The 57671-nt window shown below is 41.8% G+C and carries 58 protein-coding genes, 1 tRNA gene, 1 pseudogene and 1 other annotated feature (2 of these 61 running past the window's edge); of the genes and pseudogenes, 48 read left to right on the top strand and 12 right to left on the bottom strand.

Annotated elements, in window-relative coordinates; translation table 11 throughout:
- The 6 genes from O3793_RS02380 to O3793_RS02355 all read left to right on the top strand — a co-directional run.
- Positions 1-583 carry the 3' portion of a helix-hairpin-helix domain-containing protein gene (locus tag O3793_RS02380; protein WP_371445325.1) on the top strand. Its footprint begins 53 nt before the window's first position, so only the last 583 of its 636 coding nucleotides appear in the window; the start codon falls outside the window, past its left edge; it ends in the stop codon at positions 581-583.
- A complete protein-coding gene (locus tag O3793_RS02375; RefSeq protein WP_371445323.1) occupies positions 580-2907 on the top strand; it encodes a DNA internalization-related competence protein ComEC/Rec2 in 2328 nt (775 codons plus the stop codon). The genes O3793_RS02380 and O3793_RS02375 overlap by 4 nt, the downstream gene beginning before the upstream one ends.
- 47 nt (positions 2908-2954) lie before the next feature.
- Positions 2955-3986 carry a DNA polymerase III subunit delta gene (holA, locus tag O3793_RS02370; RefSeq protein WP_371445321.1) on the top strand — a complete coding sequence of 344 codons (1032 nt, stop codon included), beginning with the start codon at positions 2955-2957 and terminating at the stop codon, positions 3984-3986.
- 142 nt (positions 3987-4128) lie between these two features.
- The gene (gene relB / locus O3793_RS02365; protein ID WP_048783442.1) at positions 4129-4347 is read left to right on the top strand and encodes a type II toxin-antitoxin system RelB family antitoxin; all 219 of its coding nucleotides are present in this window, start codon (positions 4129-4131) and stop codon (positions 4345-4347) included.
- Complete coding sequence (locus O3793_RS02360; protein WP_048783441.1) at positions 4347-4622, top strand: type II toxin-antitoxin system RelE/ParE family toxin; 276 nt, start codon at positions 4347-4349, stop codon at positions 4620-4622. Before relB ends, O3793_RS02360 begins: the two co-directional genes overlap by 1 nt.
- Positions 4623-4632: 10 nt before the next feature.
- Positions 4633-4908 carry a hypothetical protein gene (locus O3793_RS02355; RefSeq protein ID WP_371445320.1) on the top strand — a complete coding sequence of 92 codons (276 nt, stop codon included), beginning with the start codon at positions 4633-4635 and terminating at the stop codon, positions 4906-4908.
- Positions 4909-5387: 479 nt separating this feature from the next.
- On the opposite strand, the gene rpsT is transcribed toward O3793_RS02355, so the two are convergent.
- On the bottom strand, positions 5388-5642 hold the full coding sequence (rpsT, locus tag O3793_RS02350; RefSeq protein WP_048709754.1) for a 30S ribosomal protein S20: 255 nt from the start codon (positions 5640-5642) through the stop codon (positions 5388-5390).
- A 173-nt stretch (positions 5643-5815) separates the two neighbouring features.
- Between rpsT and uvrB the strand changes: the two genes are divergently transcribed.
- The 5 genes from uvrB (at position 5816) to O3793_RS02325 (ending at position 13453) form a co-directional block, all read left to right on the top strand.
- Positions 5816-7798: an excinuclease ABC subunit UvrB gene (uvrB, locus tag O3793_RS02345; RefSeq protein WP_371445318.1), complete on the top strand. Its 1983-nt coding sequence runs from the start codon at positions 5816-5818 to the stop codon at positions 7796-7798.
- A gap of 12 nt (positions 7799-7810) precedes the next feature.
- The gene (locus tag O3793_RS02340; protein WP_371445317.1) at positions 7811-8455 is read left to right on the top strand and encodes an MmcQ/YjbR family DNA-binding protein; all 645 of its coding nucleotides are present in this window, start codon (positions 7811-7813) and stop codon (positions 8453-8455) included.
- 38 nt (positions 8456-8493) lie between these two features.
- On the top strand, positions 8494-9486 hold the full coding sequence (locus O3793_RS02335) for an aspartate-semialdehyde dehydrogenase (protein ID WP_371445315.1): 993 nt from the start codon (positions 8494-8496) through the stop codon (positions 9484-9486).
- A 476-nt stretch (positions 9487-9962) separates the two neighbouring features.
- A complete protein-coding gene (locus tag O3793_RS02330; RefSeq protein WP_371445313.1) occupies positions 9963-11711 on the top strand; it encodes an ABC transporter ATP-binding protein in 1749 nt (582 codons plus the stop codon).
- Positions 11708-13453 carry an ABC transporter ATP-binding protein gene (locus O3793_RS02325; protein WP_371445312.1) on the top strand — a complete coding sequence of 582 codons (1746 nt, stop codon included), beginning with the start codon at positions 11708-11710 and terminating at the stop codon, positions 13451-13453. Before O3793_RS02330 ends, O3793_RS02325 begins: the two co-directional genes overlap by 4 nt.
- Before the next feature lie 92 nt (positions 13454-13545).
- Here O3793_RS02325 and O3793_RS02320 read toward each other — a convergent pair whose 3' ends face one another.
- The gene (locus O3793_RS02320; RefSeq protein WP_371445311.1) at positions 13546-15495 is read right to left on the bottom strand and encodes an ABC-F family ATP-binding cassette domain-containing protein; all 1950 of its coding nucleotides are present in this window, start codon (positions 15493-15495) and stop codon (positions 13546-13548) included.
- Between the two features lie 242 nt (positions 15496-15737).
- Here O3793_RS02320 and O3793_RS02315 point away from each other — a divergent pair, with 242 nt between their 5' ends.
- The gene (locus O3793_RS02315) at positions 15738-16385 is read left to right on the top strand and encodes a redox-sensing transcriptional repressor Rex (protein WP_048712903.1); all 648 of its coding nucleotides are present in this window, start codon (positions 15738-15740) and stop codon (positions 16383-16385) included.
- A gap of 76 nt (positions 16386-16461) precedes the next feature.
- Here the strand turns inward: O3793_RS02315 and O3793_RS02310 are convergent, their stop codons facing one another.
- Positions 16462-16725, bottom strand: coding sequence for a hypothetical protein (locus O3793_RS02310; protein WP_048713683.1), 264 nt, complete (start codon positions 16723-16725; stop codon positions 16462-16464).
- Between the two features lie 151 nt (positions 16726-16876).
- Between O3793_RS02310 and groES the strand changes: the two genes are divergently transcribed.
- Entirely contained in the window at positions 16877-17146 is a 270-nt protein-coding gene (gene groES, locus O3793_RS02305) for a co-chaperone GroES (protein ID WP_371445309.1), read from the top strand.
- A gap of 14 nt (positions 17147-17160) precedes the next feature.
- Complete coding sequence (gene groL, locus O3793_RS02300) at positions 17161-18780, top strand: chaperonin GroEL (protein ID WP_048781726.1); 1620 nt, start codon at positions 17161-17163, stop codon at positions 18778-18780.
- A gap of 356 nt (positions 18781-19136) precedes the next feature.
- Here groL and O3793_RS02295 read toward each other — a convergent pair whose 3' ends face one another.
- Positions 19137-19841 carry an SMI1/KNR4 family protein gene (locus O3793_RS02295; protein ID WP_371445307.1) on the bottom strand — a complete coding sequence of 235 codons (705 nt, stop codon included), beginning with the start codon at positions 19839-19841 and terminating at the stop codon, positions 19137-19139.
- 145 nt (positions 19842-19986) lie between these two features.
- On the opposite strand from O3793_RS02295, the gene O3793_RS02290 reads away from it, so the two are divergent.
- The 29 genes from O3793_RS02290 to O3793_RS02150 all read left to right on the top strand — a co-directional run bounded on the left by O3793_RS02290 (position 19987) and on the right by O3793_RS02150 (position 49087).
- Positions 19987-20547, top strand: a complete 561-nt coding sequence (locus O3793_RS02290; RefSeq protein ID WP_048711349.1) for a LemA family protein — start codon at positions 19987-19989, stop codon at positions 20545-20547.
- Between the two features lie 33 nt (positions 20548-20580).
- Positions 20581-21474 (top strand): zinc metalloprotease HtpX, encoded by an 894-nt coding sequence (htpX, locus tag O3793_RS02285; RefSeq protein WP_371445305.1) that lies wholly within the window; start codon positions 20581-20583, stop codon positions 21472-21474.
- A 78-nt stretch (positions 21475-21552) separates the two neighbouring features.
- Complete coding sequence (locus tag O3793_RS02280) at positions 21553-21858, top strand: hypothetical protein (RefSeq protein ID WP_371445303.1); 306 nt, start codon at positions 21553-21555, stop codon at positions 21856-21858.
- Between the two features lie 211 nt (positions 21859-22069).
- Entirely contained in the window at positions 22070-22837 is a 768-nt protein-coding gene (locus O3793_RS02275) for a hypothetical protein (protein ID WP_371445302.1), read from the top strand.
- A 167-nt stretch (positions 22838-23004) separates the two neighbouring features.
- Positions 23005-24078, top strand: a complete 1074-nt coding sequence (locus O3793_RS02270) for a D-alanine--D-alanine ligase (RefSeq protein WP_371445300.1) — start codon at positions 23005-23007, stop codon at positions 24076-24078.
- A gap of 11 nt (positions 24079-24089) precedes the next feature.
- On the top strand, positions 24090-25475 hold the full coding sequence (gene murF, locus O3793_RS02265) for a UDP-N-acetylmuramoyl-tripeptide--D-alanyl-D-alanine ligase (protein WP_371445299.1): 1386 nt from the start codon (positions 24090-24092) through the stop codon (positions 25473-25475).
- 588 nt (positions 25476-26063) lie between these two features.
- Positions 26064-27593 carry a DEAD/DEAH box helicase gene (locus O3793_RS02260; RefSeq protein ID WP_048781715.1) on the top strand — a complete coding sequence of 510 codons (1530 nt, stop codon included), beginning with the start codon at positions 26064-26066 and terminating at the stop codon, positions 27591-27593.
- 171 nt (positions 27594-27764) lie between these two features.
- Complete coding sequence (locus O3793_RS02255) at positions 27765-28526, top strand: CPBP family intramembrane glutamic endopeptidase (RefSeq protein WP_371445297.1); 762 nt, start codon at positions 27765-27767, stop codon at positions 28524-28526.
- Between the two features lie 188 nt (positions 28527-28714).
- Entirely contained in the window at positions 28715-29746 is a 1032-nt protein-coding gene (locus O3793_RS02250; RefSeq protein WP_371445295.1) for a lipoate--protein ligase, read from the top strand.
- Between the two features lie 155 nt (positions 29747-29901).
- Positions 29902-30252, top strand: coding sequence for a hypothetical protein (locus O3793_RS02245; RefSeq protein WP_371445293.1), 351 nt, complete (start codon positions 29902-29904; stop codon positions 30250-30252).
- Between the two features lie 21 nt (positions 30253-30273).
- Positions 30274-31098 carry an alpha/beta hydrolase gene (locus O3793_RS02240; protein ID WP_371445291.1) on the top strand — a complete coding sequence of 275 codons (825 nt, stop codon included), beginning with the start codon at positions 30274-30276 and terminating at the stop codon, positions 31096-31098.
- A gap of 54 nt (positions 31099-31152) precedes the next feature.
- Positions 31153-31367: a binding site (T-box leader), on the top strand.
- A gap of 58 nt (positions 31368-31425) precedes the next feature.
- A complete protein-coding gene (locus O3793_RS02235; protein ID WP_371445290.1) occupies positions 31426-34068 on the top strand; it encodes a valine--tRNA ligase in 2643 nt (880 codons plus the stop codon).
- Positions 34069-34175: 107 nt separating this feature from the next.
- A complete protein-coding gene (locus O3793_RS02230; RefSeq protein WP_371445288.1) occupies positions 34176-35447 on the top strand; it encodes a folylpolyglutamate synthase/dihydrofolate synthase family protein in 1272 nt (423 codons plus the stop codon).
- A gap of 43 nt (positions 35448-35490) precedes the next feature.
- Complete coding sequence (gene radC, locus O3793_RS02225; protein WP_371445286.1) at positions 35491-36174, top strand: DNA repair protein RadC; 684 nt, start codon at positions 35491-35493, stop codon at positions 36172-36174.
- A 298-nt stretch (positions 36175-36472) separates the two neighbouring features.
- The gene (locus O3793_RS02220) at positions 36473-36673 is read left to right on the top strand and encodes a cold-shock protein (RefSeq protein ID WP_039849134.1); all 201 of its coding nucleotides are present in this window, start codon (positions 36473-36475) and stop codon (positions 36671-36673) included.
- Positions 36674-37665: 992 nt separating this feature from the next.
- Positions 37666-38667 carry a rod shape-determining protein gene (locus O3793_RS02215; RefSeq protein ID WP_371445285.1) on the top strand — a complete coding sequence of 334 codons (1002 nt, stop codon included), beginning with the start codon at positions 37666-37668 and terminating at the stop codon, positions 38665-38667.
- Between the two features lie 35 nt (positions 38668-38702).
- On the top strand, positions 38703-39551 hold the full coding sequence (gene mreC, locus O3793_RS02210; RefSeq protein WP_285252218.1) for a rod shape-determining protein MreC: 849 nt from the start codon (positions 38703-38705) through the stop codon (positions 39549-39551).
- Positions 39552-39577: 26 nt separating this feature from the next.
- Positions 39578-40111, top strand: a complete 534-nt coding sequence (gene mreD / locus O3793_RS02205; protein ID WP_371445283.1) for a rod shape-determining protein MreD — start codon at positions 39578-39580, stop codon at positions 40109-40111.
- Between the two features lie 118 nt (positions 40112-40229).
- Complete coding sequence (locus O3793_RS02200; RefSeq protein WP_371445281.1) at positions 40230-40871, top strand: Pr6Pr family membrane protein; 642 nt, start codon at positions 40230-40232, stop codon at positions 40869-40871.
- Between the two features lie 14 nt (positions 40872-40885).
- Positions 40886-41965, top strand: coding sequence for a rod shape-determining protein (locus O3793_RS02195; RefSeq protein WP_371445280.1), 1080 nt, complete (start codon positions 40886-40888; stop codon positions 41963-41965).
- Positions 41962-42156, top strand: a complete 195-nt coding sequence (locus O3793_RS02190; RefSeq protein ID WP_371445279.1) for a DNA-directed RNA polymerase subunit beta — start codon at positions 41962-41964, stop codon at positions 42154-42156. Before O3793_RS02195 ends, O3793_RS02190 begins: the two co-directional genes overlap by 4 nt.
- A 71-nt stretch (positions 42157-42227) precedes the next feature.
- A complete protein-coding gene (clpP, locus tag O3793_RS02185; RefSeq protein ID WP_048711574.1) occupies positions 42228-42821 on the top strand; it encodes an ATP-dependent Clp endopeptidase proteolytic subunit ClpP in 594 nt (197 codons plus the stop codon).
- Positions 42822-42943: 122 nt separating this feature from the next.
- Positions 42944-44062 carry a phosphotransferase enzyme family protein gene (locus O3793_RS02180; protein ID WP_371445277.1) on the top strand — a complete coding sequence of 373 codons (1119 nt, stop codon included), beginning with the start codon at positions 42944-42946 and terminating at the stop codon, positions 44060-44062.
- 164 nt (positions 44063-44226) lie between these two features.
- Positions 44227-46425: an anaerobic ribonucleoside-triphosphate reductase gene (gene nrdD / locus O3793_RS02175; protein WP_371445275.1), complete on the top strand. Its 2199-nt coding sequence runs from the start codon at positions 44227-44229 to the stop codon at positions 46423-46425.
- Entirely contained in the window at positions 46418-46981 is a 564-nt protein-coding gene (gene nrdG / locus O3793_RS02170) for an anaerobic ribonucleoside-triphosphate reductase activating protein (RefSeq protein ID WP_371445273.1), read from the top strand. Before nrdD ends, nrdG begins: the two co-directional genes overlap by 8 nt.
- A 75-nt stretch (positions 46982-47056) precedes the next feature.
- Positions 47057-47419 carry a holo-ACP synthase gene (gene acpS / locus O3793_RS02165; protein WP_048711929.1) on the top strand — a complete coding sequence of 121 codons (363 nt, stop codon included), beginning with the start codon at positions 47057-47059 and terminating at the stop codon, positions 47417-47419.
- Positions 47420-47436: 17 nt separating this feature from the next.
- Positions 47437-48552, top strand: coding sequence for an alanine racemase (gene alr / locus O3793_RS02160; protein WP_371445271.1), 1116 nt, complete (start codon positions 47437-47439; stop codon positions 48550-48552).
- Positions 48545-48895, top strand: a complete 351-nt coding sequence (locus O3793_RS02155) for a type II toxin-antitoxin system PemK/MazF family toxin (RefSeq protein WP_371445269.1) — start codon at positions 48545-48547, stop codon at positions 48893-48895. Before alr ends, O3793_RS02155 begins: the two co-directional genes overlap by 8 nt.
- A gap of 119 nt (positions 48896-49014) precedes the next feature.
- A tRNA-Lys gene (locus O3793_RS02150) sits at positions 49015-49087 on the top strand.
- Between the two features lie 73 nt (positions 49088-49160).
- Here the strand turns inward: O3793_RS02150 and O3793_RS02145 are convergent.
- Positions 49161-49316: pseudogene (locus tag O3793_RS02145) on the bottom strand (site-specific integrase); the annotation flags it as partial.
- 157 nt (positions 49317-49473) lie between these two features.
- On the opposite strand from O3793_RS02145, the gene O3793_RS02140 reads away from it, so the two are divergent.
- Together O3793_RS02140 and O3793_RS02135 are read left to right on the top strand one after the other, a co-directional pair.
- Positions 49474-50316: an aldo/keto reductase gene (locus O3793_RS02140; protein ID WP_048714076.1), complete on the top strand. Its 843-nt coding sequence runs from the start codon at positions 49474-49476 to the stop codon at positions 50314-50316.
- A gap of 260 nt (positions 50317-50576) precedes the next feature.
- Entirely contained in the window at positions 50577-50840 is a 264-nt protein-coding gene (locus O3793_RS02135; RefSeq protein ID WP_048714079.1) for a SemiSWEET family transporter, read from the top strand.
- A gap of 284 nt (positions 50841-51124) precedes the next feature.
- On the opposite strand, the gene O3793_RS02130 is transcribed toward O3793_RS02135, so the two are convergent.
- From O3793_RS02130 to cbiM, 6 genes are all read right to left on the bottom strand, one after another.
- Positions 51125-51280: a hypothetical protein gene (locus O3793_RS02130; RefSeq protein WP_371445398.1), complete on the bottom strand. Its 156-nt coding sequence runs from the start codon at positions 51278-51280 to the stop codon at positions 51125-51127.
- A gap of 38 nt (positions 51281-51318) precedes the next feature.
- Positions 51319-51531, bottom strand: coding sequence for a hypothetical protein (locus O3793_RS02125; protein WP_371445267.1), 213 nt, complete (start codon positions 51529-51531; stop codon positions 51319-51321).
- A gap of 42 nt (positions 51532-51573) precedes the next feature.
- On the bottom strand, positions 51574-52350 hold the full coding sequence (locus O3793_RS02120; protein ID WP_371445265.1) for a hypothetical protein: 777 nt from the start codon (positions 52348-52350) through the stop codon (positions 51574-51576).
- 508 nt (positions 52351-52858) lie between these two features.
- A complete protein-coding gene (locus O3793_RS02115; RefSeq protein ID WP_371445263.1) occupies positions 52859-53584 on the bottom strand; it encodes an energy-coupling factor ABC transporter ATP-binding protein in 726 nt (241 codons plus the stop codon).
- Positions 53585-53596: 12 nt separating this feature from the next.
- Positions 53597-54385 carry an energy-coupling factor transporter transmembrane component T gene (locus tag O3793_RS02110; protein WP_371445262.1) on the bottom strand — a complete coding sequence of 263 codons (789 nt, stop codon included), beginning with the start codon at positions 54383-54385 and terminating at the stop codon, positions 53597-53599.
- Entirely contained in the window at positions 54378-55358 is a 981-nt protein-coding gene (cbiM, locus tag O3793_RS02105; protein ID WP_371445261.1) for a cobalt transporter CbiM, read from the bottom strand. The genes O3793_RS02110 and cbiM overlap by 8 nt, the downstream gene beginning before the upstream one ends.
- A gap of 175 nt (positions 55359-55533) precedes the next feature.
- Here cbiM and O3793_RS02100 point away from each other — a divergent pair, with 175 nt between their 5' ends.
- The 3 genes from O3793_RS02100 to O3793_RS02090 all read left to right on the top strand — a co-directional run bounded on the left by O3793_RS02100 (position 55534) and on the right by O3793_RS02090 (position 57439).
- A complete protein-coding gene (locus O3793_RS02100; protein ID WP_371445260.1) occupies positions 55534-55806 on the top strand; it encodes a GNAT family N-acetyltransferase in 273 nt (90 codons plus the stop codon).
- Positions 55807-56057: 251 nt separating this feature from the next.
- A complete protein-coding gene (locus tag O3793_RS02095; protein ID WP_371445258.1) occupies positions 56058-56678 on the top strand; it encodes a class I SAM-dependent methyltransferase in 621 nt (206 codons plus the stop codon).
- 2 nt (positions 56679-56680) lie between these two features.
- Positions 56681-57439: a class A sortase gene (locus tag O3793_RS02090; protein ID WP_371445256.1), complete on the top strand. Its 759-nt coding sequence runs from the start codon at positions 56681-56683 to the stop codon at positions 57437-57439.
- A 41-nt stretch (positions 57440-57480) separates the two neighbouring features.
- On the opposite strand, the gene O3793_RS02085 is transcribed toward O3793_RS02090, so the two are convergent.
- Positions 57481-57671: the end of a cation diffusion facilitator family transporter gene (locus O3793_RS02085; protein ID WP_371445255.1), read on the bottom strand. 694 nt of this gene lie beyond the right edge of the window; the window shows 191 of its 885 coding nt (coding positions 695-885); its start codon lies off the right edge, out of view; the stop codon is at positions 57481-57483.

Genomic DNA, 57671 nt, shown 5'->3' with positions numbered 1-57671 from the left:
CAAGGCTGCTGTCATTGGTGGAATTCTTCTTATATTAGTGGGTGTGGGAGGCTTGTTTTCTAAAAAAGAAGAGTCCGTGGAAGGAACGACAGTGGTAGAGACGACAATGCTGGCAGAAAAGACAGAAGTCAGTACGACGCAAGAAACAGTCATTTTCGTGGATATTAAAGGAGCGGTGAAAAATCCGGGAGTCTATCAAATGAAGGTTGGAGACCGTGTAAAGGACGCGCTCGATGCCGCTGGAGGATTGACGGCGGAGGCGGATAGCCAGAAAGTGAACTTGGCGCAAAGAGTAGAAGATCAGATGGTGATTGTTGTGCCAAAAGTTGGAGAAGAAGGAGCTGCGGCGATTCCAGCGGGAGCAACGAGTAAAGAAGCCACTAAAGAAGGAAAAGTGAATATTAATACGGCAACGGTGGAAGAGTTGAAGACATTGAAGGGTGTCGGCGAGAAAAAGGCCGAGGCGATTATCGAGTACCGCAAGAAGAACGGTTCGTTTAAAACGAAGGAAGATTTGATGAAAGTCCGTGGCATTGGCAAGAAGCTCTTCGACTCCTTTCAGGAAAGGATTGTGACGCAATGAGTTACTGGATACTAGCAGTGCTTGTAGCGTCTAGCATCGTTGTCTTCGAAGGGGCAGTCGCTTGGTGGATTGTCCCTTTATGCATTATTGTTGTGGCGTGGAAACGAGGACAAGAGAATTGGAAAAGAGTGCTCGGTATCGTCCTATGTGTAGCGATAGGGATGCGGTTGTTTTTATATATACGAGAAGTGACACATCCGTCTTTTATGGTTGATGATGCGATACATGGGCAACTCGTATTAAACCCGAATCAATTAAAAGTGAATGGCGATTTAGTAACCGGAACTGCCACGCTGGAAGCAGGAACGAAGCACGAGAAAGTCTTTTTCTATTACGTTGTCGAGTCGGAATCTGAGCAACAAGCCTTCTTGCAGTTGCATGAAGTAGTTCGAGTTTCGGTTGAAGGGGCCATTGAAGAAATTGAGCATGCACGTAATAAAGGGAATTTCGATGCGAAAAACTATTATCTGAGTCTTGGGGTGCTGCACGCTTTGAAGGTTGAGCGAATGAATTCCAGTATGAAGCCCGTTTCGGGGTTCTGGAGCTTTGTGGAGCATCTGCGGTCTCAGTTATTGCAAGTTGTGCGTACTCAAAAAGATAGCCGCATAAAACAATATACAGGCGCCTTACTCTTAGCGGACCGAAGTGGATTTAGCGAAGAAGAGTGGGAACAATACAAGCAACTGGGCCTCTTGCATCTCTTAGCGATTTCGGGATTACATATCTCCTTAATGGTCGCTTGCATCGAACGACTCTGTTGGCGAAGCGGCATTACTAGAGAAAAAACGCGGGGATTACTGGTGCTTTTTGTAGTGCTCTATGGATTTGTGATTGGCTGGAATATTAGCGGTACCCGTGCCATTGGTATGGTGTTGTTAGGCGTCTTATCCAAACCGTTCATCAAGAAACGGGGGAGCATGCAGATGGACTGCTTACTCTGGATGGCGATAGCGTCTATTCTGGTTTGGCCAGGGATTCTTTTAAATGTAGCCTTTCAACTCAGTTATGGATTAACGGTCATTATTATTTTTCTCTCGAAATGGCAACGAGCTGTCTTGCCTCGCATTCGCGCTAATTTGTGGGTGCCGATTGGGATGAGTCTTATCGCATTGCCTCTTCTGTGCCAGTATTTCTTTTATTGGAATGCACTAAGTATTCTTTTAACTGCGCTCTTTTCGGTGTTGTTTGAAATGCTGCTGTTTCCATTGTTAACAGCGTATTTAGTCGCGGTACTTTTGGGATTAAGCTCGCTAATTGACCTTCTAACAACTTTTGGAGAATTCATTCTTTCTGGAGTTTCTCGTGTTCTTACGTTCTGCCAGCAGTTGTCCTTTACGAAATTCACACTGGGGATTTGGGACAAATGGGAAGTAATTCTCTTTCTTACAATCCTTATTGTCGTTGGGATTTTATTTGAGCAACGAAAGATGACGATTCGAAAAGGGATTGTTTGTATTATTGCACTTTTAGCGCTATTAATTGAAGTGCCGTATCACTGGGGGACGGAACTCGTGATGGTGGACGTTGGGCAAGGGGACTCCATCCTTCTTTTAGCGCCAGGGTGGAATCAGGCAACGCTTATTGATACAGGGGGTCTCTCTGATTTTAAACAGAAAGAGGCGTGGCGGCACAGGAAGAAAAAAGACCAAGGAATTACGACAGTTGTTCCCGCCTTGCAAGCAGAAGGCCTCTCGGAGCTCTCACAAGTCATGTTGTCTCATGGGGACGAAGACCATGTTGGAAACTTAAAAACCATCGCCAAGCATCTCACTATCCGCCAACTCATTATTGGAAAAGGAATGGAAAAAATTCCCTTGATGCAGGAGATGAAGAAAAGGTATCCAAAGACACAGTGGCGATTGGTACTGGCAGGAGATGAATGGAAATGGAATGAGACAACTTGGAAGGTGCTATGGCCAAAAGATTTGTCTCATGCGGAAAACGAAGACTCGATACTGGCTCTTGTCACGGTGATGAAGCAAACCATTCTTCTGACGGGAGATGCTTCAGAGAAGGTGGAAGAGGCTGTCGTTAGGGCACATCCAAACTTGCAGTTCTCTATCCTTAAAGTGGGGCATCACGGGAGCAGGACATCGAGTGGCGAGGCGCTTCTCAAACTCGTTCAGCCAAGGGTCGCGTTCATATCGTGTGGGAAGCACAATCACTATGGGCATCCAAGTCCAGAGACTTTGGCGCGCTTGAAAGCTACTGGCGCTATCATTTTCCGGACGGACCAAGACGGGCAAATTCGGCTTCAGTTTACCCGCGAAAAATTAGAAGTCACAACAAGGCTTACGAAACGAAAAAAAGAATTGAAACAATAGACAAAGACTCGTTTTCAAGATAAACTAAAACAACAGGAGGCGAAGAAATGGAATTTGAGAAACAGCTCAATCGAATTAAAAAAGGGCAAGTCAGTCTGGTTTATCTCGTTCAAGGGAAAGAACCATACTTACAAGAGCTTGCGCGTAAAGTGTTTTTGGACACCATTGTCGCTCCTGAAGATCAAGATTTGAACGTGGGACGATTCAATATGGATGAAGTGTCCGTTCAAACCGCGGTTCAAGATGCCGAATCTGTGCCATTTTTTGGAGACCGCAGATTAGTTATGATTGATAATCCAACGTTTTTAACAGGGGAGAAGGAGAAAAAATCCATCGACCATCAGTTGGACCGCCTACAAGCGTATTTAGAAAATCCGATGGATAGTTCGGTGATGGTTTTCTTTGCGCCATATGAAAAGTTGGACCAACGTAAGAAAATCGTGAAACAGTTGAAGAAGGTTGCCGTTCTTCTCGATGCAAGCGAACTCTCAGAACGCGATGTGAGACAATACATCAAGGACTATTTACGTTCGCAACAATATGGCATTCAAGAAGAGGCGTTAAACACTTTACTCCTCAAGACACAATACTCGCTTACCACTTGTATGAAAGAGCTTGATAAATTAATGGTTGCCGAAATTGGAACGTATTCCATTCGACTTGAAACGGTCGAGGCGTTAGTGGCTAAAACTTTGGAACAAAGCATCTTTGATTTTGGAGAAGCCATCCTGAACAAAGACAGCAAACGTGCCCTTCAAATTTATCATGATATGTTATTGCAAAAAGAAGACCCAATCAAAATGAACGCAATTCTATTAGGCCAATTCCGCCTATTGCTTCAAGTGTCGTATTTGAAAAAAGCCGGCTACCAAGAACCCGAAATTCAAAAGACACTCGCGGTGCACCCGTATCGCGTCAAACTCGCGCTGAACCAATGCCGCCGCTACGGAACACCATTATTGGAAGCAGCCTTCCAGCAATTAGTCGAAACCGAGTACGCATTGAAGACCAGTGTCGGAATCAAAGAAATGCAATTGGAATGGTTCATCCTCCAATTTTGCGGCCAAAGAACGTTATAATTAGTCTGTTTGAAACGTCGATATCTTATTAAAGATTTCGGCGTTCAGTTGTTTGTAAATAATTATCTAATTTTAATTAAAATTTGAGTTGAATTAATAAAAATATGTGGTACAATGTATATACAATTAAGGAGGGGTTAAAATGAGTACAATTTCATTACGTTTAAATAAAGAAGAAGAACGCCTTTTTAAAAATTATGCAGACTTTACCGGAGAAGGATTAACGACCCTATTAAAGAAAGCATTAACTGAAAAAATTGAAGAAGAATATGATTTACAAGCTGTAAAAGAGTACGAAAGTGCTAAAGCAAATGGAGAAGTTATATTAGTTGACCATGAGGAATTCTGGGGAGACTTATAATGAGGTACACACTTTCTTATGATGAACGTCTCAAAAAGAAAATTAAAAAATTAGATAATGGAACCAAAGTGATCTTAAAAAAATGGATTGAAAAAAATTTGATGGACTGTGAAGAGCCTAGAAGTAAGGGGAAACCTCTGCGTGGAACTTTGTCAAAATATTGGAGATATAGAATTGGAGATTATAGATTAATTGTAGAAATCGAGGATGACCAATTAAAAATTATAGCATTTGAATTTGCTCATAGAAGCAGTGTTTACAAATTTATGAAATAGGAGAAACCAAATGGAATTACTAATCGTTATTATCGCTGTTGTTTTAGTAGCGGTAGTTGCTCTGATGTTCCGCACAAAACCAAATGCAGGCGGAGCGGTGGAACAAACACTATCAACACAAGAAAGTACACCAGTAGAAGAAGCGTACATCCCAGAAGAATTAGAAGAATACTTACGCGAATTGAAACGCAATGGCCAACCGATTAAAGCCATTCAAAAATTACGTAACGTAACAGGAATGAGCTTGTCAGAAGCCAAACAATTTGTCGACGACATTATCATTTAACAATAACAGAGTGCCCAAGCAGGAGACTAAACACCTTCCTCGGGCACTCTTTTTTTATTTCGGACCCTTTACATTATTCGGGGAATATTTTTGGCACCTTTACCTCACCCGGCCACCCTTTCTTTTCCCCTCCGCCTTCGAATTGATTGGGCTTCTTTTTTTATCTTTAATAATTTACGCCTTACGGATAGCGCGTTAGAGTAGAACACAAACGAAGAACTCACTGGATTTCATCGTAATCATAATCGTGTTTCAGCAAGCAATGTGAATTACTGAGGGTTAGGGGTTTATCTCTTACCCTCAGTTTGAAGCTTGCTAGACTTGAGACTTCGGCTCAAGTCGGTGCAATGATTATGATAACGATGAAAAAATCCAGAGGAGTTCGAAGGGTGTGTTCTATTCTTTTCATTCATTACCCGTAAGGCGTTCTTATTTTTGAGCATAAAAAAAGAGCCCGAGATCAATTCTCAGGCTAATTATTATTTGCTTAATTTTGCAGCAAGACGTGATTTATCACGAGAAGCTTTGTTTTTGTGGATTAATCCTTTAGAAGCAGCTCCGTCGATTGCTTTGTGAGCAGCACGTAATAATTCTTCAGCATTTTCAGCACCTTCAGCTACAGCAGCGTCAAATTTTTTGATAGCTGTACGCATAGCAGAAGTTTGAGCGTTGTTAGCAAGTGTTGACTTTTTGTTAGTACGAACACGTTTGATTTGTGATGCGATATTTGGCAATGGGTTCACCCCTCTTTCATTTAACATGTATAATTACTGATCAGTTGTTTCCAACACGAACTATTATACAAAAGTCCTACTTGAATTGCAAGCAAGGTATTGTGAAAGAACAAGACGGACAAACGGTAAAACTCCCGTAATGATGGTATACTAGAAAAGAAAGAGGTGAAGTCATGGATCAATTTAAATTAGTGGCTCCTTACGCACCAAATGGAGACCAACCTCAAGCCATCCAAGAACTCGTCGATGGCATTAATAATGGGGTCAAAGAACAGACCTTACTTGGGGCAACCGGAACAGGGAAGACGTTCACGATTGCAAATGTGATTCAAGAAGTCAATAAACCAACGCTCGTATTAGCGCATAATAAAACATTAGCCGGCCAGTTGTACGGAGAGTTGAAAGAATTCTTCCCGGACAATGCGGTCGAATATTTTGTGTCGTATTATGACTACTATCAACCAGAAGCGTACGTTCCTGCCAGCGATACGTATATCGAGAAGGAATCGAGCGTCAACGATGAGATTGATAAATTACGACACTCGGCCACAAGCGCTCTTCTAGAACGTCGCGATGTGATTGTAGTGGCGTCCGTGTCTTCGATGTATGGTTTAGTAAACCCGGAAGATTACCGCGACCATGTATTGTCGCTTCGTGAAGGCATGGAAATCGAACGTGATGACTTATTGCGTCGATTGGTAGAAATGCAGTTCGAGCGTAACGACTATGATTTCCGCCGTGGAACATTCCGTGTTCGTGGGGACGTCGTTGAAATCTTCCTACCAGGAAATGATGCGACAGCCTTTCGTATTGAATTCTTCGGAGATGAAATCGAAGCGATTAAAGAAGTTGATGTGTTGACGGGTGAAATTAAAGCAACCGTGGAACACGTTCCGATCTTCCCAGCAACGCACTTTGTGGCCAATGAAGACCAAATTTCACGGGCCGTGGCTACGATTAAAGAAGAGCTTGCGGAACGACTAAAAGAATTACGAGACAACCATCAGTTACTTGAAGCACAACGCTTAGAACAACGGACCAACTACGATATCGAAATGCTACTAGAGATGGGCTACTGTAACGGGATTGAGAACTACTCCCGTCATATGGATGGCCGACGTCCAGGACAACCACCGTATACTTTATTAGACTTCTTCCCGAAAGATTCGCTCTTCGTGGTCGATGAGTCGCATATTACGATGTCACAAATTCGTGGAATGTATAACGGGGACCGTGCTCGTAAGGAGCAGTTGATTCAATACGGCTTCCGCTTACCAAGTGCTTTAGATAACCGTCCATTGCGCTTTGAAGAGTTCGAGGAACGCGTGCCACAAATCATTTATATTTCGGCAACACCGGGGCCTTACGAGTTATCGCATACGCCAACAGTTACCGAGCAAATCATTCGCCCAACCGGCCTGCTCGATCCACCAGTGGAAGTTCGTCCAATTAAAGGACAGATTGATGACTTGATTAGTGAAATCAACTTACGTGTAGAACGCAATGAGCGTGTCTTTATTACGACATTAACGAAGAAGATGTCCGAGGACTTGACCGACTATTTAGAAGAAGTGGGCATTAAGGTGAAGTATTTGCATAGTGACATTAAGACATTGGAACGTACGGAAATCATCCGTAACTTACGACTCGGGGAATTCGACGTGTTGGTCGGAATCAACTTGCTTCGTGAAGGGTTAGACGTGCCAGAAGTGTCCCTTGTGGCAATTCTCGATGCGGATAAGGAAGGTTTCCTTCGTAGTGAACGTTCTCTTGTTCAAACGATTGGACGTGCGGCGCGTAATGCGAACGGTCGTGTGATTATGTATGCCGATAAGATTACGGATTCGATGCAAAAAGCGATTGATGAAACGAATCGTCGTCGTGCCATCCAAGAGGCATACAATAAAGAACATGGCATTGTTCCGAAGACTATCGTGAAGAATATCCGTGATTTAATTGCGATTACGCACGAGGTCGAAAAAGAAGATGCACCAACGACAGCAAAAGACTTCAAGAAGATGACGCAAGAACAACGCCGAGAAGCGCTTGAGTTACTCGAGTTGGATATGCGTGCGGCAGCCAAGGACCTCGATTTCGAGAAAGCAGCCGATTTACGCGACGTGATTCTCGAATTACGTGCGGAGTATCGCTTATAAGAGGTCAGATTTATGAAATGGAAATTAACAAAGGACTTACCAGAACTGGAAGGGAAAATCTTTCCAAGCCAAATGGAAGGATTTCACTTTCAGGTGGTGAGTGCTAGCCAAAAACAAGGCTTAGAAATCGTAGCGATCGATGAGGTTAACGAGCGCTACACCTTATTCGATATACCAACAACGAGTAGCAGTATCGCTCAAGCCTTGCGCGAAGAGGCAAGTGAGCTAGCGTTCCAATGGATGCATCCTGAGCAATCGAGTATCAAAGAAGCACGCCAGAAGTGGACGAAGTGGATGACCGAAAATATCGTCCCGTATCATGGTAATCCGTTTGAGAAGACGGAGGCGATGGGCTTTATGGTCGAAGATAAAGGCAAATGGTATGGGCTCATGATGGAAGTGCCGCTTCAAAAACTAGGAGTGACTTCAAAGGCTGACGCCCTTATTTTGAACGTGAAGATTCATCCGGAAGACAAGGAACGACTCCTATCGACTGACGGGATTTATGAAGCCTATCATATGAATAAGAAGCATTGGATTTCGATTGCGCTGAATGTGTGCACAGATGACGCACTCATTAAAGAGTGTATCTATACCAGCTACAAATGTGTTGCAAAGAAAGACAATTCTTTACTTTCAACGAGAGATTCGCTATAATTTTCAACATAGCGTTTTAGCAAAAAGGAGATTTTTTTATGGTAAATATTGCAATTGTAGGAGCGACAGGTGTCGTTGGAACAAAAATGATTGAACGTTTAGAAGAAAGTAACTTACAAGTAGACCACTTATATCTACTTGCTTCAGCGCGTTCAGCAGGGAAAGTACTACAGTTTAGAGGAAAAGATTATGTAGTCGAAGAATTAACGGAAGACTCCTTCAAGCTTGATATTGACTACGCCATCTTCTCAGCAGGGGGCGGCACTTCATTGAAATTTGCGCCAATCGCAGAACGTGACGGCGTGATTGTTATCGACAACTCAAGCGCATGGAGAATGGATCCAGAGATTGATTTAGTCGTACCAGAATGTAACGCACCAACATTAGAGCGTAAGATTATCGCTAATCCAAACTGCTCAACAATCCAATCGGTTGTGCCATTACGTCCATTGCATGATGCATTTGGATTAAAACGTGTGGCCTATACAACTTACCAAGCTGTTTCAGGTTCTGGACAAGCAGGGATTAACGATTTAAGAAACGGGGAAAAAGGGGAAGCTCCAACAAACTACCCACATCCAATTTACAATAACGTATTGCCACATATCGATGTATTTTTAGAAAATGGCTATACAAAAGAAGAAATGAAAATGATTCAAGAAACTCGCAAGATTCTAGGATTGTCAGACGATGTAGCCATCACAGCTACTTGTGTGCGTGTGCCTGTATTCAACTCACACTCTGTAGAAATCAATGTGACTTTCGAAAAAGATACAACTCCTGAAGAAATTCGTGCGATTTTAGAAAAAGCACCAGGCGTAATCGTATTAGATAAACCTGAGGAAAATGTGTATCCAACACCATTACAAGCAACTGGGCATGATGAAGTGTATGTAGGACGTATTCGTCGCGACATCTCTCAACCTAACAGCTTCCACATCTGGTGTGTGGGTGACAATATTCGTAAGGGTGCAGCAAGCAACGCGATCCAAATTGCGGAGTATATTGAAGCGCACAATTTACGTAGATAATTAAATAGAAGACTGGGCACCTGGGTGACAGTATAGTGAACAATGTTGATTACTCCAAATCCTTACGGATATCTTCATAATAGCTATAACGTTGCACCGGTTCGAGCCTAGGTCTCTCACCTTTAAAGCCTCAAAGGGAGCGTACGGAATAAAATTCCTACGCTCCCTTTTTCGCATTTAATGCCATCCCACGTTATGGCTATTATAGAATCCGTAAGATTTTTCGTAATCAACTTTCTAATAAGGCCCAGTCTTCTAATGATTATTTACTCCGCTGCACCCCACTGTAGGTATAAAAAAGGATTCGTTGAGGATGGAAAAACGTGATGTATCATAAATGATACAACTTTAGAAAGTAAAAAAGTGAGTGTAACATTTTTGTTACGTAACATAATTGTTACACTCTGAAAAATCAAAAGCAGGAAGCATGTTTTTCCGCTTTTGAAGAGGATAAAATGTGATACAATAAAAGTACTATGGATGTAAAAGGAAATACGCGTGTGAACAAGTTAAAACCTTATTTAAAGCCGTATCTGAAAGAAACGATATTGGCACCTTTATTCAAATTATTCGAAGCGATTCTAGAATTGTTTGTTCCGCTCATCATGGCGGTCATTATCGATAAAGGAATCAGTAATAAAGATACTGCGCTGATTCTCCAACAAGGAGCGATTCTTATTGGACTAGGAATTTTAGGCGTGGTCGTATCGATTACCGCTCAGTATTTTGCGGCAAAGGCGGCGACTGGATTTACGGCCGACGTGAGACAGGCGCTCTTTTCAAAAATTCAATACTTTAGCTTCTCGCAACTCGATGCGCTAGGAAATGACACTTTACTCACGCGTTTAACAAGTGATATCAATCTTGTGCAAAGCGGGTTAAATATCGCGCTTCGTCTATTGCTTCGTTCGCCGTTTATTGTCGGGGGAGCGATTGTGATGGCGTTTGTCGTGAATGTAGAAATGGCATGGACGTTTGTTATTACGGTGCCGATTTTAGCTATCGTAGTATTCGGTATTATTTACTGGACGATTCCGATGTATCGCCGTGTGCAAGGGAAATTAGATCGCATTATGCGTCTCGTGCATGAAAACTTGCTCGGTGTGCGTGTGATTCGTGCATTTAACCTTGAAGAAAAAGAAATTCATACCTTTAGAGAAGATACTGAAACGTTGAATCAAGCGCAACAAAAGGTGAGTGGTCTCTCAGGCGCTATGAACCCTATTACGTTTGTAATTGTGAATGTGGCCCTCATCGTCATTCTTTATGGTGGAGCGATTAAAGTGGATACAGGAACCTTAACGAAAGGGGAAGTCATCGCTTTAACAAACTACATGTCACAAATTCTAGTGGAACTTGTGAAGTTTGCGAACCTTGTCGTATTGATGACAAAATCAGTAGCGAGTGCAGAGCGTGTTGATAACATTCTATCGATTGAAGCGGATATGGTCGAAGGAACTGAAGAGGTTCATCCTGAAGGAGAAGTGGCGGTGGCGTTTAAAGACGTGACGTTGACGTATCAGGGAGACCAAAACGCAGCGTTGAACCATATCTCATTTACCGCGCTGAAAGGACAGACCATCGGCGTTATCGGTGGGACGGGTAGCGGGAAATCGTCTCTTGTCAATATGATTCCTCGTTTCTATGATGCGACCCAAGGGACTGTAGAGGTGTTCGGGGCAGACGTTCGTCGCTACCGTTTTGCATCGCTTCGTGGAGCGGTCGGAATGGTCTTGCAAAAGGCGCAACTCTTCCGTGGAACGATTGCTGATAATGTTCGTTTTGGAAATGCATCTGCTTCTACTGAAGTGGTAGAACATGCACTCGGTGTCGCTCAAGCCAGCGAGTTTGTACAAACGAAAGAAGGCGGACTTGATTATAGTATCGAACAAAATGGCCGTAATTTATCCGGTGGGCAAAAACAACGGATGACGATTGCACGTGCGATTGCTAAACAAGCCCCAATTTTAATTCTAGATGATAGTGCTTCGGCATTAGACTTTGCGACCGATGCGAAATTGCGTGAGGCGATTAAGAACCAAACACCACGTCCGACGACCTTTATCGTGTCGCAACGGGCGGCTTCAGTGCAGTATGCAGACTTAATTCTGGTACTCGATGAAGGAAATCTTGTCGGCAAAGGAACGCATGAAGAGCTCTTAGCCAACAATGAGATTTATCAAGAAATTTACTACTCACAATTTCCAAAGGAGGATGAAGCATGAGACAGAAAACTCAATGGGAAACCATCCGTAAAGTTCTCCGCTACATCCGTCGCTACCGGATTTATTTCGTAGCGTCCATCCTTATGGCGAGTGTGAATGTATTCGGAACATTAATGATTCCAAAATTAGTCGGGGAAGCTGTGGACCAAATGCTGGACACGGGCCAAGTGTTCTATGAAGGACTATTTGCCATCCTTTGGCAGATTGCCCTCTTTACGGCAGTGGCAGCCATCGCGCAGTGGTTAATGAACCTCAGCAATAACAAGATGACGTACTCTGTGGTTCGTGACCTTCGTAGAGACGCGCTTGAAAAAATCGAGACATTACCACTCAGTTATTTAGATATTCATCCAGCCGGAGAAATCGAGAGTCGTATCATTGCGGATGCAGATCAATTTGCGGATGGATTATTGATGGGATTCACACAGTTATTCACGGGTGTGATGACCATTCTAGGAACCTTAGTCTTTATGCTGAGCGTGAATATGACATTGACGCTCGTAGTAGTCGTGGTGACGCCAGTATCCTTCGTGATGGCCAGCTTTGTTGCGAAGAAATCCTATCATTTCTTTAAACAACAATCGGAAATTCGTGGCGACCAAACCGCCTATATGAATGAGATGATTGAGGGAACACGAGTGGTTACGGCCTTCCAGCAACAAGAAAAAGTCATTGAGGACTTTGCGGTGATTAATAAGAAGTTAACGGATGTATCGCTCAAGGCTATTTTCTTCTCGAGCATCACGAATCCGGCAACGCGCTTTGTCAATAGCATCGTCTACACAAGTGTGGGCGTGTTCGGGGCGTTCTTCGTGATGAGTGGTGGCGTGACGGTGGGACAACTGTCGTCCTTCTTAAGTTACGCGAACCAATATACGAAACCATTCAATGAAATCTCAGGAGTCATTACGGAGTTACAAAATGCGATTGCCTGTGCGAATCGCGTGTTTGAACTGTTGGAACAACCTTCTGAGAGTCCAGAGCGTGCAGGTGCTGTGTCTCCTGAAAACTTTGACGGGGCTGTGGAATTTAGCCATGTGGATTTCTCTTATGTGAAAGACCAACCGCTTATTGAAGACTTCTCGCTGGATGTCAAACCAGGGCAACGTGTGGCGATTGTCGGTCCAACCGGAAGTGGGAAGACGACATTGATTAACTTATTGATGCGTTTCTACGATATTAATAGTGGGAAATTAGCCATCGACGGGCTTTCGATTGAAGATATCACGCGTCAAAGCCTACGAAATGGATTCGGAATGGTGCTTCAAGAAACATGGCTTCAAACGGGAACTGTCCGTGAAAATATCACGATGGGAAATCCAACGATTAGCGAAGAAGAGATGATTCGCATCGCAAAACTCTGCCATATTCATGGATTTGTAAGTCGTCTGCCACAAGGATATGATACGGTGATTTCAGATGACGGTGGGGACTTCTCGCAAGGACAAAAACAATTGCTCTGCATCGCGCGTGTGATGATGGGACAACCGAATATGCTGATTCTCGATGAAGCGACTTCTTCCATCGATACGCGTACCGAGTTGAAGATTCAAGAAGCCTTCCAACATCTGATGGAAGGACGCACGAGCTTTATTGTGGCACACCGCTTGTCGACGATTCGTACCGCGGATGTGATTCTTGTCTTAAAAGACGGACATGTCATTGAAAAAGGAAATCATGCCAGCTTGATGGAACAACGTGGATTTTACTACAATCTCTATCAAAGTCAGTGGCAACATTAACAATAAAAAGAAGCGTAGGCTCTATAAAAAGAGTCTACGCTTTTTTGAATTGCTGAAAGTGCAAAATTATCATATATGATAATTTCAAAAGATTATTGCTTGAATTCTTCTAGAGCTAGAGACGCTTCTTCCCATTCAGCGAGGAGCGTTTCTTGGCGTTCAAGAAGGGCGCCTTCTTCGGTTGAGAGGGCAGCGGATTTATCTGGATCAGAATAGTTTTCTTCCAGTGTCATCGCCTCATGCACTTGTTCGAGCGCCGTTTCGATATCGTGCATCTCCGCTTCTAGTTGCTCGATGCGACGAGTGAGTGTACGAATTTGACGTTGCTCTTCTTTAGAGGCATGGTAGCTGGCTTTGGCTTCTGTCATCGGCTCAGCTGTTGTTGCTTCGACACTCTTGGCTTCTTGCAATGCGGCGAGTTCTTCTTTCTCTTGTTTTTTCTCGAGATAGTAGTCATAGTCGCCTAAATACAATGTGCTTCCAGTTTCTTCGATTTCTAGGATGGCCGTTGCGACCTTATTGATAAAGAAACGGTCATGCGAAACGAAGCAAATCGTGCCGTCGTAGTCGATAAGGGCATCTTCGAGGACTTCTTTACTGTCGATGTCCAAGTGGTTCGTTGGTTCGTCGAGCAGTAGGAAATTATCATGCTCCAGAGACAGTTTGCAAAGCGCCAAACGGGCCTTTTCACCCCCGCTGAGTTGAGCGGTTGTTTTCTCGACATCGTTTCCTGAGAAAAGGAAGCTGCCAAGAATCGAACGGACGTCTTTTTCAGGCATCGTAGAGTGACGAGACCAAAGTTCTTCTAGAACTGTTTGATTCGATGAGAGGCCGGCCAAGTTTTGGTCAAAGTAACCAACTTGAACGCCAGTGCCTAAGTCGATTGAGCCTTCGATTAGAGGCAATTCACCCGTAATCGACTTCAAGAGGGTAGATTTTCCAATACCGTTAGGCCCCACAATCGCGATAGCTTCACGCTTGCGAAGCTGGAAGGAAATCGGACCGCTCAAGGCTTCGTGGTCGTAGCCGATATAAGCATCAGTGACTTGCAGCACTTGGTTTCCGGATTCGCGTTCCACGGTAAATTCAAAACGAGCAGAGCGCTGATCGCCTTTTGGTTTCTCTAAGCGTTCCATTTTCTCGAGCTTCTTACGGCGTGATTGCGCACGTTTTGTAGTTGATGCGCGCACTAAGTTTTTCTGGATGAATTCTTCCAAGTCGTGAATCTCTTGTTGCTGCTTCTCGTAGGCTTTTTGTTTGAGTAAATAGCGTTGCTCGCGTTCTTCTAAGTAGTGCGAGTAGTTTCCTTTGTAATATTCGCAGGCCTTATGACTGATTTCATAGACTTCGTTACACACACGGTCCAAGAAGTATTGGTCGTGGGATACGATGACAAGCGCGCTACTTGAAGAGCGTAAGTAGTCTTCAAGCCACGTCAATGTTTCAATATCCAAGTGGTTGGTCGGTTCGTCTAAGATGAGTAGGTCGTGCTTTTCTAATAAAATACGAGCTAGTGCCAAACGAGTGCGTTGACCTCCAGAGAGTGCTTGTATCGGTTGGTCGTAGTCTTCTGGATAGAAACGGAATCCATGAAGCACGGTGCGAATTTCAGACTCGTAACCATACGCATTCTTTTGGTTCAATTCTTCTTGTAGCTGGTCGTATCGTTTTAAGGCGAGTTCGTACGCCACGGGGTCACTTAGAAGGTCTGGGTCACCAAGTTGTTCAGCTGCTTTTTGCGCTTGTTTCTTCAAGGTTTCCACATCTTCGAAGAGATGCACCATTTCTTCCCAAACAGTGCGGGAAGACTGGATGGCAGCGTATTGATCTAAGTAGCCAATCGAAAGGTCTTTCTTCTTTGACACAGCACCAAGAGAAGGTTCTTCGATTCCAGCCAACATTTTTAATAGCGTAGATTTTCCAGTACCATTTCGCCCAACGATGGCAATGCGTGAATTTTCTTGAATATGAATCGTAATATTTTCAAATAGGACTTCATCCGCAAACGTACGCGCGAGTCCTTGTCCTTGTAATAAAATCATGACGGGTCCTTTCAATGTGGTATCAGTTTATTTTAGCATAAAAAAGAGGGGGAACAATATTGATACGCGTTCTTCTTTGCATTCACATTCACAATGGGGAGGTTGTGAAGAAAAAAGCACAAGGCTTGCTGTATATAAGCGAAATTCATTAATGTTCGTGAGGTACAAGCAAACTGTTTGTGAAATGAAATGTCGTTGTGATAGAATACGCATGGATAAAAAAGAAAAAGGGAGTCTTATTCATGAAAGATTTAAACGAATTAAAAGAAATCGAAGTGCCACGCGCAACTGCGAAACGTTTGGCCATTTATCATCGTTACTTACGTTTCTTGCATGACGCAGGAAAACGTCGCATCTCATCAACTGAATTAAGTGAAGCTGTAAAAGTCGATAGCGCAACAATACGTCGTGACTTTTCATATTTCGGAGCTTTAGGAAAACGTGGATATGGATATGATGTAGAATACTTATTAGAATTCTTCAGCCATACTTTAAACCAAGATCGCCTAACAAACGTCGCTTTAGTAGGGGTCGGTAAATTAGGACAAGCGCTCTTAAACTACAACTTCCACCAAAGCAACAACGTGCGTATTAGCGCAGCGTTCGACGTAAACGAAGACATCGTTGGAACAATCCAAACAGGTGTGCCAGTTTACAGCATGGATGAAATGGTAGAACAATTGAAAGTTCAACAAATCCAAGTGGCCATCTTAACAGTGCCTCAAGATGTAGCTCAAGAAACAGCAGACCGCTTAGTAGAAGCAAATGTTCGCGGAATCTTGAACTTCACACCAATCCGATTAGACGTACCAGAAAACGTTCGAGTTCAAAACGTGGACTTAACAAACGAACTTCAAACACTTATTTATTTCTTGGACAACCAAAAATAATCTATTGAAAGGCATCCGAATAGGGTGCCTTTTTTGTAAAAAAATAAGCACTAATCCAATCCGATTTGCGGAGTGATTAGTGCTTTTCTTTTGGTTCTTTATCGTCTAGTGAATCCTCGTCATCGGGCAGATTCTCGATGAGGTTGGCGAGTTTTTTCAACTCGTTGTAGGTGCGAAGCATGTTGATACTTGTTACGATGCTTGTCGTTGCGAATAGACAGCAGAATAATGTGATAAAGTCAAATCCATTTCCAGGATAATGCGTCGTTGCTAGAAAGATAAAGAAGACGGCTAATATGATTTCAAAATATAGTTTTCTGAAGAAACTTTTTCGTGTCATCGCAATCATCCTTTCCTGTCAAAATCTTACAAAATTCCAGACAAATAAGCAAGTATTTATTCTTGATTTTTCCTGACCAAATGAGTATCATAAAACTATGAGTTAGCACTCAGTGTTTTTGAGTGCTAAAAAAGATGAAGGAGGATTTCATATGTTAAAGCCTTTAAAAGATAGAGTTGTTATTCAAATGGTAGAGCAAGAAGAAAAAACTGCTGGAGGATTATTCCTACCAACAACTGCTCAAGAAAAATTACAATTTGCAAAAGTCATCGCAACAAGCAAATTCACTGCTGCAGAAGACCGTCAAGTGGCGGTTGGCGATAAAGTAGTATTCGAGAAATATTCAGGAACAGAAGTTAAATTAGATGGTCAAGAATATATCATCGTGAAAGAAAAAGACATTATCGCAATTGTTGAATAAAGGGGGATACAACTATGGTAAAAGATATTAAATTTGCAGAAGATGCAAGAAGCGCCATGCTACGTGGTGTGGACGTTTTAGCGAACACAGTAAAAGTAACATTAGGGCCAAAAGGACGTAATGTTGTATTAGAAAAAGCATTCGGTTCTCCACTGATTACAAATGATGGGGTAACGATTGCCAAAGAAATCGAATTAGAAGATCACTTCGAAAATATGGGTGCAAAACTCGTTGCTGAAGTGGCTTCAAAAACAAACGATATTGCCGGTGACGGTACAACTACAGCGACAGTGTTAACACAAGCCATCGTTCGTGAAGGGTTGAAAAACGTAACGGCTGGAGCTAACCCAGTAGGCATTCGTCGCGGGATTGAACTTGCGACAAAAGCAGCGGTTGAAGAATTACACCGCATTTCTCGTCCAGTAGAATCAAAAGAAGCCATCGCACAAGTTGCGGCAATTTCTTCAGGTTCAGCGGAAGTCGGTGAATTAATCGCTGAAGCTATGGAAAAAGTGGGTAACGACGGCGTTATTACAATCGAAGAATCTAAAGGGATTGAAACAGAATTAGATGTTGTAGAAGGTATGCAATTTGACCGTGGTTACTTATCACAATACATGGTAACGGATAACGACAAGATGATTGCGACTTTAGACAATCCATTTATCTTAATCACAGATAAGAAAGTGTCAAACATCCAAGAAATCATTCCGTTGTTAGAACAAATCGTTCAACAAGGACGTGCGTTATTAATCATCGCGGATGATGTGGATGGCGAAGCTTTACCAACATTAGTATTAAACAAATTACGCGGAACATTTAACGTGGTAGCTGTAAAAGCTCCAGGATTTGGTGACCGTCGTAAAGCGATGTTAGAAGATATCGCGGTCTTAACTGGTGCTCAAGTCATTACAGAAGACCTTGGTTTAGAATTAAAAGACGCTACATTAGCTCAATTAGGGACTGCTGGTAAAGTAGTGGTTTCTAAAGACAGCACTACAATCGTTGAAGGTGCAGGTTCTAAAGAATTAATCGCGAACCGTGTTGCTTTAATTCGCGCACAAGCACAAGATACAACAAGTGATTTCGACCGTGAAAAATTACATGAACGTCTTGCTAAATTATCAGGTGGGGTTGCCGTGATTAAAGTCGGTGCCGCTACTGAAACAGAATTGAAAGAGAAAAAACTTCGCATTGAAGACGCCTTAAACGCAACTCGCGCAGCGGTTGAAGAAGGAATCGTTTCAGGTGGGGGAACAGCTCTTGTGAACGTTCAAAAAGTGGTAGACGCTCTTGAATTAGAAGGCGACTTAGCTACAGGTGCGAAAATCGTATCTCGTTCATTAGAAGAACCATTACGTCAAATCGCAGAAAATGCAGGTCTTGAAGGTTCAGTCATTGTTGCTCGTTTGAAATCTGAAGAAAAAGGAATTGGATACAATGCCGCTACAGATGAATGGGTAAACATGATTGAAGCAGGTATCGTGGACCCAACAAAAGTAACACGTTCTGCATTACAAAATGCTGCATCTGTTTCAGCATTATTATTAACAACAGAAGCTGTTGTAGCTGACAAACCAGCTCCAGTAGCACCACCAATGCCAGGGATGGATCCGGGCATGGGTATGATGTAATCAAAGAGGGGTGAAAGTTTTTCACCCCTCTTTTTCTTTTTGGATAAAAACACCGCAAGGTGCTTCTCGACAAAAGTGAACGAAGTTCAAAACTTCGAACACTGAAGGATTTGTTTATAATAGCTGTAATGGGGTACCGTCTCGAGCCTGTAGTCTCTCGACTTTAAAGCCTCAAAATGGTCGTACGGAATAAATTCCTACGCCCATTAATTCGCATTTAATACGATTCCCCATTACTGCTACTATAAAATCCTTCGTGTTCTCCGTTTTGAACACTTTTTTGGTGATACTTATAAAAAGAGGATGGATAGAGAAAAAAAATAAGACCAACAGATATGCTGGTCTTATTTTTGTGGTTATGATAATAGGGATTTGCAGTGCGCGTATTCTGGATAAGAAGAGAATTCTGCGATGAGGAAGTCTTCGATAAAGGCGAAGCGTTCTTTATATAGCGAACGAACGGCGTCGGACTCTGTATGCTCTAAGGCATAGGCTGTTTGCTGCAAGAAGAGTTGTGGGTGGGTGTCTTGCAAGATTTCAAGAAGTCCCTCCAGTGTATCAGGGTTTTCCTGTCCGATTTGTTGCAGTAAGGTATGGATGGAAACCCAATCCCTCATATCATACGTGATGTCTTCGGTAGTTGCCTCCAGCCGAGAGAGGAAATCGTCAAAGGAGTTTGCCACTTCGAGCCACTGATCCATTTCAACGTCAATCAGACGGATGCTGGGTTCCTGTTCAATACCGTCTTGATAATCGAAGGCGTAGTAGATAGGTCCGTCTTGGAAAAAGACTACAAAGTACTCGGGCAACCCTGTCACTTCTGGAGACCATGCAGCATCCAGAATGCTTGGGAAATACGGGCCTTCTGAGTATCCGCTCAGTCCATTACAGAGGGCGTAGTCGAGGCCAAAGCGCGTTGGTTCAACCGTTGTAATCTTAGTGTTCGTGAAGAATCCGGCACCATTTTCCAAAAGAAAATCCACGTAGCTTTGTGGCAATGGAAAACGAGAAAAATTCTCTATCGTCTGTGGAATGGGCGAGAATAACTGTTGCTGAATCATGGGGCTCCTTTCTACTGCAAAATCCGTCTTAGGATGGATGCAGAAAAATTTACGATTTGCTACTTTATCTTTGCCTACTATTTTACACACATTTAGGAAAATATGGTACAATGAGGGTATTAAATCTAAAGGAGAGTGTCACAAAATGACAGTAGTATGGATTGTATTAGGAGTCTTAGCAGTAATTGTTCTATGGGCAATGTTTGCATACAACGGACTTGTACAACAAAAAAACTGGGTTCAAGAAGCTTGGGCGCAAATCGATGTTCAATTACAACGTCGTAATGACTTAGTTCCAAACCTTGTTGAAACAGTAAAAGGTTACGCAAAACACGAACAAGAAACATTAACTCAAGTAATTGCGATGAGAAACCAAATTGCAAACATGGGTAGCGATGTTTCACCACAAGAAAAAATGGAAGCATCTAACCAATTATCAGGTGCTTTAAAAACTATTTTCGCTTTAGCTGAAAGTTATCCTGATTTAAAAGCGAACGACAGCTTCTTAAACTTACAAGAAGAATTGACAAACACAGAGAACAAAATCTCTTACGCTCGTCAATTATACAATTCAAGTGTTGCGAGATATAACATCTCTATTCAATCAATTCCAACAAATATTATTGCTGGTTTTGGTGGATTCACTAAAGAAGAAATGTTAGAAACTCCAGTTGAAGCTCGTAAAGTTCCTGAAGTGAAATTCTAATTGACAGTTCATTAGTAGGGAGGGAGTGCTAGGATGTTATATCAACAAATTGCTTCCAACAAACGCAAAACGCTTGTCGTTATTGTGTTGTACATGGCGCTCTTCGTTGCAGTGGGTATCGGAATTGGATATTACGCCATAGGGAATGCGGCTGCTGGGGTCATTATTGCCCTTGTTGCAGGTGGCCTATATTCAATGATGATGATTGCAAATGCGACTAATGTAGTGATGCAATTAAACCATGCCAGAGAAATTACAGATAAAAATCAAGCACCGATGATTTGGAATATCGTGAGCGATATGGCCATAATCGCAAAAGTACCAATGCCACGTATCTTTATTATCGAGGACGAATCTCCAAACGCGTTTGCGACAGGAAGTTCTCCAGAAAAAGCAGCCGTGGCGGTCACAACAGGGCTTTTAGAACGTTTGAATCGTGAAGAGCTTGAAGGGGTTATTGCCCACGAGTTTGGACACATTCGTAACTATGACGTTCGCCTTCAAACAATTGCGATTGCGCTTGGTGCCGTGATTGCCATGCTCGTCCAATTCGGAAGTCGCATGATGTTCTGGGGTGGCGGTAGTAGAGACCGAGATGATGATGACAACGGTGGTGGCGCAAATGCCATTTTCATGGTCATCGGTTTAATCGCGATGATTCTTGGACCATTTATGTCGACGATTCTACAATTGGCCTTGTCACGAAACCGTGAGTACTTAGCAGATGCGTCTGCAGTGGAATTCACACGAAATCCATATGGACTTATTTCTGCACTGACGAAGATTTCAGAAGCCCCGCCAATGACGGAAGCCGACAAGAAGAGTGCGGCGTTATATATCTCAAATCCGTTTGGGGAAGAAGGAGATTCACTCTTCTCAACACACCCATCAACGGAAAATCGTATTAAACGATTAGAAAAAATGTAGAAATTAGACTGGGGGCTCCTCAGTCTTTTTGTTTTCAGAAAGTGAAACTTTTTAACGATAAGAAAAGAGGTTAGATGGATGTCGTTTATTAGAAAAAATGTACTACTGGAAGAGGGAACGTTCTTTTATTATCTACATGAGGAAAGCCTCTTTCACGAAGAATCTTATAAGGAATTATGTGCGTATATTGAAGGGTTGGAATATATTTCATTAGAGGACTTTAAAGATCTTGTTTTTCTTCATCACCAATTGATTCGTCATTTAGTGTATCATTTTGACCCTGTGGATATTGTTGAATTAAAGAGCTTTCCAAAAGATTATTGGGAAGTGATTGAAAGAATAGACATTGCGGTGAAAAGAATCACTCAGAAAGTCAAATGCTAAGAATGGACTAACCTGTAGAAGGAAAGAAAAAGAGTTGAAGAAATCATTTCAACCCTTTTTTGCGTATAAAGGGTGGAGAATCCACTTTAGAATGTTGCTAAATTGTTACAGAAGAAAGCGGTTCACACGTAAAAATGTAATCTAATATATATGTTTTAGTAGAAAGAAATCCTTTATAATGGAACATGATAAACTCTATGGAGGTGAGACTGTGGCTAAACAATTATATATCCATTACGATAGCGTATCGAACCATGTACTAACGAAGTCGATAGCGTTCCATTTGTCTGCCTTACCACAGTCTGAGATTCCGCAAAACCTACTTCTCTTAAACGGGAAGTCCAGCCTTGCCACACACGATCCATATACGGGCTTCATGTGGGTGAAGGGGCGTAAAAATGTGTTAGCGTATCTCCAAGGGGTGGAAGAAGGCAAAGAGGCGCCATCGAACTGGGTGGACTTTGATTCGATTGATTTCGTTCATCAATTAACGCCGCAAGAGATTGCAGACTTGCTATATATTTCGCACGCGAAGACGCACTTGCATTCGCCGTTCTTCTATAAATTACAAAACAACTTTATTTACTTGTCACTTGAAAATGGCTACTCGAAAGTATACTACCGTAAAATTGAGCAATTCTTGCCTATCTTATCGGCGCAAGTCCAAATCGAGATGACAGATATCTTAAACGAGACACCGAAGTTCTTATTCTTTGGTGCCGACAAAGTGGCTTCAGCGATTTCCATCGAAGCGCTCAAAGAAATGATGCCATTGTATCGTGAAGGAATCAGCCTAGCTTTTGATAAAGTCACAAAGAAAGAAGACAGCTACGAAGTGCCAATCTTCTTAACAGAAGACCGTTATCATTATGCCGATAAAGAAGTGACACAAAACGTCCGCATCGGACAACTCGCGTATAGCGAAACGTATCAAAACTGGAAGATTTCAGCGAAACTTCCAACGAATGACGCTATTTAAAGCACTTTTCACAAAGGTTGTGAGAGGTGCTTTTTTAATCCCTTGGCCGTAACTTGTAACCATTGGGCCGTTTTGTTATACTGAAAAGTGCAAGGTTATTTTCAAAATAACGTTCGAAGAGCCTAAATGAGGCGGTTCGCAGCACGCGAATAGTTTGGAGGATTCATATGAAAATTGTAGTAATTTACGGCGGAAAGAGTGCAGAGCACGATATTTCAATTTTAACAGCCGGTTCAATTATTAAAGAAATTTATTTCGAGTATTACGATGTGCAACCAGTGTACATTACAAAAGAAGGAACATGGTTAAAAGGAGAAGCGTTAAAAGCTCCTGTAGCCTTTGACCAAGCGCTTCGTTTAACAGAAGGGTCTGTAGCGCATTTTGCAACAACTGAAGGCGAAACATCAACAGGCGTTCGCATCCAACCATGCGATATCGCTGGACCAGATACAGTAGTATTCCCAATCTTACACGGACCAAACGGAGAAGACGGAACGATTCAAGGATTGTTCGAAATCTTAGACTTACCATATGTTGGTTGTGGCGTATTAGCCAGCGCAAACGGAATGGACAAAATTGCCAGCAAGCATTTATTCCAGCAAGCAGGCATTCCACAAGTGCCATTCGTACCTTTTGTGAAAGCTGATTTCGAAAAATCACCAGAAGCCATCTTCACACGTGTGGAAGGAACATTACGCTATCCAGTGTTCGTGAAACCAGCGAATATGGGTTCTAGTGTTGGGATTTCTAAAGCGACAAACCGTGAAGAATTAACAGCAGCCATCGAAGAAGCATTGAAATATGACCGCCGTATCGTCGTAGAACAAGGAATCGACGCACGCGAAGTCGAAGTAGCGGTTCTTGGAAACGACGAAGTGAACACATCTGTGGTTGGGGAAGTCGTGAAACAAGCAGGCTTCTACGATTACAACGAGAAATACATTAACAACACAACAACACTTCAAATTCCAGCAGCGATTCCTGAAGAAGTCTCTGCTAAAATTCGTGAGTATGCCGTAACAGCATTCCGAGCTATTGACGGTAGTGGCTTAACACGTTGTGATTTCTTCTTAACCGAAACAAACGAAGTGTTTATTAACGAAGTGAATACAATGCCAGGGTTCACACAATTTAGTATGTATCCAAAACTTTGGGAAGCAATGGGCATTTCCTATAAAGATTTAGTCGAAGAACTCATTCAATTAGCGTTGAAACGCTATAACGATCGTCACGCGAGATAAGGGGTAGAAAGATGAGTATTGGAACAGTTGCTGAAATTACAAAAGCCGTCGAAGCGATTGATTATCAATCAGCACATCGATTTGAAGTCATCGAATCTGTGGCTTTCGACACACGAAAATTAGGGCCAAACAGCCTTTTCGTGCCACTTCAAGGTCAAACAGACGGACATGATTATATTGAACAAGCGATTCAAGCAGGCGCAACAGCTGTGTTATGGGGCAAACAAGATGTAACGCCACCAGATGGAATCTGCGCCATTTGGGTGGATGACCCACTTCAAGCTTTTCAAAAATTAGCGAAATGGTACTTAGAAAAAGTATCACCACGCATCGTTGGAATCACAGGTAGTTCTGGGAAAACAACGACAAAAGATATGACAGCAGCGGCTCTTGGTGCACGCTACCGTGTCTACAAAACACAAGGAAACTTCAATAACGATATCGGCTTACCACAAACGATTTTAGATATGCCCGAATCAACGCAAGCACTTGTCTTAGAGATGGGAATGAGCGAATTCCACGAAATCGAATTCTTATCAAAATTAGCACGCCCAGAAGTCGTTGCGATTACGCTTATCGGTGAGTCGCATATGGAACAATTGGGAAGCAAGGAAGGCATTGCCAAAGCCAAACTTGAAATCCTTTCTGGACTACAAGAAAATGGAACCTTTATTTATCCAGCGCATGAAGACTTAATTACAGCAGGGATTGCACAAGCTGAAAAACCAGTAACCTTCAAAATCGTTACAGTCGGCGAAGGAAGCAAGGAACTTTCAGCTAAAAATATCGAACTGTATTCAGACCACACAGCGTTTGAATTAGTGACTCCAACGGAAACAGTGGCGGTAACATTACCAGTCCTTGGCGCGTACAATGTTTCAAATGCACTACTTGCGATTGAAATTGCACGCACATTAGATGTTCCACTTTCAGATATCGTGTCTGCCTTAGCGAATTTCGAATTGACGAAGAACCGTACGCAATGGGTGAAAGGGCAAAACGGCGTAGCCATCCTAAATGATGCTTACAATGCCAGCCCAATCGCGATGAAATCGGTCATTAAATCATTTGTTTCAGTCGAAGCAGCAGGCCGTCGCGTCCTCGTTCTTGGGGATATCCGCGAACTCGGAGAACATTCGAAAGAATTGCACGCCAGCATCTCAGAAGTCATTTCTCCAAGCGAAGTCGCACTTGTGTACTTGTATGGCGAAGAAATGGAAGCACTCTATGATGCGTTGAAAGGACAGTTCGATTCAGCAGCTCTTCACCATTACATGGACAAAGAAGCCTTGATTGCTGACTTGAAGGCTGAACTCAAAGAAGGCGACCAAGTTCTTATTAAATCAAGCAACGGCACAGGCTTACTAGCAGTTGTCGATACCTTAAAAGCAGAATAACAAATATAAAGTAAAGCGAGAGACGCACCACCGTCCCTCGCTTTTTTCGTCCCCTCCCTGAGAAAAGCTTTTATAAAGTGTCCCATTTCTCAACCGCACCAGGAGAAGCAAACCTACCCGCCTCCTCCCGCTTTTTTACTTTGGAATGCGCTGTGATTACGGGCGGAAAATCTAGCGGATTCAATAGTAGCAGTAATGGGGGATAGCATTCAAAGTGAATTACGTACTCTTGAAAATTTATTTTCTAGAGTACGTTTGAATCTTGAAAGAGCTTGAGACCGTGGCTCAAGCCGGTGCCCCATTACAGCTATTATTGATAAATCCGCAAGGATTTGGAGCCCGTAAATTCTTATTCCTTAAGCATTTTTCAAAGAATAAAAAGCAGGAGTCGGCGGTCTGTATTCTTTGCATTCTCGCTGGATGCGTGCTATACTATTCGCTGAGTTGAGAAATGTACACACATTTATAATAGATAGTTTGAAATTTAAACGATTGTAGAAGTCTGGTGCTCTTACGAAAAGCTCCAGACTTTTGTTATGAAGGGAAATCCCTCGTGTGCTTCTCACCGAAGTATCCAAGGAGGAAAATATGAAATTTAATGAATTAGGATTGGATTCTGCCTTACTAGAATCTATCGAAAAAATGGGGTTTGAGGAAGCAACTCCAATTCAAGCACAAACCATTCCAAAGGCCCTAGCAGGCTTAGATGTGATTGGACAAGCGCAAACAGGGACTGGTAAAACAGCTGCATTTGGTTTGCCAATGCTTCAAAAAATCGACCCAAGTAAAAAAGGCGTACAAGGACTTGTTATCGCACCAACTCGTGAACTTGCGATTCAAACACAAGAAGAATTGTTCCGTCTCGGACGCGACAAAAAAATTCGTGTACAAGCTGTTTACGGTGGCGCGGACATTAACCGTCAAATTCGCCAATTAAAAGAAAATCCACAAATCGTTGTGGGAACTCCAGGTCGTTTATTAGACCACATTTCACGCCGTACATTGAAGCTTGCGACAGTGGAAACACTTGTCTTAGACGAAGCGGATGAAATGTTAAACATGGGATTCTTGGAAGATATCGAATCGATTATCAAACAAGTTCCAGAAAACCGCCAAACGCTTTTATTCTCTGCGACAATGCCAGATGATATTAAACGTATCGGTGTTCAATTTATGAAAGATCCAGAACATGTTCGTATCAAATCAAATGAGATGACAGCGACATTAATCGATCAATATTTCGTAAAATGTAAAGACTACGAGAAATTCGACATTATGACACGTTTATTAGACGTTCAAACGCCTGAATTAACCATCGTATTCGGACGTACAAAACGTCGTGTAGATGAATTAGCACGCGGACTTGAAATGCGTGGCTACCGTGCAGAAGGAATCCACGGGGACTTAAGCCAACAAAAACGTATGAGCGTTCTTCGTGACTTCAAGAACAACCATTTAGACATCTTAGTTGCTACAGACGTGGCAGCTCGTGGACTAGATATCTCAGGCGTCACACACGTCTACAACTACGATATCCCACAAGATCCAGAAAGCTATGTACACCGTATTGGACGTACAGGCCGTGCGGGGCAAGAAGGAATGTCTGTAACATTCGTGACACCAAACGAAATGGATTACTTACGTGTGATTGAAGAATTAACACGCAAACGTATGACAAGCCTTCGTCCACCAACGCAAACAGAAGCCTTGGAAGGACAAACAAAAACAGCTATCGAGTCTATCGACGAAATGATGAAAACTGTGGAACCAAGACGTTTCAAAGAAGCGGTATCTTACTTATTAGACGAGTACGAACCAGAAGAATTGGCAGCTCTATTACTTAAGAGCATGATTAAAGACCCAACTGAAATTCCAGTTAAAATCACGCCAGAACGTCCATTGCCAAGCCGCAAACGTGGCAACAGCCGTGGAAATTACAACCGTAGCGACCGTAAAGACAACCGCGGACGTAACGGAAAAGGAAGCTTCAAGCGTAAAGAAGACCGTCGTGGCCGTGGCTTAGAAGACGAATATACACGCGGATATAAAGGGAAAGATTCTCGCCGCCGTAACAACAAAAAGAAATCTGACAAAGGCTTTACCATCCGTCAGAAATAATAAGGGAAGTGACTTCTATTAAGGAGTCACTTTTTTTGTGGAAATTTTTTATTTTAGGTTCATTTTAGTTTTAAGGAGTATTCTCTTATTAAGGAAGACGCAAAAAGCAACAAGCGATTTTCTTTCAATAGAACAGTGTTTTGATACAATAAGGAAAAGAGGGATACAATCATGACTGTTTTAACAAAAAATAGACCAAAAGAACCATTAAAAACTTTAAAGTGGTATGACATCCTCATCGTGACGATTATCATGTTCGGGGAGTTTATCATCCGATCCACGCAACAATTTCTACAGAGTTTACAACCAGTGACGGAAGTGATCCAACCGTATACCGAGACGACAACGTCCTATAGCGACGGGGCAGCGTATTCGAGTAACTTTACCTTACAGGTGATTTTACTAGCGATTGCACTCTTGTACTTAGTCATCCGTCATTACGACTTCAAGCAGTTGAAGATTCGTTTTCACTGGTCTGTACTTATCTGGGTACCGGTATTATTCACGATGGTCGGACTGTTCGGCGACGTCGTAACAACGCTGAGCGGCGAATACAACTATTTCGACCCAGCGCTCGTTCCGTTCATGAACCCACAGGAAATCATCAATAAGTTCTTAGCGTTATCTCCAATGGCCATCGCTTATGGGCTATTAAATGGATTTTACGAAGAGTTCTTCTTCCTTGGATTAATGACATCAGTGAAGGAAGAGCATCAGTGGAAGGCTTTAGCATTCTCAACACTGGTTCGTTTCTCATTCCATACGTATCAAGGAATGTTGTGGGCAATTATTATCGGAGTCGTGTACGGATTGTTCTACTACTTCATGTACAAGAAAGTGGTCAAAAACTTATTACCATTCTTCCTTATGCACGCATTGGCAGATATGTTTGGTTCAACCTTCATCTACTTGCTAATTGCATGGGCATACTAATATTTTACAAAGCGCATCCTGGAATGGGTGCGTTTTTTCTTGTTGAAAAGCTGCAATTACCATATATGGTAATTGAGTGTTGGAGTGGAGTAAAAACAGTGTAAAATCAAGCTTCTTTCTTATGTGTGAAGGGGAGGGTTATGGTATGATAGCGCTAGTGATATCAGTAAAAGCGAGGAGACTTTCAGATGTATTATGTAAAAAATCAACGTAATGGACAAGAAATCTACGATGCAACGACAAACTTAGCCATCGAATATTTCTTATTAAACGAAAAGAAACTCGATGAACCAATTTTGTTATTTTATGTTAACGAAAATGCGATTATCATCGGGAAAAACCAAAATACCATCGAAGAAATCAATCAAGATGGTGTAGATAAGCTTGGCGTACAAGTGGTTCGTCGTTTCTCAGGTGGTGGAGCCGTGTATCATGATATGGGAAATATCTGCTTCTGCTTCATTACAGAAGATGATGGCGATAGCTTCCGTGATTTCGGAAAATTCACAGAACCCGTGATTGAAGCACTCCATAAAATGGGAGCAACAAGGGCAGAGTTACAAGGGCGTAACGACCTTCTCATCGACGGCAAGAAATTCTCTGGAAATGCAATGTACTCAAACAATGGCCGTTTAACAGCGCACGGAACATTAATGTTGGATCTAGATGTGAGCATTTTGCCACAAATTTTACGTCCAAAACAAGAGAAAATTGCGTCAAAAGGAATCAAGTCGGTTCGTTCACGCGTGACAAATATCAAACCTTACTTAGCGCCTGAATACCAAGACTTAGACATCTTACAATTCCGCGAAGTGCTCTTGAAAAACATCTTCAATGTGGAAGATACATCAACGATTAAAGAGTATGTTCTAACGGATGAAGACTGGGTGCGTGTAGAAGAATTACGCAGCAAGTACTTCAACAACCCAGATTGGAACTACGGAAAGAATCCAAAATTCGAATTCAAGCAATCAAAACGTACACCAGCCGGACAAATCGAGTTCAGCTTGAACGTTGAAAAGAATGCCATTAAAGACATTAAGATTAACGGAGACTTCTTCGGTCTTGGGGAAATCAGCGATGTAGAAAATGCGCTAGTGGGCGTAGGATACAACCGCGATGACTTAACAACAGCCTTCGAAGCAATCGACATCCGCCGTTACTTCGGTAATGTTACAGTGGATATCCTAGTGAACCTATTACTAGGGGTAGAAGAATAAAATAGAAACTCGGCTATAGAGGCCGATGATGCAACAGGAACCTAGCAGTAATGCTGGGTTCTTTTTTTGCTCTCTCGTATTGTAAAAACGCTGGGGGGAGCAGTATAATAGAGATAAGTTCAGGAATCCGTTTTTAGGGAGAGGGGTTGTTGGAAATGAGTCAAAAAGTTAGAGAAATTGTTACTATAGTATTTGGGTTCATCAGTGGTGCAAATGCCATCTATCAGCTACTATTTCGTCAAGATATCGCGCTGTTTATTGTGAATGCGATAGTTGCTGGTACTGCCTTTTATTCTTGGTTGAATCGGGATAATCCGGATAAACTCAAAAAATTCAATCGGGCTGGAGTTGTCATTTTTATGGGCATGGTAGCCACTATTGCTTTTATCCTCATCATGAATCATTTTTTTGGGTATGAGCAATGGGAGTCGTGGCAAAAATCCGTCGTTAAATTCACGTTTATCTTTGGCTTAGTGACGGTAGTGAATCGTTATTTTAAAAAATAATAGTTTTTATGGAGGCGTCATATGGCACTTTTACACGTTTCATTCTTTTCAAAAACATTAATGAGAACCATCCCGCTGTCAGTCTACTTGCCTAGCGATGCGGTGGACTTCAATAATCAGTATCTCTCGGAAGGTCCATACAAAGCGTTGGTGCTACTGCACGGAGTATTGGGCAGTGATCAGGATTGGGTCAATCAGACGCGAATTCTTCGATATGCAAAAGAGAAAAATCTCGCCCTCATCATGCCTTCAGGGGAAAATCATTTTTTCGTAGACCAACCGTGGAACTATACGAATTATGGAGAATTTATTGGGGTGGAGTTTCCAGAAATCTCACGCCGCATGTTTCCTATTTCTCGAAAACGTGCAGACTTAGGCATTGCCGGGCTTTCGATGGGTGGATACGGGGCGCTTCGAAACGGCATCAAATATCCAGACACCTTTAGCGTCATTGGGGCTTTCTCTAGCGCAATTAAGAAACAGGCGATTCCACCAGAAGAGATTTCAGAAGCACCGTTCTTTTTAAGAAAAAGCTTTTTGGAGGCGGTCTTCAAAGATGAGGAGACCTTTATTACAGAAGGCAATCAGTTGTATCATGCCGTCCAAACAATGGAGCGTAAGGACGCGCTCTCGGTCTTTATGGCATGTGGTACGGAAGATTGGCTTTTGGAAGACAACCGTAGCTATAGCAGCTTTTTGAAAGAACAAGGAGTGTCGCTAACGTATAAAGAGCACGTCGGCGGACACGAATGGGATTTCTGGGACTGGGCGATGAAGCAGTTCCTAGACTGGTGGATTCCAGAAGATGCAGGCCAAGGCGTGTCTAGCGGGAACGTGAAATCGTAAGACGAGCGCGATATTGTTGCAAGCACATCGCCATAATGGTAGAATATTTTGTATATTAGAGCGATGAACAAGAGGAGTAAAATGACTTTGTTTACGAGAGAGGGAAGACTGGGTGAAACTTCCTAGCAGATTCATTTGAAGGTAGCTTGTGAGCTTACTCTACGAAAAGAAGTAATAGAGTACGGAGACGACACTTCGTTACCAACATCGAGGCGTAATAAATGATTACGCGAATATTAGGTGGTACCACGAATTTAATCGTCCTATGGAGAGTGTCTTCATAGGATTTTTTTATTGGACACAAACAAGATACAAGGAGGAAAATCAATGGCTAAAGAAATGTCATCTAAGTTTCAACCACAAGAAGTTGAAGCTGGTAAATATCAATGGTGGGTTGATTCAGGCGTCTTCCATCCAAACGAAGATCCAAACGCTGAACCTTATTCAATCGTTATCCCGCCACCAAACGTAACAGGGAAATTACACTTAGGACATGCTTGGGACGTAACGTTACAAGACATGATTATCCGTCAAAAACGCATGCAAGGGTTCGACACTTTATGGTTACCAGGGATGGACCATGCGGGTATCGCAACACAAGCAAAAGTAGAAGAAAAATTACGCGGAGAAGGCTTATCTCGTTACGACCTTGGCCGTGAGAAGTTCCTTGAACAAACATGGGAATGGAAGGAAGAATATGCCAGCCATATCCGTGAACAATGGGCAAAAATGGGAATTTCTGTAGACTACCGCAGAGAACGTTTCACATTAGATAAAGGCTTATCTGACGCCGTGAAGAAAGTATTCGTTACATTATACGAAAAAGGCTTAATTTACCGTGGTGAATACATCATCAACTGGGACCCTAAAGCGAAGACTTCATTATCTGATATCGAAGTAATTCATAAAGACGTAGAAGGCGCGTTCTATCATATGAACTACCCTCTAGCAGACGGAAGTGGATTCCTAGAAATCGCAACGACTCGTCCAGAAACACTTCTTGGAGATACAGCGGTTGCGGTTCACCCAGACGATGAACGTTACCAAGCGCTTATCGGTAAAACAGTTATCTTGCCGTTAGTGAACCGTGAAATTCCAATCATCGCTGACGAATACGTTGAGCAAGATTTCGGAACAGGGGTTGTAAAAATCACTCCAGCGCATGACCCGAACGACTTTGAAGTAGGGAACCGTCATAACTTACCTCGTATTAACGTGATGAACGATGATGCGACAATGAACGAGTTAGCCGGTAAATACGAAGGTATGGACCGCTTTGCGGCGCGTAAAGCCATCGTGAAAGATTTAGAAGAAGCTGGCCTTCTTGTGAAAATCGAAAAACATTTACACAGCGTTGGTCACTCAGAACGTACAGATGTCGTTGTTGAACCACGTCTTTCAAAACAATGGTTCGTAAAAATGGGACCTTTGGCAGAGCAAGCGATTAATGCGCAACGTGAAGAAGGCGACAACACTGTAAACTTCTACCCACCACGTTTCAATGATGCGTACTTACGTTGGATGGAAAACATTCACGACTGGGTAATTTCACGTCAATTATGGTGGGGACATCAAATTCCAGCTTGGTATCATAAAGAAACAGGCGAAGTCTATGTAGGTATGGAAGCTCCAAGCGACAGCGAAAACTGGACACAAGATCCAGACGTATTAGATACTTGGTTCTCATCTGCATTATGGCCATTTTCAACAATGGGTTGGCCAGATGAAGATTCAGCTGATTACAAACGTTACTATCCAACAAACACACTTGTAACAGGGTACGACATCCTTACTTTCTGGGTAAGCCGTATGATGTTCCAAGGGTTAGAATTTACAGGTAAACGTCCATTCAAGAACGTTCTTATCCACGGATTAATTCGTGATAGCCAAGGACGTAAGATGAGTAAGTCTCTTGGAAACGGGGTTGACCCAATGGAGGTTATCGAGCAATATGGTGCCGATGCGCTTCGTTGGTTCTTAGCAAACGGTTCTGCTCCAGGGCAAGACGTTCGTTACTCAACAGACAAGATGGATGCTGCATGGAACTTCATCAACAAGATTTGGAACGCAAGCCGTTACGCATTAATGAACGTGGGCGATTTAACAGCGGACCAAGTGGATATCACTGGTGAGAAGACTCTTGCAGATAAATGGATTTTAACACGCTTGAATCAAACGATTGGCAAAGTGACAGAACTCTTCGAGAAATTCGAATTCGGTGAAGCAGGACGTCTTTTATATCGCTTCATCTGGGATGATTTCTGTGACTGGTATATCGAAATGTCGAAAGAAACATTAGCAGGGGACGACGAAGCTGCGAAATTAACAACACGTAGCATTCTTGTATATGTATTAGACAACACATTACGTCTATTACACCCAATCATGCCTTTCGTGACAGAAGAAATCTGGCAATCTGTTCCTCACGTTGGGGAATCATTAGTGGTCGCAACTTATCCAACAGTTCACCCAGAACAAATGGATGAAAAGGCAGCTGAAGAAATGGAATTCTTAATGGACTTCATCCGTTCAGTACGTACGGTTCGTAACGAAATGAACACACCATTATCAAAACCAATTAACATCATTGCGAAAGTGAGCGACGCTGCGCACTACGCGATCTTGAAAGAAAACGAATCTTACATTGCACGCTTCTCAAATCCAGAAGAATTCGTGTATGGTGAAGATGTTGAAGCACCATCTGATGCGGTAACTTCTGTTATCACAGGTGCTGAAATTTACTTACCATTAGCAGGGTTAATCAACATCGAAGACGAAATCGCTCGTCTTGAAAAAGAAGCAGAGAAATTGCAACAAGAAGTGGATCGTGTCGAGAAGAAATTATCGAACGAGAAATTTGTGGCAAAAGCTCCTGCAGCAGTTGTTGAAGCTGAACGTGCAAAAGGTGCGGACTATCAAGCACAACGTGAAGCAGTGTTAGAACGTATCGCAACATTGAAAAAAATCTAATCCGTTGTAACGGTGGGGAGAGCGTATGAAGTGTCATGCGCTCTCTTTTGTATGTTCCGGTGGGCAATTTTCTGTTATGATAAATGAGGAAAACAGGAGGTGAGTGAATGCTTCAAGAGTGGTTAAAAAAGAGCGAGAGTATTCCGAGGAAACATGGATTGTACCGAATGGAGGCTATCCTAGAAGCACTTGGAAATCCAGAACATGGGTTGAAGAGTATTCATATTGCTGGGACGAATGGAAAAGGGTCCACAGCAGCGATGATGACAGCCTTTGCGAAGGCACATGGATTGCGAGTAGGGACATTCACTTCACCGCATATGGACAGTATTAGGGAACGGATTCAGCTAGACGGAGTGCCTCTAGGGGAGGAGCCGTTCTGGCAAGCAGCATCCGTTATAAGAGGGGTGGAGAGTCGCTTATTGGAAGAGTGGGGAGCCTTTAACTATTTCGAGATTTTAACGGCGATGATGTTTGTCGTCTTTCAACAGGAAGGCGTCGACCTTGCGATTATTGAAGTCGGGATTGGTGGTCTTCTCGATAATACGAATGTCGGCCATCCACTCGTCAGTGTCATTACGACGATTGGGTTGGACCATCAAGACTTACTCGGAAGTACGTTGGAAGAAATTACGGCGCAAAAAGCAGGGATTATTAAGGCTGGGCAGCAAGTGGTTGTCGGGCCAGTCACGCGTGAATGTATGGATGTGATTCGTGAGATTGCTAGTGAGAAAGGCGCAACAGTGCAGGCGTTTGGCGAAGGCTTCTTTCTAATTGAAGATTCGTATCAAGACACATCACTGACGATTCCGCTAAAGCAGCTAGCTCTCAAAGGAGCCTTCCAGAAGGAGAATGCGACCGTTGCGATTCGAGCATTTCGTGCGTGGATGGAAGCCACTGGAAGAAGCGTGCAGGCTGAGTTCATTGAGGCATCGCTCCCTGTCGTTTCATGGCCAGGGCGCATGGAAGTGTTGCAAGAGACACCGCTTGTGATCATCGACGGTGCTCATAATTTGCCGGCCATCGAGCGACTCGTTCAAAACATGACGGCTCGTGTTGGCAAGAAACAGACGCTGTTATTTAGCGCGCTCACTCGAAAAGATAGTCAACAGATGCTTCTAAGATTGCAGGAAGCTCTTCCTGATGTGAATATTATCTTAACGAGTTTTCATCCTTCTAGAGGTTTGTCGATTGCTAGAAGTGATGTCGAAGCGTACTTGGATTCTCGCAAGATTTCCTATGAAGAAAGCTTTGAAGACATCATCGACCGTTTCGCCAGCTCAACAGACGACAGGAGCGAATTATGGGTGACGGGGTCATTGTATTTTATTGCTGAAGTTCGACATTGGTGGAAGAACCGTAAGCCCAAAGAAGAATAGATATCGTAACTCTTTGTAGAGAAAACAAAGAGGAAGTGTCACAATGATTGAATCAAAATTATTAGAAGTACCTTTAAGCGCCATGCCACGAGAACGCCTCGAACGGTATGGCGCTAAAGTGCTTGAAACGCATGAATTACTCGCGATATTACTGCGAACAGGGTCCAAGGATTTAAACGTCCTGCAGCTGGCGGTCGTTGTCTTAAACACCTTCGAGGACTTGCATTCGCTGAAGATGGCGAGTCTGGACGAACTCATGCAGATTAATGGAATCGGCAGAACCAAGGCGATTGAACTAAAGGCAGCCATGGAACTGGGTGTGCGCTTAAGCAATGCCGCGCAAATGAAACTCGGGAAGATTACGTCCTCCAAGATGGCCGGCCAGTGGATTGTGCAGGAGTTGAAGGATGCCTATCAGGAACATCTTGTCGCCTTGTATTTGAACACGAAAAACGAGATTATCAAGAAGAAAATGATCTTCATCGGTGGGCTGAACAGTGCAGTGGCGCATCCTAGAGAAATCTTCCGGGAGGCAGTACGGTTTTCGGCGGCACGCGTCATCATTGGCCATAATCACCCAAGCGGAAACCCTGAACCCTCACAAGCGGATATCGATTTTACACGTCGCTTGATGGAATGTGGTGAACTCATGGGGATCGAGCTTCTAGATCATTTTGTAGTCGGAGGAGAGGAGTACATTTCTTTAAAAGAATTCGGGGCTTTTTAAAAATGACTCAAAAGAATGTGAAAAGTTGAATTTTAGAAAAAGATGAAAACAGATTGTTTTCAATTTTCACGAAAAATAATATTGAAAATTAACGAAACGATTCGGAAAAAACGCACGAAACGGCAATTGTTCTACTTAATTCTCAGTGAAATCGGAAATACTCTTGCAAATTTGCCTGTGAGATGTTATACTTAGCTTGTGTTTTTGTTATGTAAAGAAATTGTGTAAGATATTACTCCTTTCGAACCATTAGCAAGAATATCAATAACAAGTGCTATGGCACAAGGAGGAAATGTTCATGGAACAAGGTACAGTAAAATGGTTTAACTCAGAAAAAGGTTTTGGGTTTATCGAACGTGAAGGTGGAAACGATGTATTCGTACACTTCTCAGCAATCCAATCAGAAGGATTCAAAACATTAGAAGAAGGACAAGCAGTTCAATTCGATGTTGAAGAAGGCGCTCGTGGACCACAAGCAGCTAACGTAGTTAAACTATAATTAGTATTAACTTTGACACCACCGGTTTTTCGGTGGTTTTTTTGTGCGCAAAAATAGAAAAGGGTAAGCCTAAAAAGCACAAATTTGGCCATGTCCATATATGGTATATTTGTCCTCCTCCCAAGAATTTCTTTTTATTTTTTGTACTTTTTATTTCATAAGGCCGTTTCAAAATTTTTATAATTTTTTGTCAGAATATCCCTAGCTGGAATGGGAGAAACATGGCGTATCGCCTGTTGAAAAACGAAGAGCCTTCGGATTCTATAGGAATAATAATAGCGGTCATAATCGATGTGAATTACTGACTCTGGAAATTGATTTCCTAGAGTCAGTTTGAAGCTCGATAGGAAACGAGACCTGAGCTCGTTCCGGTATAGCTATTGTTATTCCTATGAAGACATCCGAAAGTGCTCGTAGTTTTTCAAAACAGCACAAAATCCCTTATTGTCTCTCCCTTTCCAGCCGAAGGGTTCTTTTTGAAGGAAGTTTGCTTTTAGATGATTGTTTTTTTATGAAACGGAACACGGTGATTTTTCAAGAAAACCTTTCAGGTTAAAAAGCCAACATTAGAAAGTACTTCGGAAAACGAAGAGCTTTCGGATTCTATAGGAATAATAATAGCGGTCATAATCGATGTGAATTACTGACTCTGGAAATTGATTTCCTAGAGTCAGTTTGAAGCTCGATAGGAAACGAGACCGAGGCTCGTTCCGGTATAGCTATTGTTGTTCCTATGAAGATATCCGAAGGTGCTCGTAGTTTTCCAAAATACTAATTTACGAAGCACATTCTCGTTGCTTTTCAGCTTTTTAACCGAAAGGTTTTCTCTACTGAAAAATCACTAAAGTGTTACAGAAAACGCTTTAATATTACGAAATAAAAAAGTTTCCTAAAAATCTATAAAATACAAGAATAAAAAGCTAAATTCTGCTATACTAGAATAGAATTCTTACAGCCAAGTCTGTAGAAGAATTATCTAAGGAGGAAACAGTGTGGTTGCATTAAATTTTAAAGCACAAAATATCGGAATTGACTTAGGCACAGCTAACACGATTGTTTATCTAGAAGATGAGGGAATCGTCACACGTGAACCTTCCGTGGTTGCAAAAAATATCGTTACAGAAGAAATTATCGCAGTAGGAAAATCTGCATTTGAAATGATTGGTAGAACACCAGAAAATATCGTGGCATTACGCCCAATGAAAGATGGCGTAATCGCTGACTACAATACAACGACAGCAATGTTGAAATACTTCATTCAGTCGATTGTAGGCCGCTCATTCTTTAAACCAGTGGTCATTATTTGTGTGCCAAGCGGCATTACAGACGTTGAAAAAAGAGCCGTTTTAGACGCGACAAAATATGCAGGAGCTAAAGAAGCGTACGTGGTTGAAGAACCATTCGCGGCTGCAGTGGGGGCAGGACTTCCTGTCACAGACCCAACTGGAAGCATGATTGTCGATATCGGTGGCGGTACGACAGACGTTGCGACGATTTCGCTTGGTGGAATCGTGAATAGCCGTTCGATTCGTGTCGGAGGAGACGAGTTAAACGAGTCTATCGTCCAGCACGTTCGTAAGACGTACAATTTACTCATTGGGGAACGTACGGCTGAAGAATTAAAAATTATGTTAGGTTCAGCTTCTATTGAAAAAGCACAAGGTAGCATGCAAGTGCGTGGTCGTGATATGGTTACGGGATTACCACGTGTTGTTGAAGTACCTGCAAAAGAAATTGCAGTTGCGATGAGTGAAATCATTCATCAAATTTTAGACGCAGTAAAAGATGTATTGGAACAAACACCGCCAGAAATTTCTGCGGACGTTATTGATCATGGAATCGTGTTAACAGGTGGAGGCGCAATGCTTCGTCACCTTGCTGAGATGATTTCGAAGGAAACGCAAGTACCAGCCTTTGTGGCCAATGATCCACTCGATTGTGTGGCATTAGGAACAGGTGCGATTTTAGCAAATCCATCATTAATGAAAAAATAGAGTCCGTTGAAAAATAAATAAAGAGGAGTGATGATGTGAATCCAATTTTTTCAAATAAGAAACTAATTGGTTGGGTAATCGGAATTATCACGGCATTAGCATTGATCATGTATTCCATTACTTACGGCAGTAATATCGTGACTCAAGGTGTTAATGATGTAACCAATATTCTAGGAAGATTAGTCTCTTATCCAGCAAATAGTATTAATGATTTTATCGATAGCGTGAGTGATTTATCAAATACGTATCAAGAAAATCAATCGTTAAAACAAAAAATCGATACCATTCATGAATTAGAAGTTCAATTGAGTGAGTTAAAACGTGATAACCAAAAAATGAAGGAAACGCTCAAGTTGCAAGATACACTAAACGATTATACGTTAGTGAATGCGACGGTGATTGCGCGTAATCCAGACACATGGCGTGATGTCATTACGATTAACAAAGGATCAAATGACGGCATCCAACCACAAATGTCTGTTATGAGTGATAATGGACTTGTAGGGAAAGTTATGGACGTGAATCCAACGAGTGCACGTGTAGCGCTATTATCGAATGCCGATAATACATTAGTGCGTGTAGCAGCGATGATTCAAAACGAAAAAGAACCAATCTACGGAACCATCACTGGCTATGATGATAAAAGCAATATGTTAGTGATGAGCCAAATTCAAGCAACTCAAGATATCAAAGTTGGGGATAAAGTCGTGACAAGTGGTCTCGGTGGTATTTCTCCAAACTCACTATATATCGGTACGGTTGAAGAAGTGGCGATGGACCGTTTTGGCTTGTATAAAGAAGTGAAAATTCGTCCAGCAGCGGATACGAATGACGTTCGTTACGTGACGGTTGTTATTCGTACAAGCGAAAGCGAGGGGCAATAATGCGCATCTCAAAAAGAGTTTATTGGGTGTTATTTGTTTATATTCTTGCTTTCTTAGCCGATGGAGTGTTAACGAATCATTTTTCAAAATTATTCCTCTTCTCAGGCTATAGCTTAACACCTCGAATGATTATTATCGCTGTCGTGATGTTAAACTTTATGATTGACCATAAATCCATGTTCTGGTTTACAGTCGTTGCAGGATTCTTAGTGGACAGTTACTACTCAGGCGTCCTTGGTGTTTATATGGCGCTGTTTGCAGTAATTGTACGAATCATTCGTTTAGTTCGCTCGAACATCCTTCAAAATCCATTTACATTAGGGCTTGCACTTGTATGCTTCTTAAGCTTCACCGAAGTCTCTGTTTACTTCGTGTATGCCTTACGAGGAGTGGCGAGCATGGATTGGAACGAGTTCTTAGTAGTAAGACTCGGGGCAACCTTAATGTTAAACATCGTGATTTACTATATTTTATATCTCCCGCTTCGCAATTTTGCTAGATGGGTGAACTCAACACCGGTCGTTAGTCCACATGACTTAATGAACCATCGTAGAGCATAACAGGAGAAAGGTTTGGCTGTTTATGGCCAAGCCTTTTTGATTACACGTTAATAGTACTGACAAAGGCGATAGATATGGTATAATAAAGAGAATTAGTATCAAGAGAAAGAGGAATTGAATGAAGAGAGCAACATTTTTAAAAGCAAGTCTTATTTCGAAAGGAATCATCGCGACCTGTGCGATTGTCGGTTTTCTAATGCAGATGACGCTTCACGGGTGGCATGGACTTCGTTACTATACGAACCAATCGAATCTACTCGTTGGAGTATTTATGGTGTACTTGCTCTTTAAATACCGCAAGAGTGGCCATTGGAGTAAGATGGACCTTCGTTTGAAAGGTGGCGTTACGGTTGCGATTCTTCTAACGGGGCTGGTATATCACTTTATGTTAGCACCACAAAAGACAGCAGAAGAGTTCTGGACGATTGAGAATTTCTTGTCGCACTATATTGTGCCATTTGGAACGCTAGTCGACTGCATCGTCTTTGATAAAGGGCATTGCTACAAGTGGTATGATCCGTTCACGTGGACGCTATTGCCGCTTGTCTATGCGATTGTATCTGTGGCGATTGCACTCATCACACGTATTCCGATTGGAAATAACAAAGATGGTCCATTTCCGTACTTTTTCTTGAATGTGGATAAATATGGATTTGTTGGCGTCTTGCAATATTGTTTAGGATTAGCCGTAGCCTTCTTAATCGGCTCGTATATTCTTTTCGTATTTAAAAATGGATTCAAAACGAAGGAACGTTTATAAGAGAGGAGACTTTCATGGTTCGAGATATTGGAATCGACTTAGGAACCGCAAATATTTTAGTGTTCTTAAAAGATCGTGGAATTATTTTAAATGAACCGTCACTCGTTGCGCTAGATGAGCGTAATGGCGACGTGATTGCAGTCGGTGAACGTGCGTACCAAATGGTAGGTCGTACGCCAAAAGAAATCAATGTGCACCATCCATTAAAGGGTGGGGTGATTGCGGATATCGCAGTTACTGAGCAATTGCTTGAATTATTCATGCAAAAATTAAACTTAAATAGTTGGTTCTCAAAACCAGATATTTTGATTTGTACACCAACAAATATTACGACAGTCGAACAAAAAGCCATTATCCAAGCGGCGATTAAATGCGGCGGACGCAATATTTATTTAGAGGAAGAACCAAAAGTGGCAGCAGTCGGCGTTGGACTGGATATCTTCTCTCCAATTGGGAACATGGTCATCGATATCGGTGGCGGAACAAGTGATATCGCCGTTCTTTCAATGGGCTCAACGGTCACAAGCCGTTCGATTAAATTAGCCGGCGACAATATGGATTTTGCGATTTCGGAATATATTAAAGACAAATATCAACTCATTATCGGGGACCGTACCGCTGAAGCTATCAAGATTAATCTAGGTAGCGCGATTGAAGTGGAAAACGAGTCGGATATGATTGTTAAAGGTCGCGATATGACGACTGGATTACCGAAGACCGTTACCATTTATACAAATGAAATTTATCATTGCTTAAAAGAAATGCTCGATACGATTGGCGAAGAAGCTAGACTCGTACTCGAAGCGACTCCACCAGAACTCGCAGGCGATATTATCGAACGCGGCGTGATGGTAACAGGGGGCGGAGCACTCATCCAAGGAATCGACCGTATGCTTTCTGAGAAGCTACAAGTTCCTGTGATGGTGGCAGAGAATCCTCTTCAAAGTGTGGCAATTGGAACAGGAATCCTATTAAACCGCATTAAAGCAGATCGTGGTATTTTCTCAGGGCTAAGAAGACTCTTCAGTTCTAAGAAAGTCGTAATGAACCCAACTGCGAATATGATTGATGATGAAAGGAAAGAAGAAGCATGAATCAAGAATTGAAAAATAGTGGTCACTTATTATTGACGGCGCTACTCCGTGTCTTAATCTTCGTGATTATCGCAGTCATCTTATTTGCACTGGGCTTAATGGTTGGTTATGCCGTTCTTGGTGAAGGTCACAATCCATTTGATATTTTCTCAAAAGAAGTATGGGACAAGATTTTCAACTTTATTAACTAGTAAGCAGATAGATTGACCTTTATTGACTATTGAAGTAGACTATAACAAAAGCAGAATATGGAGGAAATGCTATGAATTTAATTCCAACAGTTATCGAGCAGTCTTCACGCGGAGAACGCGCTTATGACATTTACTCACGTTTATTAAAAGACCGTATTATCATGGTGAGCGGACCTGTTCACGACGATATGGCGAATGCGATTATCGCGCAATTACTATTCTTAGATGCACAAGATCCTGAGAAAGATATTTACATGTATATTAACTCTCCAGGAGGAAGTGTAACAGCTGGTTTAGCCATCTACGATACAATGAACTTCATTAAAGCAGACGTTCAAACAATCGCGATGGGTCTAGCAGCATCAATGGGTTCATTCTTATTAACAGCTGGTGCGAAAGGGAAACGTTTTGCATTACCAAACGCTGAAATCTTAATCCACCAACCTTTAGGCGGAGCACAAGGGCAAGCGACAGAAATCGAAATTGCAGCACGTCAAATCTTAAAAACACGTGAACGTTTAAATAAAATCTTGGCAAAACAAACAGGTCAAAAATTATCACGTATCGAAAAAGATACAGACCGTGATAACTACATGACAGCACAAGAAGCCTTAGAATACGGCTTAATCGATGCGATCATGGAAAGCTCAAAAGAAATGAAATAACAGAAACTGCAGAAGAACTAATAGTTCTTCTGCTTTTTTTTCGCCGTATATCTTCCTTTTTAGTAGTGAAAGCGGTACAATAGACACATACGACTTGTTAGAAGGTAAAAGGGGAAAAGGTTATGACAACAGAAGGAAATCCATTAAATAATGCACGTGTGGCATATGAATATTATGAATTACCAGGAGAATTGGTAGATATTCAACCTTTAGGAAATGGATTAATTAATAAAACCTATCAAATTACACATACACATGAAAATGAAGAAAAACAATATGTTTTACAAGCGATTAATCATAAAATTTTTCCAAATGTACGTGGATTAATGGAAAATATCGAGAAGGTAACGACTTATCTTCGTGAGAAATACGAAGCAGAAGGGCGCGATGCTGCTCGTGAAACGCTTCGTGTCATCCGTACAAAAGATGGCCATTTAACAGCTAACTTGGATAACGGAACCTACTGGCGTATTTATGATTCAGTGAAAAATAGCTATTCATTAGATAAAGTAGAAAGTCCAGAGCAATTTTACATCACAGCGAAAGCATTTGGTCGTTTTGCCTATGACTTAAACGACTTCGATGCAAGCCAATTGGTCGAAGTGATTCCGCAATTCCACGATACACGTAATCGTTACAGACAGTTGGAAGAAGCGATTAGAGAAGATCGCGTTGGCCGTGTGAAAGAGGTGCAAGAAGAGATTGCATTTATCCAAAATCGTAAAGCGGACCGCTTCTTATTATATGATTTACTGGATGAAGGCGTATTGCCGCTTCGTGTAACGCACAATGATACAAAATTAAACAACATTATGTTCGACAGTGAAACGAAAGAACCGCTTTGCATCGTGGACCTTGATACAGTGATGCCAGGCTTAGTGTTATTTGATTTTGGGGATTCGATTCGATTTGGTGCAAACGACTGCGCCGAGGACGAACCTGATTTATCAAAAGTGAACTTTGATTTCGACTTATACGAAACTTACGTGAAAGGCTTTATCGAAGGAACAAACGGCATCTTGACGGAAGCCGAACTCAAATACTTACCTTGGGGAGCTCGTGTCATTACGCTCGAACAAGGGATTCGTTTCTTGACGGACTATATCAATGGGGACGTTTATTACGCAACGACTCGTCCAGGACAAAACTTGGACCGTGCACGTACGCAATTGAAATTGGTACAAGATATGGAAAACGTGTGGGATAAGATGGTCGAAGCTGTTAAGAACGCACAAAAATAAGAAATTCAGACTCTCTGACAGATTTGTCAGGGAGTTTTTTGTAGTTTCACACACTATATGTTGTAAATTATAACGATTATAAAACACAATATATTGTGTTTTTAGGGGTTGATTTTTATTTTTTGAGTGCTAAAATAAGGACTAGAGTTTAAGGAGGAATCGTGATGAGTGTAGAGACATTAACAGCATTATCGGTCACGAAGAGGGATGGCCGACAAGTCGAATTTCAGAAGGAAAAAATTCAACGTGCGATTGAAAAAGCGGAAATCGGATTGAATGGTACATTAAGCGACGAGCGGATGGTAGTGCTTGGTCGCATCGTCGAGGATGTCCTCGCGGAGATTTCAAGACGCTTTAACGATACGATTGAGATTTATGAAATTCAAAATATCATTGAACATTTACTGATTGAAGATGGGGAATCAGAGCTTGCACAAGAGTATATCTCCTACCGTGTAGACCGTGATTTACGCCGTAAGAATCAGTTGGATTTTCAATGGGCGCTCTCACGATTAACGAATAAAGAAGCTAGCGTCGTCAACGAGAACGCGAATAAAGATAGTAAAGTTTTTAATACACAGCGCGACTTAACGGCTGGGACGGTTGGGAAGATTATCGGTTTGAAGATGCTTCCGCCGCACGTGGCCAATGCGCATTTAAAAGGCGACATCCATTATCACGACTTGGACTATCATCCATATATGCCGCTCACGAACTGTTGCTTAATTGACTTCGAGCACATGCTAGGGCTCGGTTTTAAAATTGGAAATGCAGAAGTGGAATCTCCTAAATCCATCCAAACAGCTACCGCACAAATGGCGCAGATTATCGCCAATGTGGCAAGCAGTCAGTATGGTGGGTGTTCTGCTAACCGTGTGGATGAGTTACTAGCACCTTATGCAGCCAAGAATTACGAAAAGCATTTAGCAGATGCAAAAGTCTGGATTGAAGGAGAAGACCGTCAAGAAGCCTATGCGATGAAGAAGACGGAAAAAGATATTTATGATGCGATGCAATCGTTAGAATATGAAATCAACACGCTTTATACCTCACAAGGACAAACGCCATTTACAACACTTGGATTTGGACTCGGAACGAATCACTTCGAACGTTGTATTCAAAAGGCCATCTTGCAAGTGCGTATGGAAGGGATTGGCAAAGAAAAACGAACTGCCATTTTCCCGAAACTCGTCTTCACTTTGAAACGTGGCGTGAACTTGGAAGCCAATGACCCAAACTACGACGTGAAGCAATTGGCGTTGGAATGTGCGACAAAACGCATGTATCCAGACGTATTAAGCTATGACCAAATCGTCCGTTTAACAGGAAGCTTTAAGGTGCCGATGGGATGCCGTTCATTCTTACAAGGGTGGAAGGACGAAAACGGCCAAGAGGTGAACGATGGACGGATGAACTTAGGGGTTGTGACTCTTAATATTCCTCGGATTGCGCTCGAAGCAGACGGATCTCTTCAAAAGTTTTGGGAGATTTTTGAGGAAAAACTCGCGATTTGTAAAGATGCACTCGTGTACCGTGTGGAACGTTGTAAGGAAGCGACTCGCGACAATGCGCCTGTCTTGTATCACTACGGGGCGTTTGGCCAACGATTGAAGGATGGCGAAGAAGTCGACGTCCTCTTTAGAAACAAACGTGCGACGGTTTCTCTTGGCTATATCGGCCTCTATGAAGCCGCAACAGCCTTCTTTGGTCCTGCCTGGGAAAAGAATCCGGAAGCCAAGGCCTTTACTTTAGAAATCGTGAAGGCGTTGAAGGCTCATACCGATGCATGGGGTGATGAATATGGCTATCATTTCAGCGTTTATGCGACTCCAAGTGAAAGTTTGACAGACCGTTTCTGCAAGCTCGATATCGAAAAATTTGGTCTCGTGCCAGATATTACCGAGAAGGAATACTACACGAATAGTTTCCACTACGATGTGCGTAAAAATCCAACGCCATTTGAAAAGATTGACTTCGAAAAAGATTATCCAGTGTATTCTTCAGGTGGATTTATCCATTACTGCGAATATCCAGTGCTTCGTCAAAATCCAAAGGCGCTGGAAGCCGTGTGGGATTTTGCCTATGACAAAGTTGGCTACCTTGGAACGAATACGCCGATCGATCACTGCTATAAGTGCGGTTTTGATGGCGAATTTACTCCTACTAGTAAAGGATTCGAATGTCCACAGTGTAAAAACCATGATCCGCAAACGTGTGATGTGGTGAAACGAACTTGTGGTTATCTTGGTAATCCGCAAGCACGTCCGATGGTGCATGGGCGTCACGTTGAGATTTCTTCGCGTGTGAAACATATGCCAAAACTCAAGGAACGCTATGCGCTTGGGGTGACAGAGGATGAATAACCCGAAGCCAAAAGAATGGACCAGCCAGCAGTATTCCCAAGGGAAGATTGCAAGCTATAAACCGTATAATTTTGTTGATGGGGAAGGGGTACGCTGCTCGCTGTATGTGAGCGGCTGCCTTTTTGCCTGTGAAGGGTGTTATAACGTTATCGCGCAAAATTTTAATTATGGTATTCCGTATACGAAAGAACTCGAAGCACAAATCGTTGAAGATGTGGGCGCTTCGTATTGTCAGGGTTTAACACTTCTTGGAGGCGAGCCGTTTTTAAATACGGGTGTCTGCCTTTCTCTAGTAAAGGCAATCAGACAAGCATACGGGCACACCAAAGACGTGTGGTCGTGGACTGGATATACATGGGAAGAATTGATGCAAGAAACAGAGGATAAGCTGGAATTACTCCGCTTGATTGATATTTTAGTTGATGGACGATTTGAACTTGCCAAGAAGGATTTGACTTTGCAGTTTCGAGGATCTAGCAACCAGCGCATTATCAATGTGCAGGCGTCTCTTGCGGCTGGGGAAGTCATTTTATGGAAAGGCCTCTGGGAATCATAAGAAACGATAAAATTTCTGACAAATGGTCATTATTTTGATAAAATGAAGGAATGAAATACGTTAAAGGAGACGACAATGGCGATTACAGGACTTGGAATGGATGCAGTGGAACTTTCACGCATTGAAAAAATCGTGGCAGAACCGAAAACTTTTTTACAAAAAGTACTGACTCCAGCAGAACTAGAGAAATATAATAGTCTTCCAACGAAGCGAAAAGTGGAGTTTCTCGCAGGACGTTTTGCGGCCAAGGAAGCCTACGCAAAAGCATTGGGAACGGGAATTGGACAACACGTGTCTTTCCAAGATATCGAAGTCTTAAATGATGCGTCTGGAAAACCAGTCCTTGTGTGCAAACGGTATGACCACAAAACATGGGTCACCATTACGCATACGAATCATGATGCATATGCCGTCGTCGTATTAGAATCCAACGAATAAAAAGGAATGAACCAATAATGTTAGAAGCAATCCATCGAAATACACGAGTTGTAGTGGATTTATCGATTGTAAAACAAAATATAAAAAAACAACTGGCGAAGTTGAGTCCTACTCAAGAATTGTATGCTGTTGTCAAAGCCAATGCGTACGGACATGGGATGATTACGGTGGCCAAAGCAGCCGTTGAAGCAGGTGCTACAGGGTTCTGTGTAGCGAATCTGGACGAGGGACTAGGACTACGCCAAGCTGGTTTTACACAACCCATTTTAATTTTAGGCCTCAGCCGCGTTGAAGATGCCGCACTTCTAGCAGAAAATAAGATTACTGCGAGTGTCGACTCAGTAGAGTGGCTAACAGAAGCCGCTCAGTATTTAAACGATATACCGTTAAAAGTGCATATTGCCGTGGACTCTGGAATGGGACGTATCGGTGTGGTCAACGAGGAAGAATTAGCAGCGGTCGAAGCCGTGCTACAAAATGGCCCGTTTGAATTCGAAGGCATTTTCACGCATTTTGCGACTGCCGATGAAGCAGATACGACACAGTTGACCAAACAAATCGAGAAGTTCCACCGTCTTGTCGATGAATTAAGCGTCAAACCAGCACATGTGCATTACTCGAACTCCGCTTATGCGCTTTGGCATGGAGCAGGAGATAGTGCCATTGTTCGATATGGGATTGGAATTTACGGAATTAATCCTTCCAATGGAGACTTAGCGCTGAAAGACGAGTCATCCTTAACGCCAGCGCTTCGTTGGGAAACGGAAATGGTGAAAGTGAAGAAGCTGGAAGCAGGAGATACGGTGAGCTACGGTGCGACCTATACAGCAGAGGAAGAGCAATGGGTAGCGACACTTCCAGTTGGTTATGCGGATGGATTTATCCGTGCCTACAATAAAGGGGATGTCTTAGTGGACGGCGTTCGTTGTCCAATTGTTGGACGTATCTGCATGGATCAGTGCATGATTCGCTTACCGCATGAATTTCCAGTAGGCACAACGGTGACGCTCCTTGGGAAAGATGGAGACGAAGAAATTACCGCTATTGAATTAGCGAAGCGTTCAGCAACGATTGCTTACGAAGTGCTTTGCATCATCTCAGATCGCGTGAAACGGGTGTATATCAATGAGTGATAAGATTGTAAGAGGCGATGTGTATCTTGCGGACTTATCGCCGGTTGTTGGAAGTGAGCAAGGAGGAAAACGTCCTGTCCTTATCGTGCAAAATGATGTAGGAAATCACTTTAGTACAACGGTCATTGTAGCGGCGATTACTGCCAAACATACAAAGGCCAATATTCCAACGCATATTGAAATCAAAAAAGACCAATTCGGGTTCGAACGCGACTCTGTCGTCTTACTCGAGCAATTACGGACGATTGATAAAGTCCGTATTCTTGAAAAGATTACGACCGTCGATAGTGACTTTATGAAAATTATTGATGCAGGACTCAAAGTGAGTCTTGGATTAGAATAAAAATAGTCCTCTAAAAATTTAGAGGACTGTTTTTGTTTTTAACGGAGAATTTCTCGAGAAAATTCCCTTGATTTACCATGGGGATGGTAGTATACTGGTTAAGTACCTTAAGTACAAATGCCTCCTTAGCTCAGTTGGTAGAGCAGTAGACTCTTAATCTATGGGTCACAGGTTCGAGCCCTGTAGGGGGCATATATTATACGCAAAAAGCCTTGGTTTTCCAAGGCTTTTTTGCTTGTCTATAACTAATTTGCCCCACAGTTTTTTATGAGCAATCTTTCCAGACATCTCTAATTTGATTAAATTCTTCAAAAATTTTCTCTTCTAAGATGTGTCCATACACTTCTACTAGTATTGAAATATCTCTATGACCTAAAATCTTTGCAATAACTCCAAGGTCAAATTCTTTGTGCCATTTGAAGCCAATAGGATGTAAAGTCTTAAAGAAATGCTGTTATCTTTAAGAAGAAGCAGAAAAAGAAGTAAGGAACTTTTCATAATAATGGCCGTAGCAAATCTTTGCATTTTTGCCTTATCTTTTTTAACATAGTACTATTAAAAAAGAAGAGGTGAAAATCATGGAAACATATACACTTGCAAATGGGGTTGCTATTCCTAAAATTGGTTTTGGAACTTGGCAAATTGCTGAAGGTGAAGAGGCCTATAACAGCGTTAGCTTCGCACTTAAGGCGGGTTACACACATATTGATACCGCACAAATTTACGGTAACGAGGTTTCTGTAGGTAAGGCGATTGCTGATAGTAATGTGGCACGTGAGGATATTTTCCTAACTACCAAACTTTGGAATGATAAACACGATTACGAGTTGGCTAAGACTTCAATCGATGAGTCTCTTGAAAGACTCGGTGTGGATTATTTGGATCTTTTGCTTATCCATTGGCCTAATCCAAAGGCGCTTCGTGAGAATGATGCTTGGAAGGCTGGCAATGCGGGTGCATGGAAGGCGATGGAAGAAGCTTACAAAGAAGGTAAGGTACGTGCTATCGGTGTGTCTAACTTTATGCAACATCACCTAGAAGCTCTTATGGAAACAGCTGAAATTGTTCCACATGTCAATCAAATCCTCTTGGCTCCAGGTTGTGACCAAGAAGACTTAGTTGCCTATTGCCAAGAGCGCGATATCCTTCTTGAAGCCTATAGTCCACTAGGTACAGGTGGCATTTTTGGAAATGAAGATGTTGCAGCAGTGGCTGAACGTAACTGTAAATCTGTGGCACAAGTTGCTCTTCGTTGGAGCCTTCAAAAAGGTTTCTTGCCACTACCTAAGTCTGTGACACCTAAAAATATAAAAGCTAACTTGGATATCTTCGACTTCGACTTATCAGAGGAAGATATGGCAGTCTTGGATAAGATTCAAGGCATCAAAACTCAGGATAATCCTGACACAGTTAATTTTTAGTAGGATTTTAAGCAACTCGTCAGGGTTGCTTTTTAGCATGTGGTTTAAAGACCATCGTAAGAATGCTTACTGGCGGGCTCATGGGCTACTTCCTCTTTGTATTTACACAAAGTTATTGACACTATCCTCTGCAAAAATATAAACATTTTATTCTATTTTGTACAGATAATAATAACAAATGACCATATTCCTTGCCTGTTAACAATCATTTTGATACTCTACAACCGGAGGTAAATATGACAAAATAATTGGAGGTGAATATTATAAAACAAAAAATTAATCGAATTGTAGGTTCCATTGGTGCCTTTATTGGAATTGTAGTATTTATTGCCTACATTCCTCAAATTATCGCCAATTTACAAGGAAATAAAGCTCAACCATTTCAACCTTTAGTAGCTGCTGTATCTTGCTTAATCTGGGTTATTTATGGATGGACAAAAGAACCTAAAAAGGATTGGGTACTAATCATTCCAAATTCAGCTGGTGTTATTTTAGGTGGAATCACTTTTTTGACTTCACTTTAACAAATCTAATAGTATGTATAAAAAGCTGAGATGAGTTTGGTACTGCACTCATAAAATGAGACACAAGAAAACACTCCTGTTGAATTCTGGTGGCTCTTTGTCAAATAGTGTTGATGAAGAATTTTAGGAAGGGATTAAGTAACTAATTGTTGCTTAATTCCTTTTTGTTTTGGGTTTAGGCGCTTTTAATATAATGGATGTTGGCCTTTTTGTATACACTAAAATAGGGTTGGTGGAAAATTTCCATCAACCCTAAAAATTATAGAACCAAATAAAGTTTATTCTCACATTTGTTTTTCTCTAATCATACCCACTCGATTTTCGTCAATATAGCAAAAATGATGCTTACGATAGAGCTTATCTGCAGGAACTTTAGCTAGTAAAGTGATAAAACTACTCTCATGTGTGTTTTCATCAAACCACTGATCAATCATTTCCATTATTTTATTTGCGATACCGCGTCTTTGGAACTTTTTATCTACCATAATATCGGATACGACAAAAGTGACACCACCATCGCAACAATTCTTCCTAGACCAATGAGTTCATCATCTTCATAAACAGAAACTAAGAAAAGAGTTCCTTCAAGTGCCTTTTTCACTTCAGAAAGAGGTTTAGTGCTGTTCATTCCAGCATTTACTCTTAATTGATTATAAGCTTCAACGCTAGGGATTTTATGAGTAAATTCCATAAAACGATTCCTCCAATAACTTTTTGTTCTTTATTGTTGCAATCACAACTCTTCGTAATCAGGATGGTCTTTGATATAGATTGCGGCGTAAATGGCATCTACTAAAACGGCTGGGAAAGCGAAGGCCATTAAAGCGCCAGAGAAAAAGCCGAAAATCATTTGTATGTAGTCTGTAATCACGGCAATGACCAATAGAATAAAGCCCAGGACTTTAGCAATATTGAAAAGAAGTTCTTTCTTCTTACTTTTCACCTCATACGTTTCCCATCGATTGATTTTCCAAATTTTTCCTTGATTTTGAGGAAGGTAATACCATGCGTAAATGATGGTCATTACTATAAATAGAAGTACTATTGGAATGACATAAAATAGCGTCAACTTGGACTCGTATAGCTTTAACGCGCTGAAGGGTGTTTTATCATCGGTAACCATCAGTAGGAAGATAAAGGTAAAGGTGAGTGTAACGGTCCAAACGACTAAGGCCACTAGAATATAAGTTAGAGACTTAAAGCGATTGATTAAAGGCGTAAAGAGTCCAAAGAGAGCACTGACGATATTTATCACTGTCGCACTCAAGAATAGGACCTTAATTATCCCTATTGGGTCATTATACCCTGCAACAAAATATAGAAACACAGTAAATGGAAGCATAAGCCAAGGGAAGAATTTAATGTACCCTAGACTCACTTCATTTGTGATTAAAGGACCATGGTACCGGTCGACCGTTTGATTGACTCTCCGTTTTTTTGATTTCTTTTGTTTTCCAGAACCAGGAGCTGTCTCTGGAGATTCTTTCTTTTTCAGTGAAAACTTCAGCATTCTTTTTCCTTTCAATAGCTTAGATAAATGTATTTCTACTATACCATAAAGCGGGGGACGCAGATAGATTTTGGCTACTTTCAAACAATTGATACAAAAAAAGAAGACCCAATGGATCTTCTTCGTATTGAAAGATAGTTTTATTGTTGAGCGCTAGGAAATTTACACTAACTTTCTTAAGCGGTCGATGCGCTCGTGGATTGTTTCTACATTTAAATTCCCCTGTTGATATTCGCAAAGGAACTCCTTCGATAATCGGTTTATAATTAAAAAATAATCTAATTTCCTCAAAATATAAATCTTTTAGCAATGCTTGTCAAGAACACCAATTTATTGCAGGAGAATCTGATAAACGTTATAATCATATTGAAGAATGTTCATTGAGGGCAGAAAGGTTCCTGCCGCACCTCAAAGAGAGGTACCTGAGATGACGAGGTTACTGAACGTCCAATGAATATAAGTAAAGGCAACTCATTCGAGTTGCCTTGTTTTTTTGTTTATTTACGATTTAACCTAGATGAAAATTCTCTCGGAATTCGGGATTGCCTTCCCATTCTTCTTTAGTGAAGTCACCAGTTAGAGTATGTTCTTCTGAAAATACGAGAACACGTTGGATAACCTCTTGAATTTGTTCGTAATGGTGAGAGGAAATAATCATCGTTTTTCCTGCTGCTTTTAACTCTTGTAGTAATTCCGCGATGAGGCGTTGGTATTTCGGTGAGAGGCCGTTAAATGGCTCATCAAACAATAATACGCTTGGATTCATCGTGAGCACACTAGCTATCGCCACGATTTTCTTTTCCCCGCCAGAAAGGTGATAGGGAATACGTTCTCTTAGGTGTTCTATTTCTAAAAGCTCTAGTGTATCATTCACCCGCTTGTTGATTTCTTCTTCGGGTAATCCGAGTTGACGTGGACCAAAGGCAAGCTCTTCAGCAACCGTCGTATTGAATAATTGGATATCGCTGTTTTGGAAAATCAAACCGACTTGTTGGTATAAATGGCCGGCGTTACTTGGGTCTTTTAAGAAGTCTGCGTCCACCATCCAATCGTTAAATTGATATTGTCCCGAAGAGAGCGGCAGTAGGCCTACCAAAATTTTAAAGAGTGTTGATTTCCCGGCTCCATTCGGTCCCATCAAAGCGACGGTTTCGCCTTTATCAATCTGAAGGTTAATGTCGTGGATTCCAATATCTTCACTGTAGTGATAATTTCCATCGTGAATTGTAATCATAAGCTTTCCTTTCTAGCGTAGCACGGTTGTTACGGCAACCAGCACGATTAATTCGAGTAATAATAAGACGTCCTCTTTCTTCCAGTGGAAAGGGGCTTTTTGTTTAACGTCCATTCCGTAGCCTCGAAGCGTCATGGCCTCGTAGACTTCTTTCGTATGGTTTTTCGATGATAAATACAAGAGTCCAAGAATTGATCCAAATAACCCTAGATTGACCTTTTGCCCGATGGTTCGCAGTTGAACACATTCGATTTGTTGCTGTAGGTGTTTTCCAAGGATATACGTGTATTTCATCGCGAGTTCAATGGTTTGAATCATCGTTTTTGGAAAATGCAACTGGCGAAGTGCCTCAACGAGTTGAACACTTGTCGTTGTTGCTAAGAAAAGCGACAGGTTTAAGACAAGGATTCCTGTACGACCAAGGAAGATGCTACTATTTTGGAAGCCTCTTAAAAGAATACTTGGTAAGAGCACAATCGCCGTGAAAATGAGTACACGCGTGAGGACCTTCCAAAGACGGAGGAGTGCTTCACCTGGAAGAAAGGCGATATGGGCTAATAGGAAAATCGCCAAAATCCAAAGTTGGATGGTGGAGTGGCTGAGTGTGATCAGAATGGCTAAGCACACAAAGTAAACGAGCCGCATCCAAGACGAAGATTTCGCCTTAAATGCGGGTGTCGTTTGTTTCATTTTGCCGAGTAGACGGCGCAATGAGTTGATATTCATTTGTAAATATTGATGGCTTTTTGAAGAGGCAGCGAGTGCTTCTTCGGTTTGTAGCCAGTCAGGTAGTTTACGCATGAGATGCTTTTGCTCCATTCATTGTTCGAATCATTTTTCCTAAAATATAGAAAACTAATAATGCAGTAATGGCTGATAAAATATAACCAACTGCGATATTTGTGCCAGGGATTGTGTAGTCACTGAAAAGAGCTTCGAATGAAAATCCATTCTCGATTCCTGCTGGAACACTATTCATCATTTCAGCAAGTTCATCTGCTGACCATTCTCCAAAGGCTGTTCCTTCTGCTAATAATCCGAGTGGGCTTAAAACGACTAAAGCGATTAAGAGATAGCGGATTTTCTTTACAAAAGAAGTCGTGTTCACTGAAGTAGGTGTGTACAATTCTTGTGGTGCCACTTGTTTCACGAAACGATAAATGACATAAGTGAAGAAAACTTCAACAGCACCGGCAATCGTTAAGTGAGTCAGCATCATGGCTGGAATCGTAACCGCTAATCCATAAGGGTTATAGAGAGGTTCGCCTCCTTGAGTGGCAATGATTGGTTGAATTCCAAGTTCAATGGCTGTTAAGAAAGCAGCCACATTAATTCCTACGTAAGAACCAACGAGAACTCCGGCTGTTTCATGGTTTTGTTTACGGAAGAAATTATAAACGGCGTATCCAACAAATGGCATTGCGATTGCCATGTTGAAGATATTTGCGCCAAGTACAAGAATTCCTCCATCTCCAAATAGAAGAGCTTGTAAGAGGAGGGCGACGGTCAGAGCCAGACTCGCGGCATATGGCCCGATTAAGATTGAAAGTAACACGCCACCGACAGCGTGAGCAGTAGTGCCACCAGGGATTGGCACATTAAACATCATTAATAAGAAAGAAAGAGAAGCCGCAATCCCAAGCATTGGTGCTAGTTCTTTGTTTTCCTTTAATTGTGCTTTTACTTTTGTAATGGATAGACCTACAACGGGTGCAGCAGCAACTGCTAAAACAGCACATGATGCGGGGCTCAAGTAATTATCTGGTATATGCATAACAAATTCTCCGTCCATATTTTTCTAAGTTGTTAACAGAATATCACAACTGAAAAAATGAGTTCGTTGCAAAATAAGTTTAACAAATGTTACTGATAGATGTTGAGTCACTTTCTTAGAATTCCTATGGTGAGAGTCGTATACTATAGATAGAACTGTTAAGGAGGATTTGCAAATGGAATTTATTAAAGAAGAAAAAGCGTTTAGACATTACAATGCAGCTGGAGAAATGGATGCTGAAATCACATATATCCCTAAAGGAGAAGGAGTGATTGATGCGAACCATACATTTGTGGATCCAAGCCTACGCGGACAAGGAGTAGCGCGCCAATTAGTGGACAAGTTAGCAGACTTTGCTAGAGATGATAACTTAAAGATTCATGCAACATGTCCTTATGTCGTTGCTTTATTCGAAAAAAGTACTGAATACGATGATGTAAAAATATAAAAAAAGTGTTAATTCATATAAATAATTATTTAAATTCACAACTTATTCATAAATGAGCACTATAATTTAGCCATACCCAATAAAACACCTAAGGTTTACTTCTCCCAAGTAAAAAAATGAACTCCCAACATTTTTTTATTAGTAAACCCTCCTAACCTTTTCCCGCTGTTCCCAAACAGCGGGTTTTTTTGTTTTGGAAAAAGGGGTATTTATGATAGTATGGACAAAGACCAATAGAAAAGGAGACGCTCATGAATCAAAATCACTATTATACAAATCAACCGAATAGTAAGAGCCAAGAAAAACATTTTAGCTATGTTTTAAAGGGATTCACATTCCAGTTTGCTAGTGATAATGGAGTGTTCTCGAAAAACACGATTGACTTTGGAAGCCAATTGCTGATTGAATCGTATGAGGTGCCAACCCATCTTACACAAGGAAAACTCCTAGATGTCGGTTGCGGTTATGGTCCAATGGGATTGTCCTATGCAAAGGCAAATCCTGAGATGTCTGTGGAAATGGTCGATGTCAATGAACGTGCCATGGATTTAGCAAAACGGAATGCCGAAGCGAATGGAATTCAGAACGTAACGATTCACGAAAGCAATACGTATGACAATGTCCACGCGAAGGATTATTCAGTGATTATTAGTAATCCACCGATTCGTGCCGGGAAAGAAGTCGTGCATCGCATTTTAAAAGAGGCTTACGACCACTTAGTAGAAGAAGGGCAACTCGTCATCGTGATTCAGAAAAAACAAGGGGCTCCGAGTGCGCAAAAGAAAATGCAAGAGGTTTTTGGGAATGTAGAACGCATTGCACTCGATAAAGGGTATTGGATCCTTGTGAGTACAAAAGAAAAAGGGGAATAAAAATGGAAAAGATTGAAGAAAGAAGAAATCAAAAAACACCAAAGCAGCCAAAGAAGAAATTTAACTGGCGCATTTTCCTAGCAACGATTTTATTTATTATTGCTGGGGTCTTATTTGCGGCAGGTCCAATTCGTACGTTCTTGCTTTCTCGTTTGCAAAGTCAACAAATTGAAGCTGCTTCAAACATTACTTTAGCTGAAGTAAAAGCCAACGAGGGGGAGGAAGCAGAGTTTGATTTTTCGAAGGTTGAAGCGATTGATTTAGATAAAGTGTTAAAAGCGAATTTCGATAAAGGAAAATTCTTAACGCTTGGACAAATCGCAATCCCAAGTGTGAAGTTAAACTTACCAATCTATAAAGGATTGGCAAACGAAGTGTTACTATCAGGTGCCGGAACGATGAAACCTACTCAAAAGATGGGTGAAGGAAACTACGCTCTTGCCAGCCATAATTACTTTGGCGACATGACACTGTTATTCTCACCACTTGTGAACCTTAAAGTTGGCGAGAAGATTTATACGACGGATTTAGAATATGTTTATGAATATGAAACAACTTCTGTCGAATTGATTGAACCTACAAGAGTAGAAGTGATTAACGACCAACCTGGCGTGACAGAGATTACGCTCATTACTTGCGATGACTATAATGCGTCAAACCGTTATTGCATCAAAGGAAAATTTGTATCGAAGACTCCAGTTGGAGAAGTCAGTGATACTGTGAAGCAAGCCTTCAACTTAAACTTTAATACGATTAAATAACAGAAAATCCCAATCACTAAAGCGGTGATTGGGATTGTTATTTAGAATTGATAAGGTTCTACGTGAATATCGATAAACGAAATAGCGAATTCATCATAAAGTTCTCTTTCAATAAATTCAGTGATTTGATGACTCTTATAGACGGATAGGTCTTTATCCATACAAACGGTTAAGTCGATATACACATTTGATCCGTATCGACGCGCTTTAATTTCACGAATATCTTTTACCT

This window comes from Granulicatella sp. 20925_1_28, assembly GCF_041433575.1.
In the GTDB taxonomy this organism is placed as follows: domain Bacteria; phylum Bacillota; class Bacilli; order Lactobacillales; family Aerococcaceae; genus Granulicatella.
This window is presented reverse-complemented; position numbering and strand designations above follow the sequence as displayed.

Coding starts and splice junctions, on each gene's coding strand:
- O3793_RS02240 (WP_371445291.1), top strand. CDS start 30,274: ATGGCACTTTTACACGTTTCATTCTTTTCAAAAACATTAATGAGAACC.
- O3793_RS02200 (WP_371445281.1), top strand. CDS start 40,230: ATGAAGAGAGCAACATTTTTAAAAGCAAGTCTTATTTCGAAAGGAATC.
- O3793_RS02095 (WP_371445258.1), top strand. CDS start 56,058: ATGAATCAAAATCACTATTATACAAATCAACCGAATAGTAAGAGCCAA.
- nrdG (WP_371445273.1), top strand. CDS start 46,418: ATGAATAACCCGAAGCCAAAAGAATGGACCAGCCAGCAGTATTCCCAA.
- O3793_RS02280 (WP_371445303.1), top strand. CDS start 21,553: ATGTCGTTTATTAGAAAAAATGTACTACTGGAAGAGGGAACGTTCTTT.
- O3793_RS02355 (WP_371445320.1), top strand. CDS start 4,633: ATGGAATTACTAATCGTTATTATCGCTGTTGTTTTAGTAGCGGTAGTT.
- htpX (WP_371445305.1), top strand. CDS start 20,581: ATGTTATATCAACAAATTGCTTCCAACAAACGCAAAACGCTTGTCGTT.
- O3793_RS02120 (WP_371445265.1), bottom strand. CDS start 52,350: ATGCTGAAGTTTTCACTGAAAAAGAAAGAATCTCCAGAGACAGCTCCT.
- O3793_RS02125 (WP_371445267.1), bottom strand. CDS start 51,531: ATGGAATTTACTCATAAAATCCCTAGCGTTGAAGCTTATAATCAATTA.
- clpP (WP_048711574.1), top strand. CDS start 42,228: ATGAATTTAATTCCAACAGTTATCGAGCAGTCTTCACGCGGAGAACGC.
- uvrB (WP_371445318.1), top strand. CDS start 5,816: ATGGATCAATTTAAATTAGTGGCTCCTTACGCACCAAATGGAGACCAA.
- O3793_RS02090 (WP_371445256.1), top strand. CDS start 56,681: ATGGAAAAGATTGAAGAAAGAAGAAATCAAAAAACACCAAAGCAGCCA.
- O3793_RS02325 (WP_371445312.1), top strand. CDS start 11,708: ATGAGACAGAAAACTCAATGGGAAACCATCCGTAAAGTTCTCCGCTAC.
- O3793_RS02190 (WP_371445279.1), top strand. CDS start 41,962: ATGAATCAAGAATTGAAAAATAGTGGTCACTTATTATTGACGGCGCTA.
- O3793_RS02320 (WP_371445311.1), bottom strand. CDS start 15,495: ATGATTTTATTACAAGGACAAGGACTCGCGCGTACGTTTGCGGATGAA.
- O3793_RS02330 (WP_371445313.1), top strand. CDS start 9,963: ATGGATGTAAAAGGAAATACGCGTGTGAACAAGTTAAAACCTTATTTA.
- O3793_RS02295 (WP_371445307.1), bottom strand. CDS start 19,841: ATGATTCAGCAACAGTTATTCTCGCCCATTCCACAGACGATAGAGAAT.
- alr (WP_371445271.1), top strand. CDS start 47,437: ATGTTAGAAGCAATCCATCGAAATACACGAGTTGTAGTGGATTTATCG.
- radC (WP_371445286.1), top strand. CDS start 35,491: ATGATTGAATCAAAATTATTAGAAGTACCTTTAAGCGCCATGCCACGA.
- O3793_RS02195 (WP_371445280.1), top strand. CDS start 40,886: ATGGTTCGAGATATTGGAATCGACTTAGGAACCGCAAATATTTTAGTG.
- O3793_RS02180 (WP_371445277.1), top strand. CDS start 42,944: ATGACAACAGAAGGAAATCCATTAAATAATGCACGTGTGGCATATGAA.
- O3793_RS02245 (WP_371445293.1), top strand. CDS start 29,902: ATGAGTCAAAAAGTTAGAGAAATTGTTACTATAGTATTTGGGTTCATC.
- O3793_RS02110 (WP_371445262.1), bottom strand. CDS start 54,385: ATGCGTAAACTACCTGACTGGCTACAAACCGAAGAAGCACTCGCTGCC.
- O3793_RS02375 (WP_371445323.1), top strand. CDS start 580: ATGAGTTACTGGATACTAGCAGTGCTTGTAGCGTCTAGCATCGTTGTC.
- murF (WP_371445299.1), top strand. CDS start 24,090: ATGAGTATTGGAACAGTTGCTGAAATTACAAAAGCCGTCGAAGCGATT.
- groES (WP_371445309.1), top strand. CDS start 16,877: ATGTTAAAGCCTTTAAAAGATAGAGTTGTTATTCAAATGGTAGAGCAA.
- O3793_RS02155 (WP_371445269.1), top strand. CDS start 48,545: ATGAGTGATAAGATTGTAAGAGGCGATGTGTATCTTGCGGACTTATCG.
- holA (WP_371445321.1), top strand. CDS start 2,955: ATGGAATTTGAGAAACAGCTCAATCGAATTAAAAAAGGGCAAGTCAGT.
- O3793_RS02250 (WP_371445295.1), top strand. CDS start 28,715: ATGTATTATGTAAAAAATCAACGTAATGGACAAGAAATCTACGATGCA.
- cbiM (WP_371445261.1), bottom strand. CDS start 55,358: ATGCATATACCAGATAATTACTTGAGCCCCGCATCATGTGCTGTTTTA.
- O3793_RS02230 (WP_371445288.1), top strand. CDS start 34,176: ATGCTTCAAGAGTGGTTAAAAAAGAGCGAGAGTATTCCGAGGAAACAT.
- acpS (WP_048711929.1), top strand. CDS start 47,057: ATGGCGATTACAGGACTTGGAATGGATGCAGTGGAACTTTCACGCATT.
- O3793_RS02100 (WP_371445260.1), top strand. CDS start 55,534: ATGGAATTTATTAAAGAAGAAAAAGCGTTTAGACATTACAATGCAGCT.
- O3793_RS02340 (WP_371445317.1), top strand. CDS start 7,811: ATGAAATGGAAATTAACAAAGGACTTACCAGAACTGGAAGGGAAAATC.
- O3793_RS02335 (WP_371445315.1), top strand. CDS start 8,494: ATGGTAAATATTGCAATTGTAGGAGCGACAGGTGTCGTTGGAACAAAA.
- O3793_RS02290 (WP_048711349.1), top strand. CDS start 19,987: ATGACAGTAGTATGGATTGTATTAGGAGTCTTAGCAGTAATTGTTCTA.
- groL (WP_048781726.1), top strand. CDS start 17,161: ATGGTAAAAGATATTAAATTTGCAGAAGATGCAAGAAGCGCCATGCTA.
- O3793_RS02260 (WP_048781715.1), top strand. CDS start 26,064: ATGAAATTTAATGAATTAGGATTGGATTCTGCCTTACTAGAATCTATC.
- O3793_RS02315 (WP_048712903.1), top strand. CDS start 15,738: ATGAAAGATTTAAACGAATTAAAAGAAATCGAAGTGCCACGCGCAACT.
- O3793_RS02220 (WP_039849134.1), top strand. CDS start 36,473: ATGGAACAAGGTACAGTAAAATGGTTTAACTCAGAAAAAGGTTTTGGG.
- nrdD (WP_371445275.1), top strand. CDS start 44,227: ATGAGTGTAGAGACATTAACAGCATTATCGGTCACGAAGAGGGATGGC.
- O3793_RS02130 (WP_371445398.1), bottom strand. CDS start 51,280: ATGGAAATGATTGATCAGTGGTTTGATGAAAACACACATGAGAGTAGT.
- O3793_RS02310 (WP_048713683.1), bottom strand. CDS start 16,725: ATGACACGAAAAAGTTTCTTCAGAAAACTATATTTTGAAATCATATTA.
- O3793_RS02235 (WP_371445290.1), top strand. CDS start 31,426: ATGGCTAAAGAAATGTCATCTAAGTTTCAACCACAAGAAGTTGAAGCT.
- O3793_RS02360 (WP_048783441.1), top strand. CDS start 4,347: ATGAGGTACACACTTTCTTATGATGAACGTCTCAAAAAGAAAATTAAA.
- O3793_RS02140 (WP_048714076.1), top strand. CDS start 49,474: ATGGAAACATATACACTTGCAAATGGGGTTGCTATTCCTAAAATTGGT.
- O3793_RS02115 (WP_371445263.1), bottom strand. CDS start 53,584: ATGATTACAATTCACGATGGAAATTATCACTACAGTGAAGATATTGGA.
- O3793_RS02255 (WP_371445297.1), top strand. CDS start 27,765: ATGACTGTTTTAACAAAAAATAGACCAAAAGAACCATTAAAAACTTTA.
- O3793_RS02270 (WP_371445300.1), top strand. CDS start 23,005: ATGAAAATTGTAGTAATTTACGGCGGAAAGAGTGCAGAGCACGATATT.
- relB (WP_048783442.1), top strand. CDS start 4,129: ATGAGTACAATTTCATTACGTTTAAATAAAGAAGAAGAACGCCTTTTT.